The sequence below is a fragment of the Pigmentiphaga sp. GD03639 genome (genome assembly GCF_029845405.1).
GTDB lineage: Bacteria > Pseudomonadota > Gammaproteobacteria > Burkholderiales > Burkholderiaceae_B > Pigmentiphaga > Pigmentiphaga daeguensis.
Genome location: NZ_JAOCLR010000030.1, coordinates 1 through 53,868, shown reverse-complemented (window position 1 = coordinate 53,868; position 53,868 = coordinate 1). Strand labels below are relative to the sequence as shown.

General features: G+C 67.6%; 56 protein-coding genes (1 of these 56 only partly in view). 18 read left to right on the top strand and 38 right to left on the bottom strand.

What is annotated here, in order from left to right:
- The 3 genes from N5K27_RS23805 to N5K27_RS23795 all read right to left on the bottom strand — a co-directional run.
- On the bottom strand, positions 1-246 hold the start of the coding sequence (locus N5K27_RS23805) for an NAD(P)H-dependent oxidoreductase (protein ID WP_132980655.1). The gene continues 333 nt to the left of window position 1, outside the view; 246 of the gene's 579 nt are visible here — the first part of the coding sequence; its start codon is at positions 244-246; its stop codon lies beyond the left edge, outside the window.
- Between the two features lie 20 nt (positions 247-266).
- Complete coding sequence (locus N5K27_RS23800; protein WP_242621329.1) at positions 267-1,394, bottom strand: ABC transporter substrate-binding protein; 1,128 nt, start codon at positions 1,392-1,394, stop codon at positions 267-269.
- Between the two features lie 108 nt (positions 1,395-1,502).
- The gene (locus tag N5K27_RS23795; protein WP_242621328.1) at positions 1,503-2,018 is read right to left on the bottom strand and encodes a DUF4863 family protein; all 516 of its coding nucleotides are present in this window, start codon (positions 2,016-2,018) and stop codon (positions 1,503-1,505) included.
- A gap of 150 nt (positions 2,019-2,168) precedes the next feature.
- On the opposite strand from N5K27_RS23795, the gene N5K27_RS23790 reads away from it, so the two are divergent.
- Complete coding sequence (locus N5K27_RS23790; RefSeq protein ID WP_279819518.1) at positions 2,169-3,149, top strand: LysR family transcriptional regulator; 981 nt, start codon at positions 2,169-2,171, stop codon at positions 3,147-3,149.
- A 3-nt stretch (positions 3,150-3,152) separates the two neighbouring features.
- Here N5K27_RS23790 and N5K27_RS23785 read toward each other — a convergent pair whose 3' ends face one another.
- From N5K27_RS23785 to N5K27_RS23765, 5 genes are all read right to left on the bottom strand, one after another.
- Positions 3,153-3,590, bottom strand: a complete 438-nt coding sequence (locus N5K27_RS23785; protein WP_279819515.1) for a hypothetical protein — start codon at positions 3,588-3,590, stop codon at positions 3,153-3,155.
- 70 nt (positions 3,591-3,660) lie between these two features.
- Positions 3,661-4,422 carry an SDR family NAD(P)-dependent oxidoreductase gene (locus N5K27_RS23780; RefSeq protein ID WP_279819512.1) on the bottom strand — a complete coding sequence of 254 codons (762 nt, stop codon included), beginning with the start codon at positions 4,420-4,422 and terminating at the stop codon, positions 3,661-3,663.
- A gap of 31 nt (positions 4,423-4,453) precedes the next feature.
- Positions 4,454-5,479, bottom strand: a complete 1,026-nt coding sequence (locus tag N5K27_RS23775; RefSeq protein ID WP_176400621.1) for an acetamidase/formamidase family protein — start codon at positions 5,477-5,479, stop codon at positions 4,454-4,456.
- Entirely contained in the window at positions 5,476-6,687 is a 1,212-nt protein-coding gene (locus N5K27_RS23770; RefSeq protein ID WP_279819507.1) for an amino acid ABC transporter substrate-binding protein, read from the bottom strand. Before N5K27_RS23770 ends, N5K27_RS23775 begins: the two co-directional genes overlap by 4 nt.
- A gap of 44 nt (positions 6,688-6,731) precedes the next feature.
- Positions 6,732-7,265, bottom strand: a complete 534-nt coding sequence (locus N5K27_RS23765) for a 2,4'-dihydroxyacetophenone dioxygenase family protein (protein WP_087836612.1) — start codon at positions 7,263-7,265, stop codon at positions 6,732-6,734.
- Between the two features lie 247 nt (positions 7,266-7,512).
- Here N5K27_RS23765 and N5K27_RS23760 point away from each other — a divergent pair, with 247 nt between their 5' ends.
- Positions 7,513-8,478, top strand: coding sequence for a helix-turn-helix domain-containing protein (locus N5K27_RS23760; protein WP_279819501.1), 966 nt, complete (start codon positions 7,513-7,515; stop codon positions 8,476-8,478).
- Between the two features lie 9 nt (positions 8,479-8,487).
- Here the strand turns inward: N5K27_RS23760 and N5K27_RS23755 are convergent, their stop codons facing one another.
- Positions 8,488-9,393 carry an AEC family transporter gene (locus N5K27_RS23755; protein WP_087836610.1) on the bottom strand — a complete coding sequence of 302 codons (906 nt, stop codon included), beginning with the start codon at positions 9,391-9,393 and terminating at the stop codon, positions 8,488-8,490.
- Positions 9,394-9,560: 167 nt separating this feature from the next.
- Entirely contained in the window at positions 9,561-10,085 is a 525-nt protein-coding gene (locus N5K27_RS23750) for a MarR family winged helix-turn-helix transcriptional regulator (RefSeq protein WP_087836609.1), read from the bottom strand.
- Between the two features lie 180 nt (positions 10,086-10,265).
- On the opposite strand from N5K27_RS23750, the gene N5K27_RS23745 reads away from it, so the two are divergent.
- The 3 genes from N5K27_RS23745 to N5K27_RS23735 all read left to right on the top strand — a co-directional run bounded on the left by N5K27_RS23745 (position 10,266) and on the right by N5K27_RS23735 (position 13,730).
- The gene (locus tag N5K27_RS23745) at positions 10,266-11,222 is read left to right on the top strand and encodes a 3-keto-5-aminohexanoate cleavage protein (protein WP_087836608.1); all 957 of its coding nucleotides are present in this window, start codon (positions 10,266-10,268) and stop codon (positions 11,220-11,222) included.
- A 41-nt stretch (positions 11,223-11,263) separates the two neighbouring features.
- Complete coding sequence (locus N5K27_RS23740; RefSeq protein ID WP_243724690.1) at positions 11,264-12,247, top strand: tripartite tricarboxylate transporter substrate binding protein; 984 nt, start codon at positions 11,264-11,266, stop codon at positions 12,245-12,247.
- A 94-nt stretch (positions 12,248-12,341) separates the two neighbouring features.
- Positions 12,342-13,730 carry an APC family permease gene (locus tag N5K27_RS23735; RefSeq protein WP_087836607.1) on the top strand — a complete coding sequence of 463 codons (1,389 nt, stop codon included), beginning with the start codon at positions 12,342-12,344 and terminating at the stop codon, positions 13,728-13,730.
- Between the two features lie 4 nt (positions 13,731-13,734).
- On the opposite strand, the gene kdgD is transcribed toward N5K27_RS23735, so the two are convergent.
- The 3 genes from kdgD to N5K27_RS23720 all read right to left on the bottom strand — a co-directional run bounded on the left by kdgD (position 13,735) and on the right by N5K27_RS23720 (position 16,073).
- Positions 13,735-14,646, bottom strand: coding sequence for a 5-dehydro-4-deoxyglucarate dehydratase (kdgD, locus tag N5K27_RS23730; RefSeq protein WP_279819492.1), 912 nt, complete (start codon positions 14,644-14,646; stop codon positions 13,735-13,737).
- Positions 14,647-14,757: 111 nt separating this feature from the next.
- Complete coding sequence (locus tag N5K27_RS23725) at positions 14,758-15,495, bottom strand: FadR/GntR family transcriptional regulator (RefSeq protein WP_087836605.1); 738 nt, start codon at positions 15,493-15,495, stop codon at positions 14,758-14,760.
- Between the two features lie 80 nt (positions 15,496-15,575).
- Positions 15,576-16,073, bottom strand: coding sequence for a DinB family protein (locus N5K27_RS23720; protein ID WP_087836604.1), 498 nt, complete (start codon positions 16,071-16,073; stop codon positions 15,576-15,578).
- Between the two features lie 271 nt (positions 16,074-16,344).
- On the opposite strand from N5K27_RS23720, the gene N5K27_RS23715 reads away from it, so the two are divergent.
- The gene (locus N5K27_RS23715; protein ID WP_243724699.1) at positions 16,345-18,033 is read left to right on the top strand and encodes a GGDEF domain-containing protein; all 1,689 of its coding nucleotides are present in this window, start codon (positions 16,345-16,347) and stop codon (positions 18,031-18,033) included.
- A 14-nt stretch (positions 18,034-18,047) separates the two neighbouring features.
- On the opposite strand, the gene N5K27_RS23710 is transcribed toward N5K27_RS23715, so the two are convergent.
- Together N5K27_RS23710 and N5K27_RS23705 are read right to left on the bottom strand one after the other, a co-directional pair.
- A complete protein-coding gene (locus N5K27_RS23710) occupies positions 18,048-19,175 on the bottom strand; it encodes a GGDEF domain-containing protein (RefSeq protein WP_165963357.1) in 1,128 nt (375 codons plus the stop codon).
- A gap of 170 nt (positions 19,176-19,345) precedes the next feature.
- Positions 19,346-20,881, bottom strand: coding sequence for a YifB family Mg chelatase-like AAA ATPase (locus N5K27_RS23705; protein WP_132980665.1), 1,536 nt, complete (start codon positions 20,879-20,881; stop codon positions 19,346-19,348).
- 116 nt (positions 20,882-20,997) lie between these two features.
- Between N5K27_RS23705 and N5K27_RS23700 the strand changes: the two genes are divergently transcribed.
- Positions 20,998-21,651, top strand: a complete 654-nt coding sequence (locus N5K27_RS23700; protein WP_243724692.1) for an alpha/beta fold hydrolase — start codon at positions 20,998-21,000, stop codon at positions 21,649-21,651.
- Between the two features lie 4 nt (positions 21,652-21,655).
- Here the strand turns inward: N5K27_RS23700 and N5K27_RS23695 are convergent, their stop codons facing one another.
- The 3 genes from N5K27_RS23695 to N5K27_RS23685 are packed head-to-tail and all read right to left on the bottom strand — an operon-like array spanning position 21,656 to position 24,291.
- The gene (locus N5K27_RS23695) at positions 21,656-22,501 is read right to left on the bottom strand and encodes an EamA family transporter (RefSeq protein WP_087836600.1); all 846 of its coding nucleotides are present in this window, start codon (positions 22,499-22,501) and stop codon (positions 21,656-21,658) included.
- A 9-nt stretch (positions 22,502-22,510) separates the two neighbouring features.
- Complete coding sequence (locus N5K27_RS23690; RefSeq protein WP_243724693.1) at positions 22,511-23,281, bottom strand: SDR family oxidoreductase; 771 nt, start codon at positions 23,279-23,281, stop codon at positions 22,511-22,513.
- Between the two features lie 32 nt (positions 23,282-23,313).
- On the bottom strand, positions 23,314-24,291 hold the full coding sequence (locus tag N5K27_RS23685; RefSeq protein ID WP_132980666.1) for a tripartite tricarboxylate transporter substrate binding protein: 978 nt from the start codon (positions 24,289-24,291) through the stop codon (positions 23,314-23,316).
- Positions 24,292-24,389: 98 nt separating this feature from the next.
- Between N5K27_RS23685 and N5K27_RS23680 the strand changes: the two genes are divergently transcribed.
- Positions 24,390-25,343, top strand: a complete 954-nt coding sequence (locus N5K27_RS23680) for a LysR family transcriptional regulator (protein ID WP_279819476.1) — start codon at positions 24,390-24,392, stop codon at positions 25,341-25,343.
- Here the strand turns inward: N5K27_RS23680 and N5K27_RS23675 are convergent.
- Positions 25,340-26,278: a LysR family transcriptional regulator gene (locus N5K27_RS23675; RefSeq protein WP_165963358.1), complete on the bottom strand. Its 939-nt coding sequence runs from the start codon at positions 26,276-26,278 to the stop codon at positions 25,340-25,342. The two genes, N5K27_RS23680 and N5K27_RS23675, sit on opposite strands and share 4 nt — an antisense overlap.
- 84 nt (positions 26,279-26,362) lie before the next feature.
- Here N5K27_RS23675 and N5K27_RS23670 point away from each other — a divergent pair, with 84 nt between their 5' ends.
- From N5K27_RS23670 to N5K27_RS23660, 3 genes are read left to right on the top strand one after another with little or no spacing between them, the layout of a single operon-like run.
- Complete coding sequence (locus N5K27_RS23670; protein ID WP_087836595.1) at positions 26,363-27,340, top strand: tripartite tricarboxylate transporter substrate binding protein; 978 nt, start codon at positions 26,363-26,365, stop codon at positions 27,338-27,340.
- A 13-nt stretch (positions 27,341-27,353) separates the two neighbouring features.
- Positions 27,354-28,385 (top strand): aromatic ring-hydroxylating dioxygenase subunit alpha, encoded by a 1,032-nt coding sequence (locus tag N5K27_RS23665; protein WP_132980668.1) that lies wholly within the window; start codon positions 27,354-27,356, stop codon positions 28,383-28,385.
- A gap of 59 nt (positions 28,386-28,444) precedes the next feature.
- On the top strand, positions 28,445-28,876 hold the full coding sequence (locus N5K27_RS23660) for a MarR family transcriptional regulator (RefSeq protein WP_132980669.1): 432 nt from the start codon (positions 28,445-28,447) through the stop codon (positions 28,874-28,876).
- Between the two features lie 34 nt (positions 28,877-28,910).
- Here the strand turns inward: N5K27_RS23660 and N5K27_RS23655 are convergent, their stop codons facing one another.
- The 5 genes from N5K27_RS23655 to N5K27_RS23635 form a co-directional block, all read right to left on the bottom strand.
- The gene (locus N5K27_RS23655; protein ID WP_087836594.1) at positions 28,911-29,897 is read right to left on the bottom strand and encodes a tripartite tricarboxylate transporter substrate binding protein; all 987 of its coding nucleotides are present in this window, start codon (positions 29,895-29,897) and stop codon (positions 28,911-28,913) included.
- A gap of 26 nt (positions 29,898-29,923) precedes the next feature.
- Entirely contained in the window at positions 29,924-31,060 is a 1,137-nt protein-coding gene (locus tag N5K27_RS23650; protein ID WP_279819462.1) for an LLM class flavin-dependent oxidoreductase, read from the bottom strand.
- Positions 31,057-31,848: an alpha/beta hydrolase gene (locus N5K27_RS23645; RefSeq protein WP_207958700.1), complete on the bottom strand. Its 792-nt coding sequence runs from the start codon at positions 31,846-31,848 to the stop codon at positions 31,057-31,059. The genes N5K27_RS23650 and N5K27_RS23645 overlap by 4 nt, the downstream gene beginning before the upstream one ends.
- Positions 31,849-31,879: 31 nt before the next feature.
- Complete coding sequence (locus N5K27_RS23640; RefSeq protein ID WP_176400618.1) at positions 31,880-32,482, bottom strand: NAD(P)H-dependent oxidoreductase; 603 nt, start codon at positions 32,480-32,482, stop codon at positions 31,880-31,882.
- A gap of 68 nt (positions 32,483-32,550) precedes the next feature.
- A complete protein-coding gene (locus tag N5K27_RS23635; protein ID WP_132980670.1) occupies positions 32,551-33,471 on the bottom strand; it encodes a LysR family transcriptional regulator in 921 nt (306 codons plus the stop codon).
- A 131-nt stretch (positions 33,472-33,602) separates the two neighbouring features.
- Between N5K27_RS23635 and N5K27_RS23630 the strand changes: the two genes are divergently transcribed.
- On the top strand, positions 33,603-34,601 hold the full coding sequence (locus N5K27_RS23630) for a tripartite tricarboxylate transporter substrate binding protein (RefSeq protein ID WP_279819456.1): 999 nt from the start codon (positions 33,603-33,605) through the stop codon (positions 34,599-34,601).
- Here the strand turns inward: N5K27_RS23630 and N5K27_RS23625 are convergent, their stop codons facing one another.
- The 9 genes from N5K27_RS23625 to N5K27_RS23585 form a co-directional block, all read right to left on the bottom strand.
- Positions 34,602-35,030, bottom strand: coding sequence for a nuclear transport factor 2 family protein (locus N5K27_RS23625; RefSeq protein ID WP_165963360.1), 429 nt, complete (start codon positions 35,028-35,030; stop codon positions 34,602-34,604).
- A gap of 4 nt (positions 35,031-35,034) precedes the next feature.
- Positions 35,035-35,811 (bottom strand): fumarylacetoacetate hydrolase family protein, encoded by a 777-nt coding sequence (locus N5K27_RS23620; RefSeq protein WP_087836589.1) that lies wholly within the window; start codon positions 35,809-35,811, stop codon positions 35,035-35,037.
- A complete protein-coding gene (locus N5K27_RS23615; protein ID WP_087836588.1) occupies positions 35,799-36,998 on the bottom strand; it encodes an alpha-hydroxy acid oxidase in 1,200 nt (399 codons plus the stop codon). The genes N5K27_RS23620 and N5K27_RS23615 overlap by 13 nt, the downstream gene beginning before the upstream one ends.
- Before the next feature lie 7 nt (positions 36,999-37,005).
- Positions 37,006-37,923, bottom strand: coding sequence for a TauD/TfdA family dioxygenase (locus N5K27_RS23610; protein WP_087836587.1), 918 nt, complete (start codon positions 37,921-37,923; stop codon positions 37,006-37,008).
- Between the two features lie 108 nt (positions 37,924-38,031).
- Positions 38,032-38,940 (bottom strand): LysR family transcriptional regulator, encoded by a 909-nt coding sequence (locus tag N5K27_RS23605; RefSeq protein WP_087836586.1) that lies wholly within the window; start codon positions 38,938-38,940, stop codon positions 38,032-38,034.
- A gap of 163 nt (positions 38,941-39,103) precedes the next feature.
- On the bottom strand, positions 39,104-40,048 hold the full coding sequence (locus N5K27_RS23600) for a catechol 2,3-dioxygenase (protein WP_087836585.1): 945 nt from the start codon (positions 40,046-40,048) through the stop codon (positions 39,104-39,106).
- A gap of 22 nt (positions 40,049-40,070) precedes the next feature.
- Positions 40,071-40,469: a 2Fe-2S iron-sulfur cluster-binding protein gene (locus N5K27_RS23595; protein ID WP_087836584.1), complete on the bottom strand. Its 399-nt coding sequence runs from the start codon at positions 40,467-40,469 to the stop codon at positions 40,071-40,073.
- A 21-nt stretch (positions 40,470-40,490) separates the two neighbouring features.
- A complete protein-coding gene (locus N5K27_RS23590) occupies positions 40,491-42,044 on the bottom strand; it encodes a sulfatase-like hydrolase/transferase (protein ID WP_087836583.1) in 1,554 nt (517 codons plus the stop codon).
- A 34-nt stretch (positions 42,045-42,078) separates the two neighbouring features.
- Positions 42,079-43,053, bottom strand: a complete 975-nt coding sequence (locus tag N5K27_RS23585; protein WP_279819448.1) for a tripartite tricarboxylate transporter substrate-binding protein — start codon at positions 43,051-43,053, stop codon at positions 42,079-42,081.
- Between the two features lie 310 nt (positions 43,054-43,363).
- Here N5K27_RS23585 and N5K27_RS23580 point away from each other — a divergent pair, with 310 nt between their 5' ends.
- Genes N5K27_RS23580 through N5K27_RS23560 form a run of 5 tightly spaced genes read left to right on the top strand, consistent with a single transcriptional unit; the run spans position 43,364 to position 48,346 of the window.
- Complete coding sequence (locus N5K27_RS23580) at positions 43,364-44,317, top strand: tripartite tricarboxylate transporter substrate binding protein (protein ID WP_279819445.1); 954 nt, start codon at positions 43,364-43,366, stop codon at positions 44,315-44,317.
- The gene (locus N5K27_RS23575) at positions 44,314-45,678 is read left to right on the top strand and encodes a Rieske 2Fe-2S domain-containing protein (protein WP_279819442.1); all 1,365 of its coding nucleotides are present in this window, start codon (positions 44,314-44,316) and stop codon (positions 45,676-45,678) included. Before N5K27_RS23580 ends, N5K27_RS23575 begins: the two co-directional genes overlap by 4 nt.
- On the top strand, positions 45,671-46,165 hold the full coding sequence (locus N5K27_RS23570) for an aromatic-ring-hydroxylating dioxygenase subunit beta (RefSeq protein ID WP_279819439.1): 495 nt from the start codon (positions 45,671-45,673) through the stop codon (positions 46,163-46,165). Before N5K27_RS23575 ends, N5K27_RS23570 begins: the two co-directional genes overlap by 8 nt.
- A 7-nt stretch (positions 46,166-46,172) precedes the next feature.
- The gene (locus tag N5K27_RS23565; RefSeq protein WP_279819436.1) at positions 46,173-47,159 is read left to right on the top strand and encodes a D-2-hydroxyacid dehydrogenase; all 987 of its coding nucleotides are present in this window, start codon (positions 46,173-46,175) and stop codon (positions 47,157-47,159) included.
- On the top strand, positions 47,156-48,346 hold the full coding sequence (locus N5K27_RS23560) for a M24 family metallopeptidase (protein ID WP_279819434.1): 1,191 nt from the start codon (positions 47,156-47,158) through the stop codon (positions 48,344-48,346). The genes N5K27_RS23565 and N5K27_RS23560 overlap by 4 nt, the downstream gene beginning before the upstream one ends.
- A gap of 9 nt (positions 48,347-48,355) precedes the next feature.
- On the opposite strand, the gene N5K27_RS23555 is transcribed toward N5K27_RS23560, so the two are convergent.
- The 5 genes from N5K27_RS23555 to N5K27_RS23535 form a co-directional block, all read right to left on the bottom strand.
- Positions 48,356-49,321, bottom strand: a complete 966-nt coding sequence (locus N5K27_RS23555) for a helix-turn-helix domain-containing protein (RefSeq protein ID WP_279819431.1) — start codon at positions 49,319-49,321, stop codon at positions 48,356-48,358.
- Positions 49,322-49,430: 109 nt separating this feature from the next.
- Positions 49,431-50,207, bottom strand: a complete 777-nt coding sequence (locus N5K27_RS23550) for an alpha/beta fold hydrolase (RefSeq protein WP_279819428.1) — start codon at positions 50,205-50,207, stop codon at positions 49,431-49,433.
- Positions 50,204-51,034 carry a 2,3-dihydroxyphenylpropionate 1,2-dioxygenase gene (locus tag N5K27_RS23545; protein ID WP_279819425.1) on the bottom strand — a complete coding sequence of 277 codons (831 nt, stop codon included), beginning with the start codon at positions 51,032-51,034 and terminating at the stop codon, positions 50,204-50,206. Before N5K27_RS23545 ends, N5K27_RS23550 begins: the two co-directional genes overlap by 4 nt.
- A gap of 1 nt (position 51,035) precedes the next feature.
- Positions 51,036-51,338, bottom strand: a complete 303-nt coding sequence (locus tag N5K27_RS23540; RefSeq protein WP_132980679.1) for a subunit of meta cleavage enzyme — start codon at positions 51,336-51,338, stop codon at positions 51,036-51,038.
- Entirely contained in the window at positions 51,338-52,501 is a 1,164-nt protein-coding gene (locus N5K27_RS23535; protein WP_279819420.1) for an alpha/beta fold hydrolase, read from the bottom strand. The genes N5K27_RS23540 and N5K27_RS23535 overlap by 1 nt, the downstream gene beginning before the upstream one ends.
- A 253-nt stretch (positions 52,502-52,754) precedes the next feature.
- Here N5K27_RS23535 and N5K27_RS23530 point away from each other — a divergent pair.
- Positions 52,755-53,868, top strand: a 1,114-nt coding sequence (locus N5K27_RS23530; RefSeq protein WP_279819418.1) for an FAD-dependent oxidoreductase, incomplete at its 3' end; no start/stop codon positions are given.

Genomic DNA, 53,868 nt, shown 5'->3' with positions numbered 1-53,868 from the left:
GGGCGTGGCGACCAGCAGGGCGTCGTGCTCGGCGATCAGGCCGCGCAGGACCAGCGCGTTGTCGGGCACGCCGGACTGCATCTCGTCGTCGCCGTCGTAGATCGGCATGGGATAGTCGCGCAGGTCGATCTGCGTGACCTCGGCGCCGGCCGCGCGGGCGCCGTCGGCCGCCACCGCCAGCAGCAGCTTGTTCAGCGACGCGCCGCGCGAGCTGCCGGCGAAAGCAAGTATCTTGGGAGCTGCCATGATTGATCCTCGTGATTCTGTCAGGGGTTCTTCATCTTGCAGGCGCCGGCATAGCTGTCGGTATGCGCCGTCATGATCTTGCCGATCGTCTTGTTGGTGACGCGGCCGGACTCGTCCTTCTGCACCACGCGCAGATAGAAGTCGTTGATCGGGAACTGGTTGGTGTTGAATTTGAAGGCGCCCCGCACGGACTCGAACCGGGCCGCGGCGATGGCGTCGTGCAGCGCGCGCTTGTCCTCGATCTTTCCCTTCACGTCGGCCACCGCGCGATCCAAGAGGCGCACCACGTCGTAGCCCTGGAAGGCGTACATCGACGGCAGCCGGCCGTAGCGCTGCTGGAAGCGCGCGACGAAGTTGCGGTTGGCGGCGTTGTCCAGGTCCCAGGCCCAGTGCGACGAGTTCTGCAGGCCGACCATCGCCTCGCCCAGCGCCTGGATGGTGTCCTCGTCGGCGGAATAGCCCGGCACGAAGTAAGGCACCTCGCGCGCCAGCCCCGCGGCCTGGAACTGCTTGATGAAGTTGATGCCCATGCCGCCGGGCAGGAAGAAGAACAGCGCATCCGGTTTCTGGGCGCGGATCCTGGCGATCTCGGACGCGAAGTCCAGTTCGCCCAGCTTGACGTAGATCTCGTCGGCCACGCTGCCCTTGAAGGTGCGCTTGAAGCCTTCCAGGTTTTCCTTGCCGCCCGTGTAGTTGGGCGCCATGATGACCACGCGCCGGTAGCCCTTGTCGCTCATGTGGCGGCCCATGGCCTCGCTCTGGCCGTCGTTCTGCCAGGCCAGCCCGAAGAAGTACGGGTTGCACTGCGCGCCGGCCAGCGAGGCGGGCCCTGCCGCGGCGCTGATGTAGAACGTCCGGGCCGCGAAGGTCGGCGCGCCCACCGCCATCATCACGTTCGAATACACCACGCCGGTCATGAAATCGACCTTGTCGCGCTTGATGAACTTGTCTGCCAGTTGCTTGCCGACGCCGGGGTTGGCCTGGTCGTCGCCTTCCACCACCTCGACGGGCAGGCCGCCGATCCGGTTGCCGGTCTCGTCCAGGCCGAGCCGGAACCCGTCGCGGATTTCCGTCCCCAGCGCGGCCAGCGGTCCCGACAGCGTGCTGATGAAACCTATCTTCACCTTGTCCGCGGCCTGGGCGGACATTCCCAATAGCATTGCGAGCGGCAATGCGAGCCATTTGACGTGCATGATGGATACCCCTGGATGTGGAAGGTTGAGATGGGAACCGGGGTGCTGCAGGAGAAGCGCCGCTCAGGGCGCCGAAGGCGGGTTCCTGTATTCGATCTGGCCGTCGGGCAGGAAGAACAGCATGGTGACCATGCCGCCCGTAACGGTCGGGAAGTGCGAGCTGTCGGGGGGAAAGACCTTCCAGCCCGCGCCGGCGCCGCAGAAGCGGCCGGTCTCGTCCACCGGGCCGATCATGTTGATCTCGCCCAGCGGGTGCCGGTGGTAGTGGCCCGGCACGTTGCGCAGGCAGCCGCTTTCCACCGTGAATCCATCCGTCTCGGGCGAGGCATGCGCGATCCGGCCCCGCCGGTAGTCCGGGCCGTCTATCTCCGCGTAACAGGACCAGCCCTCGCCCATGCCGCGGCGCAGCAGCGCCAGCAGGCGGGCATAGCCCTCGGTGTGCGCGCCGTAGCGCTCGTTCAATGCGGCCTCCAGTTCGGGGCCGAGCGGGCGGCCGCCGATGAAGTCCAGCAGTTCCCTGACCGCCTGCATCATCTCGGCCTTGCTGGGGCCGGTGGGCAATTCCGATTGCGTGTTCATCGATGCTACCTGTACGTGTGGGTCCACCTTCATGTCGAGCGAATGCTAGGCACTATCGACCCGCGGCACTAGGAGCGCCGACCGTATAATCGTTCGTAGAAAAAGTATGGAAGCGCGGCCTGCCCGCGGGCGTATCCTGGGAAGCTCGCCATGGACCTGATTTCCTCGCTCCTCGCTTTCCTGCGCGTCGCGGAAACCGGCTCGTTCTCGGTGGTCGCCAACGAACGCGGCGTCACCCAGCCCGCCGTTTCCCGGCAGGTTCGCGCGCTGGAAGAACACGTCGGCATGCGGCTGGTCCAGCGCAGCACGACCGGCGTGGTCCTGACCGAGGAAGGACGCAACCTGCTGCCCGCCGCCCGCAGCCTGGTCGAGGCCGCCGAAAGCCTGAGCGTGTCCGCCAGCCCGGAGCAGGCCCGGCCCACCGGCAAGGTCCGCCTCAGCCTGCCCGCGCCGCTGGCCCTGCACATCTGCAACCACGTGCGCGACCTGCTCGACAGCCATCCCGGCCTGAGCCTGGACATGGTGGTGCGCGACAGCACCAGCAACCTGATCGAGGACGGCCTGGACCTGGAAGTGCGCCTGGGGCCCATCGACGACAGTTCGCTGATCTCGCGGCGGGTGGGCATGACTTCGGCCTTCCTGGTGGCCGCGCCGTCCTACCTGGCCGGCCGGACCGCGCCCCGGTCGCCCCAGGACCTGCGCCACCACGAGTGCGTGGTCTACAGCCGCTGGGGCAAGGACGATACCTGGTGGTTCGAGGCCGCCGAGGGGCAGTTCTCGGTGAACGTGCCGTGCCGGCTGCGGGCGAACAATGCATCGGCCGTGCACCAGGCCGTGCTGGGCGGCAACGGCATCGCCATCCTGTCGCACCTGATGGTGGCCGACGACCTGGACGCGGGGCGGCTGGTCTCGCTATTGCCGGAGTTCCCGCCGGCTCGCCTGCCGCTCTACATCGTCTATCCGTCGCGCCGCAACCTGCCGCTGCGCACGCGCGCCGTCATCGAATTCATCGCCGACCTGCTGAAGGCCGATCCGGCCATGCGCGACAAGACGCCCTGGCCTCGCCCGGCCGCCGCGGGCGCGGCCATGGCGTCGGTGGACGCGGCCGGGCAGGGGGCCGACCGCGGATAGCCTTCAGGCCCGCGTATCCACCAGCGATCCGGCGGCGCCCGACCCCGACCGATCGAGTTCCTTGGCCAGTTCGGACATCGCCGTTTGCAGCGCGCCGGCCAGGCTGTTGATGCGCGACTGCGCGGACGCCATAGCGCGCGCCTTGGCTTCGGCCGACATCGAACTGGCGCGCACGCGCTCCATTTCCGCCTGGGCCTGCGCCAGTTGCTTCTGCAGCTCCTTGATGCGCTTCTTCAGCGCCTTCACCGCGAAGGAATCGCTGCTGTCGCCGCTGTCCGCCTCGGCGGCCTTGGCCTTCGCCTTTTCGCCGGCCGGCGCGCCCAGGCCCCGCAGGACGGCCGAGGCATCGGCCGCAGGGGCGTTCGCCTGACCATTCATGTCGCCCGACAGCCGCAGGTGCGAGTTCGACAGCGAAGCGGAAATGGGCGTTACGGGCGGCATGGCATCGGGTTCGGATGGAGCATGGCCGGATTAACGGCCCCGCTACCCGGGACTTGAGGCAAACACCGCATCAGACGTGCATGCCGCCGTCGGCCATGAAGACGCTGCCGGTGGAAAAGCTGCCTTGCGGCGAAGCCAGGAACAGCACCGTCTGCGCGATTTCCTCGACACGCGCGTGGCGGCCCAGCGGAATGGCCTCGTCCAGCATCCGGGTGGCGTCCAGGCCCAGCACCTCGCCCAGCCGGCGTTCGATGTCCGCCTGGAAGTCGTTGGCGATGGGGCCGGGAGCGACGACGTTGACGCGTATGCCGCGGCCGGCGGCTTCCTTGGCGGCCACGCGCATCAGGCCGATCAGCGCGTGCTTGGAGGTGGCGTAGGCGCACACGCCGGGGTCGGCCGTCACGCCCATGACGCTGGAGACGATGACGATGCTGCCGCCGTCGGCCATGCGGGGCAGGGCATGCTTGCAAGCCAGAAAGGTGCCCTTGACGTTGACGGCCATGACCGCGTCGAACACGTCGTCGGGGTAGTCGGCGATGGGCCGGATGGCGCCGTTGATGCCGGCATTGCAGACCAGCACGTCCAGCCGCCCCCAACGCCGCAGCGCGTCGTCGACGTAGGCGCGGGCCTGCCCCGGGTCGGTGACGTCGCCGGCGAAGGTCGCCACCCGATCGCCGTGGCCGGCCGCCTGGGCGCGGGCGGCGTCCAGCGCGTCGGCGTGCAGGTCCACCAGCAGGACGCGCGCACCCTGTTCCAGCATGGCCAGCGCGCTGTGCAGCCCGAGGCTGCCGGCACCGCCGGTGACGATGCAGACCTGGTCTTTCATGTTCATGAGTCGTGTCCGGTGAAAAGGAGGAAGGCGTTCAGGGCAGCGGGCCCCACCGGCGGCCCGTTGCGCGCGGGCAGGCGGCCAGCAGCCGCTTGGGGATGCGACCGTGGACGCCCTTGACGCCGTCGACCAGCTGGGTGATTTCGAAATCCACGGCCAGGCTGGCCAGCGCGTAGGCATCGGCATCGGGCAATTCACCGAAATGCCGCAGTACCGCCACCGCCTGTAAGACAGCCAGCTCGGCGGCGGCGTCCAGGTCTTCGTCCAGCCCCATGGCGATGTAGTGCTCGTCGGTCTCGGCCATGGGCCAGCGCAGGCCGCGGGCCTTGTGCAGCGCGAAGCGGAAGACGCCGGTCATCGAGGTCTCGAGCCCGGTCAGGTTGACCTCGCCGTGGCCCTGCGCCGCGTGCCCGTCGCCGACGAAGAAATCCGCGCCCGCGACCTGCACGGGCAGGTACAGCACCGCCCCCGGCCGCAGATCCTTCAGGTCCAGATTGCCGCCGAAGGGGCCGGGCGGGATCGAGGACACCTTGCGGGTGGGCGCCACGCCCATGGTGCCCATGAACGGTGCCAGCGGGATGGCGATGCGTTCGTCGAAGCGGGCGACGCCGCCCGCCACGTCATGGCGCATCAGCTTGAGCCGCGGTTCCTTCAGGAGTCCCGGCAGCGCGCCCGCGCCGGGGCGGGCGAAGTTGACGCCGTACGCGGGCTCGCGCGGCGCCACGGCCAGGATCTCCACCGCCAGCACGTCGCCAGGCTCGGCGCCTTCCACGCTGACCGGGCCGGTCAGGATGTGCGGGCCGACGTCCTTGGGCACGGTGCGCATGATCTCCAGCATCTCGGCCACCGGCCCCTCCAGGGGCAGGCCATGATGGGTGAAGAAGGCCAGCGCCTCGTCGGGCGGCAGCGGCACGCCCACGGCGTTCACCGTGTCGATGCGTACCGTGTCGCCCGGACGTATGCGCAGCGCGGGCGGCACGTCCGGCCCCAGGAAGCCCCACACCACCGTGCCGGGACCGCAGCGCAGCACATGATCGGCCACCATGTTCCCGGCCGTCATTTCCATTCGGGCTTGGGAAAGACGGCGGGCTTGACGCCGATGGCGGTCTTGGGCGAGATGGGCTGGAACACGCCGCCTTGCCATTGCCCCACGCTGGACGCCTCGGCCCACAGGCGGTTGGTCAGCTTGACGGGGCCCAGCACGGTCTCGAAGCTGCCGGTGCGGATCTGCTCGGACACGGCCTTGCGGTCGATGGAGCCCGCGCGTGTGATGGCCTGCTGCAGGATCTGCAGGGTGGCGTAGGTGACGGCGCTGCCGTTGTAGTCCGCCTCCTGCTTGAACATGGCAAGGTGCCGCTCGCGGTAGTCGCGGGTGACGGGCAGTTCGGCGCTGACGCCGCCCAGGCCCATGACGCCGTCGGCATTGGCGCCGAAGCGGTTCTTGAACATCGGGAACACCGTGCCGATCGCGGTGTAGAACACCTTGGGGTTGAAGCCCACGACCTTGGCCTGGTCGTTCAGCGCCATGGTGTCGGGTGGATAGCTGAAGGCCAGGAAGGCCTCCGGCTCGCGCCGGCGCACCTCGTTCAGGATGGTCTGCAACTCCTGCGAACCCAGGGGGTAGCTCTGGTCGTAGACGATGTCGAACTTCGCCTTCTTCAGGCCCTCGCGCGCGGCCTTCGACAGCTCCAGGCCGAACTGGTCGGCCACGTTGACGATGGCGACCTTGCCCTTGATCTTGCCTTCCTCGCGCAGCCGCGTCAGCACGTCCACCACGCCGTTGGCGTAGTCCGTGGAGGTAAGCGTGAAGAAGAACAGATTGGACCAGCGTTCGCGCAATTGCGGAATATGGTCCGAGATCATCGTGGTGGCGAGGTGGGGGTAGTTGTGCTTGTGCAGGATGGGAGCCACCGCCAGATTCATGGCCGTGCCCCAGGGCGGCAGGATGAAGTCCACCTTGTCCTGGTTGATCAGCCGTTCCACCGCGCGCACGGCCTCTTCGGAATTGCTGCGGTCGTCGTACTCGAAGAACCTGACCGGCACGCGCTTGTCGCCGATCTCGATGCCGCCGGCCTGCTGCACGTCGGCCGCCCACATCTGGTAGTTGGGCAGCACCGTGGTGCTGGCCCCGCCGGCGTAGGCGCCGGTCTTGGAAATGGCGTAGCCGATGCGGATCTCGGCCGGGGCCTTGGACTGGCCCAGTGCCGGCGCCGCCAGCGCGGTGGCGGCCGCCGCCGCGAGCAAGGTCGCGAATTGCCTGCGTTGCATGTGTCGTCTCCTGGTTGTCGTTATCGGGCCCCCCAGGGCCTGTTTCAGCGGAACAAGGTATCCACGTAGGCGGCGCCCAGCCCGATCTTCTCGTAGTGCGCGCGGCACATCGCGATGTAGTCGTGCACGTCGAAATGGCCGGTGGACTGGCCCTTCTCGTCCAGCCAGATCAGCGGCCCCTTCACGATGAAGAAGACCTTCATCGGTTGCTCGTGCTCGAAGGCCACCAGCGTGTGGCCTTCGCCCGGCGTCTCGTAGACGAAGTCGCCCGCGGTGGCGATCCAGTCGTGCTCCAGGTACCCCCACTTGCCCGAGATCGTGTAGGCGAACACCTCGTGCGGATGGTAGTGGCGGTTGACCAGCCCGGCGGCATCGGCGCGCAGGATGTCGCACCAGCGGTTCTCGGAAGGCGAGATCCACAGCGGCCGCGAGGCCACCGTGTCGGTGAAGGGGACATACCACTTCCTGTCGTCGGTGGGTGCGTTGCCGATGTGCACCTCGGGCTTGGCATCGGGCTTGAACACGTCGGCGATGGGTGCGATGTCGCGCCAGAACTCGTTGCCGGCGGTCTTGAGCATGGGGGCCTCCTGGTCTTCGATGGATCGTGTCAATGTAGCGAGCGCGCCGTCCGGCCGCTTGACCCGGCGGGACGGCGAATTTGACTGGGCGCGACATGGCCGCGGCCGCGGGCGCGGTCCGTACCCTAGGGTCAACCCGGGCCGGAGGGCCGGGCGGCCCGTGCTAGCATCGCCATAAGCCGCGGCGCCGCCGCCATGTTGGACGCCATCCGCCCCGTCGCCGGGCGGTCCTCCCACGGGCACGACCATGAGCACGACCCTGTCCCCTCGCGCGCAGGCATCGACCGACCAGGTGCCGTCTTCCCAGCGGCTGGCATTCTGGGAGTCGTACAACGCCTCGCAACTGATCGGCCTGACCTGTTCGACCTACGACCCGCACGGCCTGCGTGCCCAGGGCCGCGTGTTCGACGCGGACGACGTCGCCTTCACCGAGATCCGGGGCAACCAGCACGTCATCGAACGGACGCGCTCGCTGCTCAAGACCCATCCCAAGGATTCGATCTTCGCCTGCATCCTGCTCGAAGGCGACGCCTTCCTGTTCCAGTCGGGCCAGTGCTACACCGTGCGCGCCGGCGACGTCATCGTCTATTCCAACGCGATTCCCTACCTGTACGGCTTTACCGGCGACATGCGCCAGATCATCGTCGAGGTCGAGGCCGACCGCCTGTTCCGGGGCCGGCGCGAGATGCGGCCCGCGGCGCCCATCCAGGTGGACAACCGGCTGCGCACCGGCCGGCTGCTGGCCAACACGCTGCGCACCATGGCGGTGGATTTCGTCGAGCGGCCGCGCGCCGACGCCGTGCCGGGCGTGGCCGACCAGGCCCGGCACCTGCTGCGCGCGGCGGTCGATCCCGGCGCGGCGCGGGAACTGAGCGACATGGCCGCATGGCGGCTGCTGCGCGCCGAGGCCTTCATCGCCGAACACCTGAACGATCCCGCGCTGGATGCAGAAAAGGTGGCGCGCGCCCTGGGCCTGTCCGTGCGGCAATTGCACCGCCTGTTCGCACACCGGGACCGCAGCGTCAGCCAATGGATCTGGGACAAGCGGCTCGAACGCGCGCACCAGGAACTGGCGGACGAGGGCAGCCGCAAGCTGTCCATCGGCGACATCGCCTATCGCTGGGGCTTCGCCAGCCAGGCGCATTTCTCGCGCGCCTTCCGTGGCCGCTACGGCATGACGCCCATGCAGCACCGGCGCGCCGGGCAAGCCTGAACGCCGGGTTCAGCCCGCCACGGGCGACCCCAGCAGCCATAGCAGGAAAGGCGCCAGGATCAGGAACACCACGGTCGAAATCAGTACCGCGCCCGCCGCGGTGTCGCCCATGTCGGTATAGCGGCGCGCGTACATATAGCTGACCACCGCGCAGGGCATGCCCATCTGCAGGGCCACGTTGCCGATCATGTCGGCCGGCAGCCCCACCAGCCATGCCGCCGCCGCGCCCGTGGCCAGGCCCGCCACGAGCCGGATGGCGCCAACGATGCCGCCCAGCTTCAGGCCGGCCGCGGGAATCAGCGCCAGGGCGTGGCCCAGCCCCAGCAGCATCAGCGGCACCGTCATGCTGCCCAGCAGCTGGGCCGACTCCATGATCCACTGCGGCGGCGTGTAGCTGAAGACCCGGCAGGCCACGGCCAGCACCGAGGCGATCAGGATGGGGCTTTTCCAGGCCGCCGGCATGCCGTCCGCGCTGGGCAGCGTGCGCACGCCCACGGTGTGCTGGATGAACGAGCACACGGCGAAGAACGCGATCGAGGTCGACAGTCCGGCGTCGCCGAAAGCCAGGTGCGTGATGGGCAGCCCCAGGTTGCCGGCGTTCGGGAAGGACGTGGTCTGGAGCAGCTTGCGCACCGGCAGCTTGCACAGCTTGAGCGCCAGCGCCGAGACGCCCATGCACAGCCCCAGCGCCAGCACCGTGGCGCCGGCCACCGTGGCCATGATCTCGTTGCTGAGCTGGGTCGTGACCAGGGTGTTGAACACCAGCGCCGGCGTGGTGACGGTAGTGGCCAGCACCGTGACGAACTGGGCGGGGAATGCGTGTCCCAGCTTCCCCCAGGTGGTGCCGACGCCGATGACCACCATGAGCGGGGCCAGCAGGCTGAGGATGGAGAAATAGATGTGGAAGACGCCCATCAGGCGGCTCCTTGCGGGAGCGGGATGGCGGGAAATGACGGCGGGGATCGGTGCATTGCGGCGCGTGGGGGCACGGGGCGGCGGGCAAAGGGTGTAACAGAGCGGAGGCCGGGGCCGGCCGCGGGTCCCCGCAAGGATAGCGCGAAACTCCGGATCCGCACCCGGCGTCAATCGAAGCCGCCGTCGGCCTCGTCGCGAAGGTTGCCTTCGACCAGGAGCAGCACCTTCCAGAACGTCCGGACCTCGTCGACGGTGGCGCCGGTGATCGACTCTTCCAGCATGTCGACCATGCGCGGCAGCAGCTTGTCGACCAGTGCCCGGCCCCGTTCGGTCAATTCGACCTGGTGCTTGCGGCGGTCGTCGGGGTCGCGGGCCCGGGTGACCAGGCCCATTCTTTCCATGTTCTCCAGCGCGGGTACGGCGGTGTTCGAGGCGATGCCCACGCGGCGGCTCAGTTCGAGCTGGGTGAGCTGGCCATGCGTGGCCAGGACGCGCAGGTAATACCAGTGGGCGATGGTGATCTTGTCCTCGTCCAAGATGTCCTGGGCCTTGGCGGTGTACAGGCGGTGCAGTGTGCGGATGACCCAGGCGATCGTGCGGTCGCGCTCATCGAAATGCTCGTGTCCCGGGGGGGCTCTGCGCTTCGTGGATGTCGATCGGGTCCCGGTCTTCTTCGTACTAGCTGGTTTCATGCAAACGGTTTCCTGGCCGGCTGCCGGCGTCTGCCGCAATGATGCCTGCAAACCCGGCGCAATGAAAAACGCCGTTGTCGAAACAGGCGGTATTTTCCCTAGGGGCCTTGTCTTTTGATCCGTGTCGTGAATTAATTCGATCTAGAACGAATTAATTCACGACACGGATCGGAGGCTGTCATGCAGGAACGTTTGCCGTTGTGGGAGGCCGCGCGCCGGGAGATGGAGGAGTACCGCTTTGTTGCGGACGCCAGTGTCCAGCCTCGGTGGGATATTCCCGCCACGATCGCCATCAACACCGCGGTGGCGGCGCGCCTGGACGAGGGGGCGGGCCATTCGTCCATCCAGCACTATGTCGATGCCGCGTCCGACGTCATCGAGGCCGGCGCCTGCGGCGTGCATCTGGACTTTACGTGGGTGGTGGACGAGCGGGGCCGGCGGTTGGATCGGGACATTCCACCGGTCGAAGCCTACTCGCTCGTGCTCGATCCGCTGCGTCGGCGCTTTGGCACCGACTTCGTCCCCAATCTGAACATCCTGAACGGCGAATCCTTCGACGTATGCGTCAGTCCGGCCCGCGCGGGGTTGGCCGAGGTCGCGCCATGCGCCTCGGGACATCCGGATGCCTTCATGATTCCCGCCGTCCAGGCCTTGGAGGAACATGGCGTCAAACCGGAAATCGCCATTCATAGTTCGGGCGAGATCGAGCTGGCCAAGCGCAAGCTGATCGACACGGGCATTCTGAAGAAGCCGTACAACTGGATCGTGCTGTACGGCTTGCCCTTCGACGTGGGCAGGACGCTCATTTCCGGCACCTGGGTAAGCGACGCGCAGGACATGAGCCGACATCTGTTCCTGATGGTTGACCAGATCCGCAAGATCGACCCGGATAGCGTCATCACCGTATGTGCCGCGGGGCGCGCGTCGCTCTACATGACCACGCTGGCCACGATGATGGGACTGCACATCCGTGTCGGCACCGAGGACACGCCGTGGAAACACCCGCATCGCGACGAGCGGCTAAAGAGCAATCTGGAGATGTTCGGCATGGCTCGCGACATCGCGGGACTGCTGGGCCGCACGCCGGCTTCCGCCAACCAATACCGGGCGCTCGTCGGGCTGCCCGCCAAGCCATGAACAGTCGGCGGCCAAGGCGGCCGCCTCCCAGGAGGCATCCCATGAAAACCATGTTGTCCAGCCTGTCCGTCGCCGGCCTGGCGTGCGCGCTGTCGGCGCCGGGCCTCGCACTGTCGCAGGAAGCTTATCCCGCCAAACCCATTCATCTCGTGGTTCCGTTCCCGGCGGGTAGTGGCGGCGACGTGCAGGGACGCCTGCTGGGAACCATGCTACAGAAGGAGCTGGGGCAGACGGTCGTGGTAGAGAACCGGCCGGGCGCGGGCGGCAATATCGGCGCGCAGTACGTGGCGCGTGCGGCAGCCGACGGCTATACCTTGCTGTATGGCACCAACGGCACCCACGCTATCAACAAGTCCCTCTACGGCGCCGCTACGGGCTTTGATCCGGTCAAGGATTTCGCCGCCATCGCGCAATTCACCAAACTGCCCCTGATCGTCGTGGTGCGCTCCGATTTCCCCGCCACCACCATGCCCGAGCTGCTCCGTCTCCTGAAGGACAACCCCGGCAAGTATGTCTACGGCTCGGGCGGCAATGGCACCACGTCGCACTTGGCCGCCGAGATGCTGGCGGCCAAGGCGGGCATCAGGATGGTGCACGTGCCGTACAACGGCAACGCGGCATCGCTCAAGGACCTGATGGGCGGACAAATATCGCTGATGATCGATGTCATGCCCATTCCCCTGCCCATGGTCAGGAACGGCCGGTTGCGCGGCCTGGCCGTCAGCAGTCCGGTGCGTTCGCCCCAGGTACCGGAGCTTCCCACCCTGGCCGAGAGCGGAGTCGCGGACTTCAGCGTCATGGCCTGGGACGGCCTGTGGGCGCCCGCCGGCACCTCGGTCGCCATCGTCGATCGCCTGAACGCAGCGGTGAACCGTGCCCTGGCCACGCCGGAGATTCGGCAGACGCTGAATGAGCGCGCGGTCGAGGCGGCCGGTGGGTCTCCCGCCGAATTCCGCACCCACGTAGAAGCGGAACTGCAAGCCTGGGGAGATGCGGTGCGGCGGTCCAACGCCAGGGTAGATTGAGCCGGGCCGAGACATTCGGTTGCATGAGCAACACACGCACGGAATGCGTGCCCACTAGAATCGATCCATCGGCATACCCGCGAAGAGGCTCACGATGGCGGCAGCGCAAGAGGGCGGCACTCCCCTGAAACGCGTGATGGGGCCCAAGTTGTTGCTACTGTTCATCGTGGGGGACATCCTGGGCACCGGCGTCTATGCCCTGACCGGCCAGGTGGCCGGCGAAGTGGGCGGGGCGGCCTGGGCGCCCTTCCTGGCCGCCTTCCTGATCGCGCTGCTTACCGCCTTCTCGTATCTCGAACTCGTCACGAAGTATCCCCGCGCGGCGGGCGCCGCGCTGTACGTACACAAGGCCTTCGGCCTGCACTTCCTGACCTTCATCATCTGCTTCACCGTGATGTGCTCGGGCCTGACCTCGGCCTCGACCGCTTCGCAGGCCTTCGCCGCCAACCTGTTCGTGTCCCTGGGCATCGACGCCAGTCCCACGCTGACCACGCTGGGCGCGGTGGGTTTCATGCTGCTGGTCATGTGCGTCAACCTGCGCGGCGTGTCCGAAAGCGTCAAGACCAACGTGGTGCTGACCCTGGTCGAACTGAGCGGCCTGCTGCTGGTGATACTGCTGGGTTTCTATGCGATCGCGGGCGGGCAGGCCGACTTCTCGCGCGTGGTGGCCTTCGATACGCCCGAGGACAAGAGTGTCTTCCTGGCCATCACCTCGGCCACCGCGCTGGCCTTCTACGCCATGGTGGGCTTCGAGGACTCGGTCAACATGGCCGAGGAAACCCACGACCCCAACCGCATCTTCCCCAAGGTGCTGCTGACCGGGCTGGGGCTGACGGCCACCATCTACGTGCTGGTGTCCATCTGCGCCGTGGCGCTGATACCCGTGGGCGAACTGGCCTCCAGCTCCACGCCGCTGGTGCTGGTGGTCAAGCGCGCCGCGCCCGGCCTGCCCATGGAAGTGATCATGCCCGTCATCTCCATGTTCGCGGTCGCCAACTCGGCGCTGATCAACATGATGATGGCCAGCCGCCTGTTGTACGGCATGTCGCGCCAGGGCGTGCTGCCTTCCTTTCTTTCGCACGTGCACGCGCGCACGCAGACGCCGTGGACCGCCATCCTGTTCACCACCGTGCTGGCGGTGGGCCTGATCGTGCTGGTGTCCGCGGCCAGCGACTCCGAGGCCATCCGCGCGCTGGGCGGCACCACGGCCCTGCTGCTGCTGGGCGTGTTCGCGTTCGTCAACGTCGCGGTGCTGCTGCTGCGCGGCGACCGCGTCGGGCATCCGCATTTCCGCACCTGGACGCCGCTGGCCGTGCTGGGAGCGGTGGTGTGCCTGTTCATGGTCACGCCCTTCACCGGCCGCGATCCCATCCAGTACGAGGTGGCTGGCTGGCTGCTGGCCCTGGGGGTGGTGATGTGGGGCGTGACCTTCCTGGCGCGGCGACGGGAAGCGGCGCGCCTGGATCCGGAAAGCCTGGGCTGACCGCCTACTGCCCGCCCACCTTCTCGATCAGCGCCGCCAGCCGCTGCATCTCGTCCTGGTCCAGATCCGTCAGCGGCGCGCGCACCGGGCCCGCGTCGCGGCCGACCAGACGGGCGCCGGCCTTGACGATGCTGACCGCGTAGCCGGCGCGGCGGTTGCGGATCTCGAGGTAGGGCAGGAAGAAATCGTCCAGCAGCCGGCCGATGGTCTGCGCGTCGTCCTTCGCTACGGCGTGGTAGAACGCCATCGCGGTCTTGGGAATGAAGTTGAAGACGGCCGACGAATACACGGGCACGCCCAGCGCTTTGTAGGCCGCCGCGTAGACTTCCGCGGTCGGCAGCCCGCCCAGGTAGGCGAAGCGGTCGCCCAGGCCGCGGCGCACGCGCACCATGGCTTCGATGTCGCCCATGCCGTCCTTGAAGCCGATCAGGTTGGGGCAGCGGTCCGCCAGACGCGACAGCGCGGCCGGCCCGAGCCGCGAGTTGGCACGGTTGTAGAAGATCACGCCTATGTCCAGCGACTTGCAGACCTGCTCCACGTGAGCCTCGATGCCGGCTTCGCTGGCCTCGGTCAGGTAGTGGGGCATCAGGAGGACGCCCTTGGCGCCCAGGCGCTGCGCCTCTTGCGCATAGGCGATGGCCGTGCGGGTGGGGCCGCCGGCGCCCGCCAGGATGGGAACGCGCTTCTCGCACACGTCCACCGCCGTCTTCACCACGGCCGAATAGTCGGCCGGCGTCAGCGAAAAGAACTCGCCCGTGCCGCCCGCCGCGAACAGCGCGCTGGCCCCGTAGGGGGCCAGCCATTCCAGCCGGGCGGCGTAGCCCTTGGGCGCGAAATCGCCGTTCCGGTCGAAATCGGTGACGGGAAAAGAGAGCAATCCCTGGGAAATCGTGGCCTTCAGCTCTTGAGGGGTCATGACGGAATCCGGTAGTGAAAGGGGGACAAGTGATATGTCGTCAGTCATCGTACAACTTAAATTGGGAGAAGGCAATGATGCGGCGACGCGGTTTGCCGCCCGCGTGGGACGTTAGATGGTGGCCGCCGCCTCGTCGCCCTGGCCGGCGGCATAGGCCTGCCGCAGCTTTTCCCGGCTCCGGGCCAGATGGGCGCGCATCGCGGCGTGCGCGGCGTCCCCGTCCTGGCGGGCGATGGCTTCGTAGATCGCCAGGTGTTCGCGATGCACGCGCGTCAGGTAGGCCCGCCGGTCGTCGCGCGCCAGTTCGGCGGTATCGACGCGCGTCCGGGGAATGATGGTGGCGCCCATCTGCGCCAGGATCTCGTGGAAGTAGCGGTTGCCGGTGGCGATGGCCACCTGCTGGTGGAAGGCCAGGTCCGCCGTGACGGTGTCGCCGCCCGGCTCGATCTGCGCCTCGAACGCCGCCAGCGTGCGCCGCAGCTCCGCCAGGTCCTGTTCAGTGCGCCGCTGCGCGGCCAGGCGGGCGGCCTCGGTCTCGACCGTGATGCGCAGTTCAAGCACCGCCATCACGTCCAGCACCGTGACCGCATCCTTGGTATCGAGCCGCAGCGGCGCCACCGGCGGTTCCAGCAGGAAGGTGCCGATGCCGTGCCGGGTCTCGACCATGCGCGCCGCCTGCAGGCGCGAGATGGCCTCGCGCACCACCGTGCGGCTGACGCCGTACTCCTGCATGATCTCGGCTTCCGTCGGCAGCTTGTCGCCGGGCTTCCACATCTTGCCGTGGATTTTCTCGGACATGAGCTGCACGAGTTCTTCGGACAGACTTCGTGTGCGGCCTATGGAACGCATGCGCTGTGGATCTTCCCTGCACGGATTGAGGACCGGACGCGGCGGGCGGCCGGCAAGCGTGCATGGTACTACCGGTTTGCTCACCCTTCGGTCAGGTAGACCGACAGATCGGTTTCCGGAGGATTGACGCCGGCATCGAAGAACATCTCACAGACCCAGCCGCGGTGGTACGTCTTGTGGTTGACGATGTGCAGGAACATTCCGCCCCGGGCCATCTCGGCCGCCTGTCCCGATACGAAATTGAACTTCAACCGCTCGCCCAGGCTGTCCGGGGTCTGGCTGGCGGCCCAGTCGATGTACCACTGGTTGACCTTCAACTGCTCCACCACGAGGGTGTCCAGGTCGGGATGCAGCAGATCGCGGCGGGTCGAGAAGCCGTGTTTTTCCCCCAGCAGGTGGGCGCGCCAGATCAGGTCCACCTGGTAGTTGTGGTTCAACGTCCCGATCATCGATCCGAACAGCGTCTGGCGGCGTTGCGTGACCGCGCCTTCGGGCAGTGCCCGCATCGCTTTGAAAAGTACCTGGTCCGCCCAGTTGCCGTAGTTCGCCAGCATGGTGGCCGTTTCTGTCGTGAGCATGTCGCGAGTTCCTTGACGTTCCTGACTGACGGCAGGATATCAAGGTGAAACCGCGAACTAGCCCTATTTCCCCTGGCGATTCGGGCCCATTCTGGCGCGGGCAGTTTGCTAAACTGCCGCGTTTAGCAGCCCAGCGCCCTGCCGCCCTGCTTCCGGCCTATCGGGCGACTGCTCTGCCAAGCTGATATCGGACGCGCTTGACTGCATCGAAATCTTGTTGCGCTGTCGAGGCGTTATGGCGTGGGGTCGCTTTCGAAAGTGTGTCTTGGCGGTGTCGCTGCTCATGGCGATACTGGCGTACCTTGGCGCAGTGCCGGCCATCGCGGCCGATTTCGCCGACATTCGCAGCGCTTGCTGGGCATCCGGCGGATTGTCGGATGACCTCGTCGCGATGGCCAGGTCGGACGAGCGATGGTCCTGTGCCGATCGAGAATTTTCCATCGATGCGGAGCGGGCGCTGCTTCGTTTCGATCTTGGCCCGGACGGCCCCCTTCCCCGGTATTTTCTCTCGCGGCGCAGCGCACTCGAGGCGGTGCATCTGCTTGCGATCGACCAGGACGGCACGGTCCGGCAAAGCACCATTCCCGCCGCCGCCCTGTCCAGTTCGATGGTCGGCGGGTACTTCAAGGCTTCCCTGCCCGAGGTAACGCGCGTGACGAAGCAGATCGTCGTCGCCATTGACCTGCCCAGCCACCGGATGACGCTGGAGAAAGCCTATCTGGCGTCCGAGGATGCCGCGGGCGACGGCGCCGGTGCCTCGCGGCTCCTGGTCATCGTTTCCGCGCTTGCGGGCATGCTCGTCATGCCGCTGATCTTCAATGCGGCGTTCTATCAGGTACTGCGCAAACCGTTCGTGCTCTGGCATTCGGCGCTCACGCTGTCGCTGCTGATGACCCTGCTGGTCTCGTCGAACATCTCGGTCGTGCTGTTCGATCCGCCCGCGATGACGCTGAGCTGGATGACGACGGTGATCTTCGGAGCAACCGTCGCTTCCGGCACGATGTTCACCTACAGCTTCATCGAGTCCGGACTGATGCATCCCGTTCTTCGGCGCATGCTGCCGTATTGCGCGGTGTGGGCAATATTCCTGAGTGCATTGCACGCGGCGTTCCCGTTCGTTGCGCGGCCCGTGCAATCGAGTGCCTACACGGCGGCGTTCGCGCCGATCCTTATCGTTTTCATCCTGTCGATGATCGACGCGCTGCGCCGTGGAAGCCGTGCCGCGAAGTTCCAGACAGTCGGATACACGCCCATGGTGTTCGTCGGGCTGACCCGCCTGGTGACGGGGGTGACGCCCTGGTTCCACAGCGCTGACGCCATGCTCATGTTCTACGCGGGTTGCCTGTGTGAAGTCCTCTTCACGACGCTTGGCGTGGCGGACCGCTTCATGACGATGAAGCGAGAGCGGGATCGTGCGCGCACCGAAGCCTATCTGCTTGAACGGCTTTCCGAAACCGACCCCTTGACGGGATTGTTCAACCGGCGGGCGATCGAAAGACAGTTCGCGCGGCTTCGAGTCGAAGGCTTCGACACGCTGGCCGTCATCGATCTCGATCATTTCAAGGCGATCAATGACTTGAACGGGCATGCGGTCGGAGACGCGGTGCTCAAGGCCGTGGCCAGCGCCATCGAGGCCGGTCCGGACGTTGTGGCCTATCGCCTTGGCGGCGAAGAGTTCGTGCTTTTCCTGCGTGGCGAGGATGCCGGTATCGAGGCCGAGCGGCGGCGACAGGCGATCCCCGCAATCGTTGCCGATAGGGTTCCGGGGCTCGGACGACCCGTTACCGCCAGCATGGGCGTGGCGAGGGCCTTGGACGATGAAGGCTTCGTGAAGCTCTATGAACGGGCCGACAAGCTGCTTTACGAAGCCAAGAGCGCGGGGCGTAATCGAACCCGGACTGCCGTCAGGTCAATAGCCGCGTCCGGAACTCTTCGGGGCGAACGAGCGACGCTTGCATAGCGAAGGCGCCGCGCCTATCGAATGCAGTCCCGCCCGTCGTTCTTCGCCTGGTACAGGGAGCGGTCGGCACGCTCCATCAGGGCCAGGAGGTTGTCGCCCGCACGAGCGACGGCGATCCCGAAGCTCGCGGTGGGGTGGCAGGCGTGCGCGAAGATGCCAGGTGCCGCGGCCTTGAACGCGGACCGGGCGGTATCGGCCATGGCGTGGGCCGCAGCGGCCAGTCCCGGCGGCAGCAGGACCGCGAATTCCTCGCCGCCTATGCGTCCCACGACGGCGTCGCGCGGCGCCTTGTCCTTCAGGATGTCGGAAAAGGCCCGGATGACCTTGTCGCCGTCCAGGTGCCCGAAGCGGTCGTTGATGGCCTTGAAGTGATCCAGGTCGGTCAGGATGAGGGCGGCGGGCGCGCTGCCGGTCTGTCGAGCCAGCAGGGGCATGGCGCGCGATTCGAAGCCGCGGCGGTTGAACAGGCCGGACAGCATGTCGATCTGGGCTTCGGCCTTGAACCGGTCCATCACGTCGACGGCGATGACCGCGAAAATGGCTGCCGCCAGTGTCGAGCAGATCAGCGTGTCGGAGATCGACACCACGATCCAGTAGACGGCTTCGGACTGCGCGGGGCCGATCCAGGAAATCAGGAAGGTCAGGGGCCGTACGGCGAAGCTCAGGAGCGCGATGACGATCTGGGCGAACAGCAGTTGTTCGACCGGTGTCCGCTGGCGGCGCGTGGCCAGGTCGGCCAGCATCACGAAGCAGATCGAGGCCAGCCCCAGGTTGATGATGGCGGCCCGCATCGGCAGGTTGTCCTGTACCAGCAGAAAGAAGCCTCCGCCCACCAGCGATATCGCCGTCATGGCCGTCAGGCTGCCGTAGTGCGGCCGGATCCGCAGCCGCTTGGAAATCGCGATGGACAGCAGCATCGTTGCTATCAGGATCAGCGTATTGGCCGCCATGCGCAGTGCCAGCATGTCCAGCGCGAAGGCGGCATACAGGCTGCCGAAGGACAGGATTCTTACCGCGTACGAGCCTACGAGGATGGCGATATAGCCCAGTTCGCGCTGGTAGTACCAAAGGGCCAGCAAGCTTGCGCCGAAGATCGCCGACATGGAGGTATTCAGCACCCCGATGACGAATTCAACGCTCATGCCGCACCGGTCGGGGTGGGGCGTATCGGATCTCGTCGGGCAGAAGGACAGGCGGTCATAGGGGGATGAGCAACCCGGGCGCATGTTTGAGCGACCGTGATTGTAGGGGCCATCGAGGAGGATGGTCGATACGGAATGGTCGATTGTTGATGGACCCGGCGTGGCCGTGCCTATCGTTCCCTCAATGGCCGTCGGAACTGCACCGCCTCGGCCATGTGCGGGCTGCCGATCTCGGCCGCGCCCGCCAGGTCTGCCACCGTCCGCGCCACCTTCAATACCCGGTGCGCCGTGCGCGCCGACCACGCGAACTGCTTCATGGCCTGTTTCCACAAGGCTCGGGCGGCGGCATCGGGACGGCAGTAGGCGTCGACCTGCCCCGGTGCGAGGGCCGCGTTGGCGCAGCCCTGCCGGCGATGCTGCAGGTCCAGGGCGGTCTCGACTCGCTGGCGCACGGCGGCGGTGGGTTCGCCGGGAGGCAGGTCGGCCCAGTCGTCGCCGGCGGCGGGGACCTCGACCTGGAGATCGATGCGATCGAGCAGCGGGCCGGACAGCCGTGCCCGGTAGGCGGCCACCTGGTCGGGCGTGCAGGCGCAGGCCTTCACGTTGCTGCCGTGCCAGCCGCACCGGCAGGGGTTCATCGCGGCCACCAGCTGGAAGCGCGCCGGATAGTCGGTGCGGTGCTGGGCGCGTGCGATGGAGACGCGGCCGGTTTCCAGCGGTTCGCGCAGGGTATCGAGCACGTGCCGGCCGAACTCGGGCAGTTCGTCCAGGAACAGCACGCCCAGGTGGGCGAAGGTGATTTCCCCGGGCCGGGGCCGAGTGCCTCCGCCCACCAGCGCGGCACCCGATACCGAATGGTGCGGCGCGCGGAACGGCCGCAGGCCGAAGGGGGGCGCGGGGCCGGGCGCAAGACTGGCGATGGCGGCGGCTTCCAGCGCGTCGTCATGCCGCAGCGGAGGGAGCAGGCCGGGCAGGCGCTGCGCGAGCATGCTCTTGCCCGAACCCGGCGGCCCCAGCATCAGCAGGTTGTGGCCGCCGGCCGCCGCGACCTCCAGGGCCCGGCGTGCGCCGTACTGGCCCTTGACGTCGGACAGGCAGGGCGGCAGGCCGGCGGCGGCATCGGCGTGGCCGGCCGTGGCGGTCAGCACCTGTTTTTCCTCCAGGTGCGCCACGACATCGCGCAGCGTGGCGGCGCCGTAGACCCGCAGTCCCGGCACCCGCGCCGCCTGTCCGGCGCTGCCGGCGGGCAGCAGCAGTTCGGCGCCCGGCTGGCGCCGCGACAACGACAGGGCAATGGCCAGGGCACCCGCGACGGGCACCAGCGCGCCGGTCAGCGACAGTTCGCCGGCCAGCACCAGCCGGGCCAGCGGCGGGACGGCGTCCCGCGCGCGAACGCGGCCGGCCAGCGAGGGCATGGCGATCTGCCCGGATGCCAGCAGCACGCCCACCGCGATGGGCAGGTCGAAGCGCCCGGATTCCTTGGGCAGGTCGGCGGGCGCCAGGTTGACGGTCAGCCGGCCCGCCGGGAAGTCGAAGCCGGAACTGAGCAGCGCGGCACGCACGCGCTCGCGGCTTTCGCGCACCTCGGTATCGGCCAGGCCGACCATGGTGAAGGAAGGCAGGCCCGGCGCCAGGTGGACCTCGACGCGCACCGGCGGCGCGTCGATGCCGGTCAGGGCGCAGCTGGCAAGGACGGCAAGAGTCATGGCGGCAGGGGGAAAGGAAAGCCGCAGTATCCGTCCAAACGCGGCGCGCCCGGCGGCCGGGCGGGACAAAGGTGTCCCAGCGAAGCCACCCGCCATGACCGCGTATGATTCCCACCATGAAACCACTCGATCTGACCCAGAGCGGCAGCGCGTTGCTGGACGGTCCGGCGGGAGACCTGGAGGTCGTGTTCGACCTGCCCGGCGGCGCCGTGACCGGTCTCGCGGTTGTCACTCATCCTCATCCGCTGCAGGGCGGGAACGCCCGGCACAAGATTCCCCAGTTCCTGGCGCGGGCGCTGTGCGACGCGGGCTGGCTGGTCGCCCGGCCCAATTTCCGTGGCGTGGGACACAGTACCGGTCCGCATGGCGAAGGCGAGGGCGAGACCGACGACGTGCTGGCGCTATGCCACGCGCTGCGCGACGCTCGTCCCGGCACGCGGCTGGCGCTGGTCGGGTTTTCCTTCGGCGCGTTCGTGCAGGCCCGGGTGGCGCGGGCCTTGGCCGATCGCGGCGATCCGGCCTGGCGCGTGTGCCTGGCCGGGATGCCGGCTGGCGACATCCCGGGAAGGCGCCGCTACGATCCGCCCGCGGACGTTCCGGATGCGATGGTGGTCCACGGCGAACTGGACGACCGTGTTCCTTTGCCGCTGGTATTCGACTGGGCGCGGCCTCGCATGCAGCCGGTGGTCGTGGTGCCGGGCGCCGACCATTTCTTCTCGGGGCGGCTGCCGGTGCTGCGTTCGCTGGTGATGGCGCACCTGGCTGGCTGAGCGGTCAGGTGCGGCGCTGCGTGATGGCCACCCCCGCGATGCAGAGGAACATGCCGCCCACCAGCGTGACGGTCAGCGGTTCGTCCAGGAAGAGGGTGGCGGTGATGACGGCGAATGCCGTCTGCAGCAGGCCATACGGCGCGACCCGCGCCATCGAATAGCGGCCGATCAGCCAGAACCAGAGTCCGAAGCCGGCGATGCCTCCCAGGAGCACGGTGTAGGCCAGCGCCAGCCAGGCCGAGCCGGGGGCGGATCGCAGCGCGTCGATCTGGCCGGTTTCCATCGCCAGCGACATGACGAAAATCTGCGGCAGTGCGAGGGTGGACATCCAGGCGACCAGCATGAACGGATCGAAGGGGCCGTAGCGCTTCGTCAGCACGCCGCCCATGGCCAGGCCGAAGGCCGCGCCGACGAACATGAGCGTGGGCAGCAGCGCGACCTGCGCGCCGGGATCGACGGTGGCCAGGGCCACGCCCCCGAACGCGATGGCCACGCCCAGCAGGACGCGCAGCGGCGGACGTTCGCCCAGCAGCGGCCAGGCCAGCAGCACCGTGAACGGCGTCGCCAGCTGGATGGCCACGCCGGCCAGGCTGGCCTGACCTTGCCCCAGTCCCATGAAGATCAGCGAGAAGTTCAGGCCGCCCATGAAGATGGAGATCAGGATGACAGGCCACACCTGGTCGCGCCGTGGCCGGGGCACGAAGGGAAGCAGGATAGCCGAGAGGATGGCGAAGCGCAGCGACACGAAGAACAGCGGCGGGAACGCCGCGAGGCCGATCTTGATGACGACGAGTTGGGCGCCCCAGATCAGCGGGGCGAGGATGGCGCAGGCAATGGCAACGGGAGGCATGGACGGAATCTACTGGGCGAGGTAGCCGCCGTCCACCGGAAGGATGTGCCCCGTGATCATCGAGGCGGCGGGGCTGGCCAGGAACAGCATGGCCTCGGCCACGTCCTCGGGTTCGGCCAGCCTTCCCAGCGGAGTCAGGGCATCGATGCGCGTACGGACGTCGGCCGAGAGTTCGCCGATGAACGAGGTGCGGGTCCAGGTCGGCGCCACGGCGTTGACCCGAATCCGGCGCGGCGCCCACTCGATCGCCAGCGACCGCGTCATGTTGACCACCGCGCCCTTGGCGGTATGGTAGGCCGCGTTGGGATACAGGCTTCCGCCGGACAGCCCCATGATGGATGCGGTGTTGACGATGCAGCCACCCGCCGCGCCCATGTTGCGCACCGCTTCCCGCGCGCACAGGAAGGCGCCGGTCACGTTGACGTCCAGGACCTGCCTCCACATCTCCAGCTCCAGTTCCAGGGCGCCCTTGCGGATCGAGATGCCGGCGTTGTTGATCAGGATGCCGATGGGGCCGTGATGCGCGCGGATGGAAGCGAACACGGGGCCGATACCGCCCGCATCCTGGACATCCAGTTCCCGGGCGTCGCCGTCGCCCAGCGCCTGCGCGGCGGCCCGGGCGGCGGGGCCGTCGCGGTCGACGATCACCACTCGGGCTCCCGCTTCGCGCAGCAGTCCGGCGCATGCGAGGCCGATGCCGTGGGCGCCGCCGGTCACGACGGCAAGCTGGCCTTGCACCCGGTATCGATCCATCGTTCCCGGCCTTGGCTTCGATTGCATGAAAAGCTTCCTCTTCTGGTTGCGCGTGGCGGTCAGTCGTCCAGCCGCAGGCCGGCCTGCTTGATGACGGCGCCCCAGGCGTCCGTGTCGCGCTGGATGCGGGCGGCGAACTGCCCGGGATCGAGGTCCGGGTTCTCGTAGCCCAGCAGCCGGTAGCGTTCGACGATCTGCGGCGACTTCAGGACGGCGGCGACGTCGTCGCTGATGCGCTGCTTGATCGCCTCGGGCGTGCCGGGCGGCGCGAACAGGCCGACCCAGGCCTGCACGTCGTACCCCTTCGTGTCCGGGCTTTCGTCCACCGAAGGCACCTGCGGATGGATGGGCGAGCGCGTGGGCGCGGCGATCGCGAGATAGCGCAGCTTGCCCGCCTTCTCCAACGGTCCAGCGCTGGCGTCGCTGCCCAGCGTCCATCCGACTTCCCCGGCGGCGACGGCGGCCATCAACTGGCCCATGTCCTTGAACGGCACGTGCAGCATCTCGATGCCTTTCAGCGATTGCAGCCGCAGTCCGCCCAGGTGTCCGGGACTGCCCACGAACCACGATCCATAGGTCACCCGGCCGGGTTGCTCCCTGGCGGCCCGGATGATGTCCCCCAGCGTCTTGTAGGGGCTGTTCGCGCCGACCACGACGAAGAACGCGGTATTCAGGATCGGCCGTATCGGTTCGAAGTCCTTTCGCGGGTCGTAGGGCAGCTTGCGGAAGGTGTGCGGATGCGTCGCGATGTGGCTGCTGTCCGGCGCGATCAGTTCGTAGCCGTCGGGCTTGGCCTGCTTGAACAGGCCGGTGGCGACGAAGCCGTTGCCGCCCGGGCGGTTGTCGACGAGCACGGGTTGTCCCCATTTCTTGCCGAGCTGCTCGGCGATGGCTCGCAGCGCGACGTCGGGGCCGCTGCCCACGGAAGAGGGGGTGAGGATGCGGACGGGCTTCGTGGGAAAGGACTGCGCGTTCGCCGCCGTGGCGGCCATGGAAAGAATGCCGGCCAGGACGGCCAGTCGTATGTGCAGGTTCATGGTATTGCCTCCCTTGGCGCTGCTACTCTAGGGGACGGGTACTCATTTGAGAAATTAAAAGATAAGATTTGTGATATCGAATCCGCTGATGACTGAACATGCGCCCGACGGCCCGGCCCCTGACCAGGCAGATCGACCTCAACCTGCTTGAGCTGTTCGATACCATCTACCAGACGCGCAACCTGACCGTCTGCGGGCAACGTCTGGGCCTGTCGCAGCCGGCGGTCAGCTACGGGCTGGCCAAGCTGCGCGAGACCTACGGCGATCCGCTGTTCGTGCGCATGCAGCGGGGCGTCGTACCGACGCCCTTTGCCGAACAGCTGGCGATACCCGTCGCGTCCGCATTGCAAACCGTGCGGACCACCATAGAACGAACGGAGTTCAAGCCCCAGGATGCCCACCGCTCGTTCCGCATCGCCATGAGCGATGCCGGCGAGCGCTACTTCCTGCCCAAGCTGCTGGCCTACCTGGGCGAGCACGCGCCCGGCATCACGGTGGAAAGCCTCTCGGCGGACTTGCGGGAGTTGGGCGAGGGCCTGGCCTCGGGCGACATCGACATGGCCATGGGTTTCATTCCCGGCCTGGGCAAGCAGATACACCAGCAGACACTGTTTCCCGAGCACTTCGTCTATGTGCGGCGCAAAGACCGCGCCACGCAGGGAAAGCCCCTGACGCTGGGCCAGCTGCGCAACTCGCGCCACATCCTTGCCGCCCCGCCGGCGACGCATCACCTGGCGGCGGTCGAGGGCGTGCTGCTCAGCCGCGCGGTGCGCGCCGAGATCGCGCTGCGCGTGCGCAGCTTCCTGTCGGTGCTTCCCATCGTGGCCGACACCAACCTGATCGCGCCCGTGCCCAGCAACTTCGGCCGGCTGGCCGTGCGGGAATCCAACCTCGAAATCTGCGAATCCCCGGTGAAGTTTCCGGTGTTCGACCTGAACATGTACTGGCACCACCGCTATCACGCGGATCCCGCGCTGACCTGGCTGCGCGAGAGCCTGGTCGAACTGTTTGAAAACAAGGAAGGCAAGCGCGGCCGGAAAGGCACGGGCTAGCGTCGCGTCGCCCTGCCGAACAGGGATACGATGCCGTTCCTCAGCCAGCGGTGGCCCGGGTCGTTGTTCCAGCGCTTGTGCCAGAACTGCCGGATCGCCAGCGGCTCCAGCTTGAAGGGCAGCGGCAGGGCCGCCAGCCGGTTGGGCCCGGCCAGTTCCGCCGCCACCGAGGTCGACACCACCGCCAGGAAAGGGCTGTCGCGCAGGATCATGGGCACCGACAGATAGTGCTGGACCTCGGCCACGACCTTGCGCCGGCCGGCATGCTCGCCCAGGGCCTTGACGACGAACCGGTCGCCCATCGCCGGCGCGCGGATCACCACGTGCGGCAGCGACAGGAAGGCCTCCAGCGTCAGCCGCTTGCGCGCGACCGGGTTGCCGGCGCAGGCCAGGCAGACCAGGGTCTCGTCCTTGAGCCGCTGCTGCACGAAGTCCCGTTCGCCCAGCGGCAGCATGCCCAGGGCCAGGTCGGCGCCGCCGGTCTCGAGTTCGGCGCCGTACCGGTCGCGCGGCGCCTGCCGGCAGCTCAGGCGCACGCCAGGGGCATGTTCGTGCACCCAGGCCGTCAGCCGCGGCATGAACATCAGTTCGCCCACGTCCGTCATCAACAGCCGGAACTCCCGCATGGTCGTCCGCGCATCGAAGCCGCGCGATTCCTCCAGCGCATCGCGGATCAATCCCAGCGCGTTGCCTACCGGCGTGGCCAGCGCGATGGCCAGGCTGGTCGGCTCCATGCCCTGGCGCGTGCGCACGAACAACTGGTCGTTCAACTGCTGGCGCAGGCGATTGACGGCCGCGCTGGTGGCCGATTGGGTCAGGCCCAGCCGCGATCCGGCCAGGGTGATGCTGCGTTCCTGCATCACGGCCATGAAGACCCGCAGCAGGTTCAAGTCCAGCCGGCCCGCCAGAACATCTACATCATCAATAGTGGCCATGATGAGAATTTGTTTGAGCAATTCTGGCCGTATCAATAGCATGTTTTCTCACCCGATAGAAGCCGACAAGAAGGGGTTGGAGACATGTGGAGACGAAGCATGGTGTATGCGGCGTGCGCGGCCGCCTGTTCGAGCGCGCTGTCCGGCCCGGTGCGCGCCGACGAATTTCCGTCGCGGCCGGTATCGATCTACGTGGCCAATGCGCCGGGCAGCCAGGCCGACCTGCTGGGCCGGATCCTGGCGCAGGGCATGGCCGCGCGCCTGGGGCAAAGCGTCATCGTCGAGAACCGGGTGGGCGCCAGCGGATTCATCGCGGCGCGGGCCACGGCACAGGCAGCGGCCGACGGCTATACGGTCATGCTGGGCAGCTCGGGCGTGATGGCCATCAACCCGCACGTGTATGCCAGCGTTCCCTACGATGCCAGGAAGGATTTCGCGGCAGTGGCCTACGTGGCGTCCTCGCCCAGCGTCTTCCTGGTGTCGGCCGAGACCCCGGCCGGCAACCTGCGCGACTTCACCGCGGCCGCGGCGGAGACCGGGCGGCCGATCAACTTCGGGTCGCTGGGAACGGGGGCGACGACCAACATCGTGTCGCAGCTCTTCGGGCACGCGGCCTCGCTGCCGGTAACCGAGATCGCCTACAAGAGCGAGCCCGCCATCGTCAACGACCTGGTCGCCGGCCGTCTCGATTTCTCGATCTTGCCCATCGCGTCGACCATTACCTATATCCGCTCGGGCAAGCTCAAGGCACTGGCTGTGACGGCGAAGAAGCGGACGGACTTCCTGGCCGAGCTGCCCACCACCATCGAAGCGGGCTACGCGCCGGTGCAGATGACGCAATGGTTCGGCCTGTTCGCGCCGGCCGCCACGCCCGGGCCGGCGGTGGACAAGCTGGCCGCCGCGGCCCAGGCCACGCTGGCCGATCCCGACACCCGGCGGCGCATCGCCCAGCTGGGGGTCGAGCCCGGCGGGCTGGACCGGACGGCCTTCCTGCGCTTCTTCACCTCGCAGTACGAGGAATACGGGACGATCGTCAGGCAATTGGGCATCAAGGTCGATTGACACGGAGCCGTGCATGTTCTTGCGCAATACCTGGTACATGGCGGGATGGTCGAGCGAGATCGAGGGCCGCATGCTGGCCCGGCGCATCGCCGATACGCCGCTGGTGTTCTATCGAAGGCAGGACGGCCGCCCGGCCGCCCTGCATGACCGGTGCCCCCATCGCTTCGCGCCATTGAGCCGGGGCCGTGTGGACGGCGACGTCGTCGAATGCGGCTATCACGGACTGCGGTTCGACGGTGGCGGCAAATGCGTGGGCAATCCGCACGGCGACGGCAGGATTCCCCAGGCGGCCGAGGTGCGGGCCTTTCCCGCCGTCGAGAAATACACGCTGCTATGGGTGTGGCTGGGCGAGCCGTCGCTGGCCGACCCGTCCATCATTCCGGACTTCTCCTTCCTGGACGATCCGGCGCGGCGCCGGGTGGACGGCTACCTGCACGTGCAGGCCAACTACCTCCTGGAGACCGACAACCTGCTCGACCTGAGCCACACCCAGTTCGTGCATGCCAACTTCCATTCCAGCGAGGCCATTCTGAAGGGCCGGCACGAGGTCCGGCAGGACGGGCGCACCGTGCACAGCAACCTGTGGTGCCCCGACGGCGAGGCCTCGCCCATGTTCGCCAAGCGCCTGCCCGGCTACGATGGCCGCTCGCCGGTGGACCAATGGCTGGACATGCGCTGGGACCCGCCCTGCCTGCTGCGCCTGGACACGGGCGTCACGCCCGCCGGGCGGCCCAGGGACGAAGGAGGGCAGAGCTTCACCGCCCACATCGTGACGCCGGAGACCGAAACGTCCACGCACTACTTCTTTGCCCACAGTCGCAACTTCCGCGTGGCCGACGAAGAGATGGACCAGGCCATCGCGCACTGGCAGCAGGTGGGCTTCGGCGAGCAGGACAAGCCCATGCTGGAGGCGGTCCAGCAGGCCATGGGCACGGCCGACCTGATGAGCCTGAAGCCCATCCTGCTGCCCATCGACACGGCGGCGGTGCGGGCCAGGCGGGTGGTCAGGCAGTTGCTGGAGGAGGAGGCGGGCGGCGCCCGCTAGGGGAAGGAAGGGCGCGGACTTGTGCTAACTTTCCCGCTCCGCCGCCCCTTTCCCCGCTTATGAACATACGCACGCAAAGCCTCGGTTTCGTCGTCGGCACGCTGAACCGGCGCATCGTCTGGCGCCTGGCGCAATTGACCGGCCCGCACGGGGTGATGCCCGGGCAGTTCCCGGTGCTGCGCTGCCTGCGCGACGTGCAGGTCTCGACGCAGATGGAACTGGCGCGCATGGTCGGCGTCGAGCAGCCCTCCATGGCTGCCACGCTGACCCGCATGGAGAAGAACGGCCTGATCGCGCGCGTATCGGACGAGCAGGACGCGCGCCGCCGGCTGGTGTCGTTGACGGAGCGGGGCAAGGAAATGCTGACCCTGATGACCGACTCGGCGATGGAGGTCTACAAGGATGCGTGCGAGGACCTGACGCCGGACGAGGTGGCGGAGTTCCTGCGGATAGGCGCGAAGATGATCGAGAACCTGGAAGAGGAAAAGTAGGGCGGCCGGCGCCGCCCCTCGCAAGCGCAGCGCGTTATTGCAGCTTGATTCCCGCCTCGCTCACCACCCGTTTCCACTTCGCCGATTCTTCCTGCAGGAAGCGCTGCAGTTCCGCCGGCGTGCTGCCTGCCACTTCCAGGCCCTGCGTCTGCGCGCGGGCACGCAGCTCGGGCAGCGCCAGCGCGGTCTTCATCTCCGCGCTGAGTTTTTCCACGATGGCCTGGGGCGTGCCCTTGGGCGCGAAGATGCCTACCCAGGTGTCGGCCGCGAAGCCGGGCACGCCGGCCTCGGCCACTGTGGGGACATCCGGCAGCGCGGGCGAGCGCCTGGTGCCGGTGGTGGCCAGTGCCTTCAGCTTGCCCGAGGCGATCAGCGGGATGGAGGCGGTCAGGTCCATGAAGCCCAGCGGCACGCGCCCGCCGATGATGTCCTGCAGGGCCTCGGGCGTGCCCTTGTACGGCACGTTGCGCATGTCCAGGCCGGCGGCCTGGCGGAACAGTTCGGCCGCCAGGTGGTGGCTGGTGCCCACGCCGTTGGTGGCGTAGGTCAGCATGCCGGGCCTGGCCTTGGCCTGTTCGATCAGTTGTTTGATGCTGCCGATGCCGGCCTGCGGATCGGCCACGACGACGACCGGCGCGCGCGCCACCATCGAGACGGCCACGAAGTCCTTGGCGGGATCGTAGTCCAGCGTGTAGAGATTGGGATTGATGGCCATGGCGCCGGTCACGCCCACCAGCAGGTTGTAGCCGTCCGCCGGCGCCTTGGCGATGTAGCGGGTGGCGACGTTGCCGGCCGCGCCGGGCCGGTTCTCGATCAGGAAGGGCTGGTGCAACTGGGCCTGGAGCCGTTCGGCCATGCTGCGCGTGATGGTGTCGGCCGAGCCGCCGGGCGGGAAGGGCAGCGCCAGCTTGACCGGCCGCTCGGGGTAGCCGGCCGCGGTGTCGGCCACGGCGGCGGGGGCGAGCAGGATGCCCGCCAGGGCAAGCCAGGGCGCGAGGGTGCGCGATAGCGTGTAAGCCATGTATCTGTCTCCTCCTTGTTGGCCGATCAGGCGGCGTCTTTGAAGTGCGGGATGATTTCCTGCGCGATGGCCTGCATGTTGGCGCGGACCATGCTATCGGGCATGGTGCCGAACTGGGTCTTGGTCAGCGTGGTGCCGAAGCCCGCCAGCTCTTCGTACTCGGCCAGTTTCTCGCGCACGGTGGCAGGGCTGCCGATGATGACCAGCCCGGATTTCACCAGGTCTTCCACCGACTGAGGCTTGGCGCCGACCGCGCGCGTGGACTTGATGCGCTTCATCGCCTCGATGTTGGTGTAGCCCGGCGGCAGCAGCATCTCCATGGGCATCTTCAAGAGGCGGGTCATCAGGGCCTCCAGGTGCGGCCTGGCCTCGGCCATGGCGCGCTCGTCGGTCTCGGCCACGTAGATGCAGTTGGACCAGGCAAGCTGGTCGCGGCCCGCTTCGTAGCCGGCCTTGCGCGCTTCCTCGCGGTACATGTCGAAGAATTTCTTCACCGTGGCGATGGGGCTCAGGGTCTGGCAGTAGGTGTAGCGCAGCCCCGCCGCCCAGCGGATGGTGCTGCTGGAGCCCTGCGAAGGCACCCAGATGGGCGGGTGCGGGTCCTGGTAGGGCCGGGGCCAGGGATTCACGTACTGGAACTGGTAGTGCTTGCCGGTGTACGAGAAGGGGCCGGGCTGGGTCCACGCGCGGACGATCAGGTCGTGGGCCTCGGCGAAGCGCGCCTGCGATTCGGCCGGATTGATGCCCATGGCGTGGTATTCGGCGCCGATGCCGCGCACGAAGCCGGCGATGAAGCGGCCGCGCGTCAGGTTGTCCAGCATGGCGAATTCTTCGGCCACCATCAGCGGATTGTTCAAGAGCGGCAGCGCGCGGCCCAGCACGGCGATGCGCGCGCGCTTGACGCTGCGCGCCAGGGCGCCGGCCAGCACGCCGGGAATGGGCATCAGGCCGTAGGCCGTCTGGTGGTGCTCGTTCAGGCAGACGCCGTCGAAGCCCAGCTGGTCGGCGTACTCCATCTGGTCCAGGTATTCGTGGTACAGCTCGGCGCCCAGCTGGGGATCGTAGTGGCGATTGGAGAAGGTCACCCACGCCGAACCGTTCTTCTGGATCGCTTCCAGGTCCGCATGGCGATAGGGCATCAGGTGGAAATTGAAGAACTTCATGCGGGGCTCCCGGTCGAGGCGGTGAATCGTGTCAGCGCGGCCACGGTCTCGGCCGTGCGCTCCAGGTGGGGCGCGTGGCCGCAGTCACCCATCTCGGCCAGCGTGGCGCGGGCGATGCGGTCGCGCCACGCGCGGCCATACTCGGCGGGCAGGATGCGGTCGTTGGCGCCCCACACCACCAGCGTGGGCACGGCGATGCGGTGCAGCCACTTGGCCAGGTCGGGATCGTGGCCGCGCGGCTGCCAGGTCAGGCGCGCGGTGACTTCCTTGTTGCGCACGGCCACGTCCAGCTCTTCCTCGGTAAGCGCGCGTTCCAGCACGCGCGCGGCCCGGGCGGGGTCGTGGTAGGTGTCGCGCACGAGATCATCGTCGGTGCGCAGGAAGACGTCGGTGGTGGGCACGTCGGGTACGTGGATGCCCTGGGCCGAGATCAGGGTGAGCGAGGCCAGCGCGTGGCTGTTACGCACCGCCAGCTCGGCCGCGATCCAGCCGCCCAGGTCGTAGCCCACCAGGTGCACGCCGCGCAGCTTCTGCTGGTCCAGGTAGTCCAGGTAGAAATTGGCCAGGTCGCGGACGTTGTCCAGCCAGGCGGGTACGGCGCTGCCCCCGTAGCCGGGGTGCTCGGGGGCGTGGCAGTCGTAATGTTCGGCCAGCGCCGGCAGCCAGGCCTGCGATTCGGCCAGCCCGCCGGGGCCGTGCAGGAACAAGAGCGGCTGGCCTTGGCCGGCGCGCGCGACGCTCAGCGCGGTATCGCGTATGCGCAGGGTGGACGCATCCATGGCGGTCATGATGTCTCCTAGGTGGAAAAGGGGCGCCGCATCAGGCGGCGGCGCGCATGGCGGCGCCGGCCTGGGGTTCGCGCATGCGGTGGGCGAAGTCGGACACCTCGCGGCCCAGCGTGCGCAGTTGTTCGTCCACGCGCGCGTCGATGCAGCGGCCGTCGGGCGCGAACGCCGGCTCGGTGCCGCCTATGCACACGCCCAGGGGCGTGGGCCAGCCGCGCAGCGCATGCACGATGTCGCGCAGCGCCCCCAGCGTGGTCACCGCGGCCTGCCAGCCGGCGGCGTTGGCGATGCAGCCCACCGCCCGGCCGCTCAGGTAGGGCCGGGCGTCGGTGCGCAGGTCCTCGGTGTAGTCCAGCGCGTTCTTGACCAGGCCCGACAGGCTGCCGTGGTAGCCGGGCGAGGCGATGATGACGCCGTCGGCCCGGCGCAGCTCGGCCACCAGGCGCAGCGCCGCCGGGGTTCGTCCCGGTTCGTGGGGAGCGTACATGGGCAGGACCAGGTCGTCGCCGGCCAACAGGACGACCTGCGCGCCGGTGGCGGCCACGGCGTCCAGCGCGTGTCGCAACGCACGCTCGGTGGACGAGTCGGGGCGCGTGGTGCCGCCCAGTGCCACCACGCGGGGCGGGGAGGTGTTCATGCCTGTCTCCGTTAATACATAGCTAGCTATGTATTAGGCGCGCATGTGGCCGGAATGTCAAGGGCCTGTTATTCCATGCCCTTGCTCCAGGACTTGGGCGTCCTGGCCCACTCCTTCAGGAATTCCAGGAAGACCTGGACCCGCATCGGCAGGTTTTTGCGCGACGAATAGATGGCGTAGACGTCCAGCCCCGAGGGCACGTAGTCCGGCAGCACGACCTGCAGTTCGCCGCGCTCGATCTCGTCGGCGATCATGTAATAAGGGTGCATGGAGATGCCCATGCCGGCCAGCGCGGCTTCCTTCAGGGCATCGCCGAAGTCCGAGCGCAGCGGCCCCTGGACGCGGACGGACACCGGCCCCTCGGGACCGGTGAAGTTCCACGTGGCGGTGGGCGACTTGTTCCAGTTGACCAGGCACTTGCAGTGCTGGAGATCGCGGGGATGGGTGACGGGCGGGACCTTGGCCAGGTAGGCCGGCGAGGCGACCAGCGCCTGGCGCGCTTCTGCCAGCGGGATGGCGATGAAGCTCGCGTCCTTGAGCACGGGAACGATGATGATGCCGACGTCCAGGCCTTGCTCGACGAAGGTTTCCTGTTTGCGCACCGTCAGCAGGCTGAGCGCGATCTGGACGTCGGGATAGCGCTCGTGGAATTCGCCGATCACCGGCAAGAGGCGCTGCGTGCCGAAGGCGGGCGGCACGCCCACCCGCACCACGCCGGCCACGTCGCGCGACAGGTCGTGCACGGATTCGCGCAGGTCGTCGTAGCGCTGCAGCAGCTCGGTACCGTTCTCCAGCACTTGCAGGCCGGCCGGCGTCAGCCCCAGTTGCTTGGTCGTGCGGTTCAGCAGCTTGACGCCCAGGGAACGCTCCAGCCAGGCCACCTGCTTGGTGCAGGTGGCGCGCGATACGCCGAAGTGTTGCGCGGCGCCGGCGAAGCTGTTGCGCCGGGCCACCTCCAGGAACATGCGCAGGCAACTGAGCTGGTCCACGTGCTTGTCCTTGCCGGTTTCTTCTTAGGAAATTTCAAATTTAGCACCGCCGCCTTGTTGAGCTGGCGGGGCGAACGAATAATGCCCTCATCCATTGTTTCGCATTCGATACGAAAATCCGGAGACTTCCCATGACTCGATCCTCATCGTCCCCCGCCCGCCGCCGGCTGACCGCGCTGGCGCTCGTGCTCGCCGCCGCCGGTTCCTGGGCCGCCGCGCCGGCCGGCGCGCAGGGCTTCCCGTCGCATCCGCTGCGCCTGGTCGTGGCCTACGCGCCGGGCGGCGCGACGGACATCGTCGGACGGATGTTCGCCCAGGAGATGTCCGAAAGCCTGGGGCAGACCGTGGTGCTGGAGAACCGCGCGGGCGGGGGCACCCTGGTGGGGACCGAGTCCGTCAGGCGTTCGCCGGCCGATGGCTATACGCTGCTGTTCGGTACCAACGCCTTCGTGATCACGCCGCTGCTGCACGACGCCAAGACCTACGATCCCGTGGCCGATTTCCAGCCCATCGGCCATGCCACCGTGCAGTCGCTGGGCATCCTGGTGACGCCCGGGCTGAAGATCCGCACGGTCAAGGATTTCATCGCCTACGCCAAGGCCAACCCGGGCAAGGTGAACTTCGCCTCGTCGGGCAACGGTTCGGCGCAACACCTGGCGGGCGAGGCCTTCGCCAAGGCGGCCGGCGTCAAGATGGTGCACGTTCCCTACAAGGGAACGGGGCCGGCCATGGCGGACCTGCTGTCCGGACGCGTGGACGTCATGTTCAGCTCGCTGGTGGGGAACATGGAACACGTGGCCGACGGCCGCCTGGTGCTGATCGCGACCACCGGCGCCAAGCGTTCGCCCGCCACGCCCGACGTGCCCACGGTCGACGAGAGCGGCGTCAAGGGCTTCCAGGCCGAGACCTGGCAGGCCGTGCTGGCGCCGGCCGGCACGCCCGCGCCGGTGGTCGACCGGCTGAATGCCGCGCTGGCCAAGGCCGGCAAGTCGCCGAAGATCGTCGAGACGCTGGCGGCGCAGGGCATGGAGGTGAAGACCACTACGCCGGCCGAGCTGCGCGACCTGCTGGTGCGCGACACCACCCAGTACAAATCCCTGCTGCAACAGGCCAAGAACACGCTGCAGTAATCAGCCCCCGAATCGGCGCTGGCCCTGCTTCTCTTCCACCAGCCAGCGCCCGTCCGGTGCGCGGGACAGACGCTCGCGGTGCAGGGAAATGGACAGGGGCGGCGGCAGCGGAACCGGTCCGGCATGCGGGGCCGTCGCATCGACGCGATAGACCAGCGTCATGTACCGCGCCGTGGCCCGGTCCGGACCATCCAGGTCGATCACGAGGTTCTGCACCAGGTGGGCCGTGGTGCGTCCGGCGGGCCGGTCGGCCAGCGCCGCTCGCACCTCGGCCGGGCCTTGCAGCATTCGGCCCTGGCGATGCCAGACGCCTTGTCCGGCCATGCAGCCGGCGACCGCGTCGAAGTCGCCGCCATCCAGCGCCAGGTAGAAGCCATGGATGGCCTGTTGGCAGCCGGTCACGGCGGCCCAGCGTTCCAGGTCGGTCATGGCCTCATCCCCGCACGAACGTGTTGCGCAGCGTGCCCAGCCCGGTGATCTCGATCTCCACCACGTCGCCGGCATGCAGGTCGGGCGACTGGCCGTCGGTGCCCATCCACACCACGTCGCCGGGATGCAGGGTCAGGTATTTCGTCATGGCGCACAGGAAGGTGGGCACGTCGAAGATCATCGCCGCGGTGGCGAAGTCGATGGTGGTCCGGCCGTTCACGCGCACCTGGGTGCGGGCCCGGGACGGATCGAATTCGGTGTCTATCCAAGGACCCATGGGCTTGAAGGTGTCCGAGTTCTTGGCGCGCCAGAAAGTACGGTCCGACCGCTGCCAGTTGCGTTCGCTGACGTCGTTGCCGATGGTGTAGCCCAGCACGCAGTCCAGTGCGTTGTCGGGCGTCAGGTGGCGCGCCTGCTTGCCGATGACCACCACCAATTCGCCCTCGTAGTGGATGGTGCGGGCGTCGGGCGGCATCACCACGTCGTGGCCGTGCGGCACCAGGGCGTTGTTGGCCCGATAGCCGATGTCGGCCTGCGTGGGCAACTGCGGCTCCTGGCCGCGCTTGCGCGCCGCCTCGATGGCGTGCTCGGCGTAGTTCAGGCCGGCGCAATAGAAGGTGCGCGGGATCACCGGCACCTCCAGGCGCACCTGGTCCAGGCTGGTCCAGTCGTCCGTCGGCACATGGCCGTCGAAGGGCGAGCCCTCGACCCGGCGTATGCGTTCGCCCTCGATCAGTCCATAGTGGGTGCCCGTCGAATCCGTGTATCTCAGCCAGCGCATGTCCGTCCTTCGTGGGTTGCCCGGCGCGGTGGCCGCGCCAGGAGGGTTTCGTCGATGTCCCCGATGCCGGGCGCGCCGCACAGTTTCATCGCGCGCACCAGTTCCTCGGTCAGTATCTGTAGTGCCCGGTGCGCGCCGGGCTCGCCGCCCGCCACCGCGCCGTACAGCGTCGCGCGCCCGACCAGCACGCCTTCGGCGCCCAGCGCGCGGGCCTTCAGGATATCCACGCCGCGCCGCACGCCGCCGTCCAGCCAGACCGGGATGCGGCCGGCCACCGCGTCCACCACGCCGGGCAGCGCGTCCAGCGTCGCGCAGGCGCCGTCGAGCTGGCGTCCGCCATGATTGGACACCACCACGGCGTCGGCGCCCAGCCGGACCAGCCGCTCGGCGTCGTCCGGCCGCAGGACGCCCTTGACGATCAGCTTGCGCGGCCAACGGTCGCGCACCCGGGCCAGGCGGTCCCAGTCGAACGAGGGATCGTAGTTGCGTCCCACCGCCGAGGCCAGTCCCGCCACGGAGGTCACGTCGCGCTGCAGGCCGATCAGGTTCTTGTTCACCGGCATGCCGTGGCGCAGCAGCGCCAGCGCCCAGCGGGGATGCGCCGCCACGTCGCCGAAGCTGCGATACGTGAGCCGGAAGGGGGTGCGGAAACCGTTGCGCACGTCGCGCTCGCGCTTGCCGCCCACCGGCAGGTCGACGGTGATGACCAGGGCTTCGTAGTCGGCCGCCCGCGCGCGTTCGATCAGGCCGTGGAAGAAGTCCTGGTTCTTCAGCACGTAGGCCTGGAACCACAGGCGGCCGGGCGCCTCGCGCGCGACTTCCTCGATCGACGCCGTGGCGCTGGTCGACAGCGTATAGGGGATGCCGTGCCGCGCGGCGGCCTTGGCGATGGCCAGGTCGCCGCCGTGGCGGCCGTAGCCGACTCCGCCTGTGGGCGCGATGGCCAGCGGGTAGTCGGCCGGCGCGCCCAGCACGGTGCAGCGGGTGGAAACCTGGGAGACGTCCACCAGGGCGCGCGGCAACAGGCGCACGCGCTCGAAGGCCTGGCGGTTGTCGGCCAGCGTGGCCTCGCTCTCGGCGCCGCCGTCGAAGAAGTCGAACACCAGCCTGGGCAGGCGGCGACGCGCCGCCGCCCGCAGGTCATCGATGGACTGGGCGCGGCCGATGCCGCGATCGAACAGACCCATGGCGCGCTCAGTGCGCGGCCGCGGCGCGCGCGGGGCGGATCGCGGCCGGCAGGAAGGACGGATCGAAAATGCGGTCGGCCATGACCTGGCAGCGCTTGATCAGCCGGTGCTCGTGGGGCAGGTAGTCGGGCCAGGCGTTGTGCAGCGTGCCGATGTGGTCCCACATCAGCACGTCGCCCTCGGTCCATTCGTGGGTGTACTGGTACTTGGGCTGGAGCTGGTGCGCGAACAGGAATTCCAGCATCTCGTCGCTGCGGCGCGCATCGAGTTCGTTGATCCGGATGGCATAGCCGGGATTGCAGTACAGCACCTTGCGGCCGGTGATGGGGTGTGTCAGGAACACCGGATGCGTCGACGGGGGCCGCTTGGCGCGCTGCTCGGGCGTGAGCGGCGGCCGTTCGCTGCCGGGCCGCGCCCGCATGTTCTCCCAGAACTTGTTGAAGTCGTGGAGGGCGGTGGCGTGTTCAAGCTCGCGTTTGACGTCGGCGGGCAGGTCCTCGTAGGCGGCATGCATGTTGGCGAAGCTGGTCGATCCCAGCGCGCGGCCGTCGCGGCGCGGCACCTTCAGGGCATGCAGCACGTTCACGAAACCTACCGTCGGGTTGTAGGACATGTCGGTGTGCCAGTCCTGGCCGGCGTCGGCGATGCCGATCAGCCGGCCGTTCTCCACGATATTGGAAAGAATGCTGACCTCGGGAATGCCGGGTTCGTTGGCGTCCGATACGGTCCGCTGCAGGCCGCCGAAGCGGGCCGAGAAATCCCGCAGCTGCGCCGGCGAGATCGATTGCGCCGGGAAGCGCAGGACGCCGTGCGCGCCCAGCGCCGCCAGCAGCGCGGCGAAATCCTGCTCCGAAAGCGGCCGGGCAAGGTCCAGGCCGCGCACCGTGGCCCCGAGTATCTTTCCGGTGGGGACGATATCCGTCATCTTGAGTCCTGTCTGGCTGATCGATGGCGAAATGGTAGGCATCGGCGGCCGGTTTGGACATCCCGCCGGGCGCAAACTTGTTATTTCCTGAACGGAAACAACCGGGAGTCAGGCGTCCTGGGGCCGCAAGTTGCGGCTGATGCCGTGGATGGCCGAATACAGCGCCTGCCCCGCCGGGCTCAGGATCTTCTGCGCCGGCATGAACGCGGAGATGGTCAGCGAGGGCAGCGTCTCGGCCACCGGCACGATGGCCAGCCGGCCCGCGGCCCGGGCTTCCTCGGCCAGGTAGCGCGGAACGAAGCTGGCGATGTTGCCGTGCTCGATGATCTGGATGGCGCCGCCCACGGATTCGCAATGCATGACGCACTGGGGCGGCGGCAGGCCGGTGTCGACGAACGACCGCTGGATGACCATGCCCGGTCCGTCGGCGGGACCGGTGACCAGCCAGGGCACGTCGGCCAGCGCCCGCAGCGACCTCGCCCGCGCCTTGGGGTGGCCCTGCCGCACCGCCACCACCAGGTCCAGCGTGAACAGCGGATCGTGCCGATAGCCTTCGCCGGGGCCGCCCGCGGGCAGCGGGCCGATGGCGAAGTCCAGGCCCTTTTCGCGGAACAGGTCCATGACCGTGGGGTAGGTGGCTTCCTGGAGATGGATGTAGACGTCGGGAAAGCGCAGCCGCATGATCTCGATCGCCCGCGGTACCACCAGCGCGAACGGCGCCGCCGACGAAGCGATGGACAGCTTGCCCGACAGGTCGCCGGCCAGTTGCCGGATGTGGGTGTGCGCGTCGGCCGCGGCGCGCACGATGAAGCGGGCGTGTTCCAGCAGGGCCTGCCCGTAGGGGGTCAGTTCGATGCCGTGCGCCGAGCGCGTCAGCAGCGTGGCGCCCACCGACAACTCCAGTTGCTGCAGCGCGCGCGTGATGGCGGGCTGCGTCAGGTCCAGCAGCTTGGCGGCGGCGCTGATGCTGCCCGCCTCGGCCACCGCCACGAAGGCCCGGAGCTGGTGGAGCTGCATGCTCAGGCCGGACGCGGCGTCGGCCGGGCGCCGCCCGCCTGGTCCCAGCAGTCATGCGGGAGCGCGGACGGCGCGGCGACGGGGGCGGAATCCAGGTTCATGATCGTCTCGCGGGGCAGGCGCCAGATACAGTCAGGAGGGCGAGGATACGCGCCCGCGCGACTCAGGTAAACACGCTCAGGAATTTCTCGTTCAGCTTGCGGTCGTGATAGAAGATGCCCGTGCCCAGCTCCTCGGCCGTCCACTTGATCACCGGCTTGTCCGGGTACCAGGTATAGCCGCCGGCGAACACCTCGTTGCGGTTGCCGCTCGGATCGAAGAAGTACACCGTTTCGCCGCGCGTGATGCCATGGCGCGTCGGCCCGATGTCCAGCGATACGCGCCGCTTGGAGATGATGTCGGCTGCCTTGAGCACTTCGCCCCAGTTGTCCAGCAGGAACGACACGTGATGCAGCTTGTTCTTGACCGGCTGCTGGATGAAGGCCACGTCGTGGGCCTTGGTCGCGCAGCTCAGGAAGGCGCCTATCATCTGCTCGTCCGGCCCGGCCACGACCGCCTCGGTCAGGCTGAAGCCCAGGACCTCGGTGAACAGCTTGAACGTGCCGGCCAGGTCGTCCCCGTACAGCAGACAGTGGTCGAAGCGGCGCGCGCCCATGCCGTGCATGTCGTCCGGCCACGGGTCGGGATTCAGGTAGCCTACCGCGCACCCGGGCGTCTCGCGGTGTGCATACAGTTCCATCACGTGGCCCGTCGGGACGGTGAAGCGGAAACGCCGTCCCGTCATCGGATGCTCGCCTTCCTTCACCCAGCTCATCGCGGTCGCCAGGCCGCTGGCCTCGACATCGGCCGACAGCTTGTCCAGCGTGGCATCCGAGTCCACTTTCCAGCCCATGTAATCCATGCCGGCTTCATCGGCCTCGCGCAGCACCACGCTGTGGTGGTCGGCTTCGTCCCAGGCTTTCAGGAACACCCGCGCGCTGCCGTCGGCGGCGGTGTCGCGCATGACTTCCCTGAGCCCGATGGTATCGACGTAGTGCCGCACCGCCGGCTCGATCTCCAGAACCCGTATGCAAACGTGTCCCGGCCGCATCACTCCTGTGATCGCCATGATGGTCTCCTTGCTGTCGTTGCTAGGTAAGGTGTGCAGGCGGCCGGGCCGCCGGCGCCAAATGACGGGTCACGCAGCGCCGCATCCGGTCCAGCGCTTCGATCTCGATGTCGCTGCGCGGCACGACACGGCAGGCCAGCACCACGCCGGCCGCCTGCTCGTCGGCGCTGACGCAGGCGCGGCTCATCTTCGCGGCGTGGTAGTCGCCGCGTACGATCCGGCTCTTGCATACGCCGCACCCGCCGCCGCGGCAGCCGACCGGAATGCCCTTGCGGCCGAGCGCCTCCATGCCGGCCAGCAGCGTCTGCGAGCCGCTGCAGGTATAGCGTTCGCCCGTATCCAGGATATGGACCTCGAAGCGCTGCCCGGCCGGGGCGGCGCTGTCGATCCGCGTTTCGTGGTCCTGCTTGGCCGGATGCATGGGATTCCTTGCGCGAGAGGTTTACCACTGGCCGATGTGTATGCCCGGCGGCAGGTTGTCGGTCATGGCCTCGATGCGGTCGAGGTCGACGGCGATGCGGCGCTTGAGCGTCAACTGATGCGCCAGCAGCCGCGCGGACATCGATTGCCGCACCGGTTCGAACGCGGGGTCCGCGCCCAGGTCGTGGAATTCGTCCGGGTCCTCGGCCAGGTGGAAGAGCTGCGGGCGATAGCCGTTCCAGGCCACCAGCTTCCAGTCGGCGGTGCGCACCATCCAGCCCCGGCAGTCGGCGTCGCGCGGCCGGCCCAGGACATGGCGGGCGCGACGCGTGGCGTAGTCCAGTTCGCTGAAGACACAGTCGCGCCAGTCGTCCGCCGCTTCGCCACGTACCAGCGGCAGCAGCGAGCGGCCTTCCACCCGGTGGGCCTGCGCGGGCAGGTCGAGCGCGTCCAGGATGGTGGGCACCACGTCCACCGCGGCGGCGAAGCGGCCGTCGTGCGTGCCGCGCGTGGCATCGGCGGCGGGCGACGGATCGACCACGATCAGCGGTACGCGCTGGACCACGTCGTGGAACAGCTCCTTCTCGCCGAAGCCGTAGTCGCCCAGGAAATCGCCGTGGTCCGAGGTGAAGACGATCAGCGTCCGGTCCGCCTGCCCTGTCTGCTCCAGGACTTCCAGCACGCGGCCCAGGTGGTCGTCGATCTGCCGGATCAGGCCCATGTAGGCCGGACGCACGTGGCGTGCCACGTCCTCCCGGTCGAAGCTGCGGCATTCGTCATGCGAGCGGTAGGCGGCCAGCACCGGATGCTCGGCGGCTTCGGAGGCGCGGTTGCGCCGGATGGGCGCCTGCTCGGCGCGGCGATACATGTCGTGGTAGGGCGCCGGCGCGATGTAGGGCCAGTGGGGCTTGATGTACGACAGGTGCAGCGACCACGGTTCGTCGCGATGGCGGCGGATGAAATCGATGGCGGCGTTCGAGACGTAGGCGGTTTCCGAGTGCGGCTCGGCCACGTGGGCGGCCAGGTGTGCATGGCGCATCTGCCAGCCGCTGGCGACGGAGCCGTCCGGATGGCGGCCGGAATTGGCATGCTGCAGCCAGGGGTCGTCGCCCGCGTAGCCGGCCGACTCCAGGTAGCGCCGGTAGTCTTCCTTGCCGGTGGGCAGGTCGCCCTCGTGCCGGCAGACCACCTCGAAGCCGCCTTGCAGCAGGCTGGCGGCGGACCGATCGGAGGCGCCGCCGCGCCAGGCAGCCATCGCCTCGGCCGAAGGTTCGAAATGGGTCTTGCCCGCCAGGTGGAGCGCGCGTCCGGCCTGCGACAGGTAGTCGCCCACCGTCAGCTCGCTCATGGGCATGGGGATGAAGTTCCAGGTCGCGCCGTGGGAGGACGGATAGCGGCCGGTATAGAACGACATGCGCGACGGTCCGCACACGCCCGACTGCACGTAGGCCTGGGTGAAGGCCACGCCGCGCGCCGCCAGGGCATCCATGTTGGGCGTGCGCAGCCAGGAGCTGCCGTAGCAGGACAGGTAGTCCGCCCGCAGTTGGTCGCACATGATGAAGAGGACGTTGCGCATCCTGGTGTCCGCAAGAAAGTCGGTCGTTCGGAAATCAGTCGATCTTGATGGCGGTCTGGCGCACCAGGTCCGTCAGCCGGGCCTGTTCGCTGGCGATCAGCGCGCCGAACTGTTCCGCCGTTGTGTTCGCGACGGGGTCGGCGCCCGCGTCGGCCAGCGCCTTGCGCGTCTCGGGATCGGCCAGGATCTGGTTCAGCGCCCGCGTGAACCCGGCCACCGCGTCCTTGGGCGTTTCCTTGCGCATGACGAAGCCGTCCCAGTTGCGTACGTCGAAGCCCTTGAAGCCTTGTTCCTCCATGGTCGGTACGTCGGGCAGCCCGGGCAGCCGGCTGTCGCGCGAGGCGATGGCCAGCGCCTTGACCTTGCCGCCCTGGACCTGCGCCGCCGCCACCGTGCTGGTCAGGAACATGAAGTTCACCCTGCCCGCCACCAGGTCGGCCAGCCCGGCCGTGAACTGGTTGTAGGGCACGTGGGTGGCCGTGACGCCGTAGCGCTGCTTGAACAGTTCGCCCGCCAGGTGCGCCGGCGTGCCGTAGCCGCCCGAGGGGAAACTGTAGGTATCGGGCTTGGCGCGCAGCAGTTCGATCAGCCCCTTCACGTCGTGCACGGGCAGGGACGGGCTGACGACCAGCACGCTGTAGGTCCAGTCGTACTGCCCGACGGGCGCGTAGTCGCGGGCGAAGTCCTTCTTGAACGACGACAACAGCGCCGGGCCGACCACCACCGGCGTGAGCAGCGTCATCGCGGTATAGCCGTCGGCCGGATAGCGGTCCAGGTCGCCCGCGGCCAGGCTGCCCGAGGCGCCGGGCTTGTTGTCCACGTAGAAGGTCTGGCCCAGCTTGACGGTCAGCTTCTGCGCGATGATGCGGCTGCTGATGTCGGGCGGCGTGCCGGCGTTGTACGGCACGATGATGCGCACCGGGCGGGCCGGCCAGGTCTCGGCCTGTGCGCCGATGGCGGCCAGGCCGAGCGTGGCGGCCAGCGCCAGTTTCCCGAACGTGAAGGTCATGGGTGTCTCCTTTGCTTGAACCGTGGTCTTCCTGGGGGTGGCCCGGCAAGTCGTTGGCGGGACTTTCGCAGTCCGCCACGGGCCCGGCAAGTCGTTTTGCGCATGGGCCATAAACGGATGACATGGGTGGCGCCGGCGCCCCGCACTTGACTGCCCGCGCACTGCGTCTTGGACAGTCCCGCGCTGGCTCGGCCTTCACGTTGACGGCCATGTGGAGCGCATGCAAAAACCTTCCTCGCTCATGCGTCACTTTGTTGGAGACACCGCTTCGCATGGCGGCAGACCACCATAACCAACACGGGTCAACAAAATGAAGGCGACACTCTTCCTGCTTCTTGCGCTACACCTGCCGCTCGCCGGCCATGCGCAGTCCTATCCCAGCCGTCCCATCAAGGTGATCATCGGCCAGGCCGCCGGCGGCGGCACGGATATCGTCATGCGTTCGATGGCGCCCAAGCTCAGCGACGGTCTTGGGCAGCAGGTCGTCATCGAGAACAAGACCGGAGCGTCGGGCATCATCGCCGCGGACCTGGTCGCCAAGGCGCCGGCCGACGGCCATACCCTGCTGATGGCGCCGAGCGGGGTAATGGTCGGCAACGTCGTGATGAAAAAGAAACTGCCCTATTCGGTGGACGATTTCACGCCCGTTTCCTTGATCGGGACATTCCCGATGCTGCTGGTCGTGAACTCGGCGACGCCCGCGCGCTCGCTCGACGAACTCGTGAAGTACATCCGCGCGAACCCCCGCCAGGCGAGTTCGGCCGGGTCGGGCTATGCGTTCGAGCTGCAAACCGCCGCGCTTGCGCAACGCGTCAATCTGGACATCACGTTCGTTCCGTTCCGAGGCGCGAACGAGTCGGTCCAGGCGGTCGCCTCCAAGGAGGTGTTGATGACCTTCTCGGACGTCGGTCCGGCCTTCGGAGCGATCCAGTCCGGCCTGCTGCGTCCGTTGGCCGTCACGTCACCGGAGCGGTTGTCCGAGTTTCCGGATGTTCCGACTTTCGCGGAACTGGGCTTTCCGGAGTTGCAGGCCGAGTACTGGATGGCGCTCTTCGCGCCGGCCAACATGCCGCGTGGGGTATCCGAACGCATCTCGGCGGAGGTTCGCAAAGCCTTGGCCGATGAGGAGGTGAGAACCACGCTCAAGGCGAGGTGGGTACAGCCCTGGCCCGAGGAACCCCAGGTGCTGCGGGCCCGGATACAGTCAAATATCGAAAAATGGACTGCCGTGCGCAAGGCGGCGAAGCTGGAGCAGGTCGAATGATGCGCGCCGACCTGGACTCTCTTGCCTCTCGGCTCGCCGCCTGCGTGGATGACAGGCTCCCGCAGGGAATCTTCCGGGTGCACCGGGCGGCGTTCGTCGACCCCCAGATATTCGAACTGGAGCAGCGCTACATCTTCGAGCGAACATGGTGCTTCCTCGGCCATGAGTCTCAACTGCACCAACCGCACGATTTCATCACCACCCAGATCGGTTCGACGCCAATCCTGGTCAGCCGCGACGGCGAGGGCCGGATCGGTGCCTTCGTGAACGCCTGCCGGCACAAGGGCGCCTTGCTCTGCAGCCGGGAGCAGGGGCGAGCGCGCGCGCACGTGTGTCCCTACCACGGCTGGGTGTTCGACTCGGCGGGCAAGAACACATTGCTCAAGTACGGCGCCTCGGCCGGCTATTCGGAAGCTTTCCTGAAAGACGACCACCATCTGATTCCCATCGCGCGCCTGGGGAACTACCGGGGATTCCTGTTCGGGTCCCTGAACCGGGATGTTCCCGAGCTGGCCGCGTTCCTCGGCTCGGCGGCGACGCTGATCGATCTCATCGTGGACCAGAGCCCCCACGGGGTAGAGCTCGTCCCGGGCCGGACCTTGTATACCTACGAGGGAAACTGGAAGCTGCAGCTGGACAATGGCGTCGATCCCTACCATCTGTCGGAAGCGCACGCGTCGTTTCTCGATGTTCAGGCCCGCCGCCGCAAAGGCATGGGCAATGTCGATTCCCGCTCATTCGACTGGTCGCGCCGCGATGGGCTTCCGGCGGGAGCGATCAATTTCGACCATGGCCATTCCGCGGTGTGGCTGGAACAGCCGGAGCCGGACAAGCGCCCCATCTATCCGGCCATTGACGAGATCCGCAGCCGCGTCGGCAATACCAGGGCCGACTGGATGCTCAAGGGGCGGAATGTGGGCATCTTTCCCAACATGCAGATTGCCGATGCCATATCGCCCATGCTGAGGATCTTCCGTCCGCTGGCGGTGAACCTGACCGAAATGCGCGCGTACTGCATCGCGCCGGTGGGTGAGCCTACCGCCCAGCGGGCATGGCGGCTGCGCCAGTACGAAGATTTCTTCAATCCGGGAGGCATGGCCACGCCCGACGATGCCGTGCTGTACGAAGACTGCCAGCGTGGCCTGTCGGCAATGCCGCTGGATTATCTCCAGGGGACTTCACGGGGGATGGGTTTCCAGCAGCGTTACGCGGACGAAGTGGTATCGACCCTGGGCATCCAGCCGGAATCGAGTGCGCTCGGGCGCTACGACACCTACAGCGAGGTTGCCTTCCAAGGGCCATACCGGGAGTGGCAGCGATTGCTGCTGGCCGGCGTGAAAGGAGAACGTCCCTATGAATAAGCTGGAGACGGCGAAAGGACTGCTGCTGCGCGAAGCATGGCTGCTCGACAGCCAGGATTGGAAGGGATGGCTGTCCATGTATGCGACGGACTGCGAATACTGGGTACCCGCCAGGCGCAGCGATGAAACCCTGACCCAGGACCCGAATACGGAACTCTCGCACATCTACTATGCGAACCGCGCGGGCCTGGAGGACCGAGTGCTGAGGATCATGTCGGGACGGTCCGCGGCATCGACGCCGGCGCCTCGGACGACGCATATGTTGTGCAACTTCCACCTTGAAGAAGGCCAGGAGGACGATGGCATCCGGATCTGGACGACGTGGAGCACCCAGATGTTCAACGTCAGGCAGCGCAAGACCTATACGTTCTTCGGTACGTCGCTGACGGAATTCGGCCGGCAGGAGGAAAGCTGGCTCATCAGCAGGAAGCGCATCGAACTCAAGAACGACTATATCCCGACCTTCATCGACATCTATTGTTTCTGAGGACGGCATGCGAGCAGACCAGAAGGTGCCAGGCGAAGGTCCGCCCTATCTGTTTTTCGCCAAGCTGCCGGAGCGGCAGATCCGGCGCTACGAGCAGGGATTGCGTGAAGCCTTGCCGGGTATCCACCTGTCGTTCGTCGGCGAGGCCGAGGAGGCGGAACGCCTGATTCCAGACGCGGAGGTGCTGATGGCGTTCGGCCCTGCGTTGAACGACCGGCTGATCGCGGCGGGCCGGCGGTTGAAGTGGATCCAGGCGCTGGGGACGGGCGTGGACGGCATCGTCGACCAGCCATCGCTCGGCCCCGAGGTCATCATTTCCAACATGAGGGGAATACACGGTCCGCCCATGGCCGAGGCGGCGCTGTCAGCCATGCTGTGCCTGGCAAGGTCGGTGCCAAGGCTATTGCGCAACCAGGGACAGCAGCGCTGGGATCGGTTCGCGTCGCAGACCCTGTCGGGGTCTACGCTCGCCATCGTCGGCAGCGGGGCGATAGCCGCCTATCTCGCTCCTATCTGCAAGGCGTTGGGCATGACCGTGCTGGGAATCAGCGCTGCACCGCGTCCAGTACCCGGGTTCGACCACATGTATTCCAGGAAGCAAGCCGGGGACGCGGTGGCGCGAGCGGACTTCGTGCTGCTGCTCGTGCCGTCCACGCACGAGACGCAGAATCTGGTGGACGGCGCGTTTATCGAGCGCATGAAGCGAACGGCATTTCTGATCAACCTGGCGCGGGGAAGCGTGGTCCACGAGGCCGCGCTGCTGGCCGCCCTGCAACAGGGACGGATAGCAGGCGCCTATCTCGATACTTTCGTGACGGAGCCGCTTCCGCCCGGGCACCCGTTCTGGCAGCTGGACAACGTCGTCATCGCACCGCATGCCGCGGGAATGTTCAACGGCTATGCGGACGCCGCGCTGCCCATCCTGGTAGAGAACATCCGCCTCTACCAACGCGGCGCAACCACCGACATGATCAATCTTGTGAGACATCCATGAACGAAAGGCTCTTGAACCCGATTTCCGACGATGAGCTCGAGCGCCGGTGGGCCGCCGTCCGCCTGCGCATGCAAGAGGAGAAGATCGATGTGCTGCTCATGCAGGGCAGCAATGACTTCATGGGGGGATACATCAAGTATTTCACCGATATTCCCGCCACCAATGGATATCCCGTGACGGTACTGTTTCCCCGTGATGCGCCGATGACGGTCATTGGGCAGGGGACCTTCGGGATGGTGCAGGATTTCCGGTCCCGGCCGTCGCCGGCGAGACGGGGGGTGGGGCGCTACCTCGGGACGCCCAGCTACCTGCCGATCGGATATACCGTGGCCTACGACGCGCAGCTTGCCATCGAGGCACTCGCGCCCTATGCGCGGGGCCGGATCGGCGTGGTTGGAGCCGGCATCATCTCGTCGGCATTTCTGGATGCCGTCAGGCGCGGCGTTCCGGCAGGGACGCAGTGGCTCGACGCGAGCGAAATGGTCGATCGGATCAAGGTCGAGAAGTCCGATGCCGAGATAGACCGGATGTTCGCGGCGGCGGCAATGCAGGATCGCGCCTGGCAGGCGGTGCTGGACGCGATACGCCCTGGCATCCGCGACAACGAACTTGCCGCATTGGCCGAGTACGAATGCCGAAAGGCGGGAAGCGAACAGGGGCTTTACCTGTGCGCTTCCGCTCCGGTAGGCACGGCGGCCATGTTCGGCAATCGCTATTTCCAGAACCGGGTCATCCAGCAGGGCGATTACTTTTCGCTGCTGATAGAAAGCAGCGGACCGGGTGGCTATTTCACCGAGCTGGGGCGTACCGTGGTGCTGGGAAAGGCGTCGGACGACATGCGCGACGAGTTCGGCTTCGTGCTCGAGGCCCGGAAGTTCACCACCGACCGCCTCGTCCCTGGATGTTCGGGGCGTGCGTTATGGGAGGACTACAACACCTTCATGCGTGCGAACGGCCGGCCCGAGGAGAAACGGCTGCATTGCCATGGCCAGGGCTACGACATGGTGGAGCGGCCGCTGATGCGCCATGACGAATCCATGACCTTGCGTCCAAGGACCGTGCTGGCCTGCCATCCGACCTATGCGACGGCGACGACATTCAGCTGGATATGCGACAACTATCTGGTCAAGCCAGACGGGACCACGGAACGCCTGCACAGGACACCCGAGCAGATATTCGAACGTTAGGGGAGGAGATCAGTGCGCCGCGGCCTGCGGCAGGGCTGTCTTCCTGAACGCGCGCGGCGATACCCCGTAGCGTTGCCGGAATGCCCGGCTGAAATGGGTGATGTCGTTGAAACCCCAGTAGAAGGCGATCTCGCCTATCGATCTCGACCGCATCGCGGCGCTGGCCAGGTCGGCGCGGCAGCGTTCCAGCCGCGTCTGCCAGATCCACTTCATCAGGGGGACATTTTCGTCCTCGAACAGCTCATAGATGTACCGGGTCGACAGGTTGATGGCGGCGGCGATATGGGCGGCATCGATCTCGTGGTTGCGCAGGTTGTCTTTCACGTAGCCCATGATGCGCTGCTTGTGCAGAGCCCGCAGGCGCGAGGGCGGCGGACGCGTATCGGGACTGGTCCCCGCGAGACTGGCCGCTATCAGGAAGGGCAGGGCGTCGGCGAGGCGGTCGGCCTCGAGATCGGAGAGCCGGTCGGCCTGGGCCAGAAGCTGGTCGATGGTGTGGCGCAGCACCGCGCCCGCGCCGTAGGTGGTCCGTACCTGCCGGGCGGTGTGCAGTTCGATTTCGGGCATGATCGCGCGCAGCGCGCTGTGTTCGATGTACAGCGAGTGGGCGAGGACGTTGCCGGCTTCGATGAAGAACGGCCGCGAAGGATCGATGATGAACAGGTCATCGGGCTCGATGCGGGTTTCGCGGCCTTCCTGGTGCACGAGGGCGACGCCTTCGCGGTGCAGCGACACGAGCAGGCGCGAGCGCAGGCCGATCGCGCGGGGCGAACAGGTCGTGTGGGGGGAAAAACGCAGCGCGGCAAAGCGCAGCCGCTCGCCGCTGTAGCCCTTGACCTGGGTGCTGAACGGATGTTCCTGGTTGCCCTGCACGGATAGGCCGACCGCGAAGGCATCCTGCATTTCCCTGCGGAAGATCGCCGAGCCTGCGCCCTGGTTCTCGCCGTGGATGGTGAACTGTCGGATGGTCGTCATGGGATGTCTGTCTCCAGCGCAGATCGGTCGAACCGAATCCGTCTTCGCAGAGTTTCCCGGTTCGAGGGCTGGCAAGTCAATCGGACTTTGCCCGCAAAGGGTTGCCGCGTCAGCGGCCATGTCGGAGGATGAACCGGCCGACGGTTTCGGTGAACCATGTGGGTTGCTCCACGCAGGCCATGTGGGCCGCGTCGCAGAGTTCCAGCGTCGCCCCCCGTATGGCGCCGGCCAGCTCCGCGGCGATCTCCGGCGGGATGGCCGAATCGTTGCGACCGGCCACGACCAGCGTCGGCCGGGCCAGCTCCCGCAGGCGTTCCCGGTGATCCAGCCGCTGGATGGCACCCACGGCATCCACGTAGCCCTGGATGGGCGTGCGGTGCATCAAGGCGCGCAGCCAGCCTGCCGTCAACGGCGAGCCCAGGAGAAAGTCGCGCGTGAACCAGCGGCCCAGCGTGGTTTCCATATGCGCGTCGAATCCGTCTGTGCGCAGCGCAGCCAGGCGCTGTTCCCACACCCTTGCCACCGAGGGAGCGGTGTACGCGCCACAATGGGCCAGGACGAGGGCGGTGCATCGTGCCGGGTACGCCAGGGCGAATGCCTGAGCCACCATGCCGCCCAGCGAGGTACCGACGATGGCGGCCGATGCGGCGCCGGCCTGGTCCAGGATGCGGGCGAGATCATGCGCGGCGTCGTCGAGCCGCCAGTCCTGCCGCAGCGGGCTATGGCCATGTCCGGGAAGGTCGACGCAGATCAGTCGGAAGTGGCGTGCCCAGACGGGCAGCAGCGGATCCCACAGGCTGCGGTTCGTTGCGATGGGATGCAGGAGCACCACGACCGGGCCGTCGGCGGCGCCGGCAAACTGCCAGGAAAGGCCGGAAGAGGTCATCGCGTGTCATCCACGTCCCAGGTGCCCAGCCCTATGCCCGTGTACCAGCCGGCGACGGCCTTGTAATAGAGCTGCCGGAAGGGCGCGCCGGCGGCGCCGTCCGCGACCAGCCAGGTGCGGATCTCTTCCGCGCCGTTACCCGCTTCGTGGACGTGTTCTTCGGCATGCCGGAGCAGCGCCTCGGCATCGCCCGCGACCAGGCGCTCCAGGAATTCCCGGTCGAAGGCCTCGTTCAGCAGGCCCATCCGCGGCGTGGCGATGTCGTGGCTCAGGCCCCCGGTGGCCAAGATCGACACTCGCTCGACGCCCGCGAAACGGCGTATCGCATCGCCCAGCATGCGTCCCCACTGGTGTGCGCGGCGCATGGTCGGCAGCGGGGGTTGCACGCAGTTGACCAATACCGGCACGACGGGAATCTCGCCGGCAACGCCGGCCAAGTGCAGCGGTGCGATGATGCCGTGGTCGAGGGTCAGGTCCATGGACAGGGCCGGATCGAACCCGGACTGCATGGCTTCGCCTATGAGCTGCGCGCCCAGTTCGGCATGGCCGGCGAGCACCCGGCGGTCGACTTTCAGCCAGTGCTCCACGGGGGTGGGATAGGCCGGCGCCGCGCCGATGCAGAAGGCCGGCAGGTTGTCGAGAAAAAAATTGTGCAGGTGATCGTCGGAGACGACCACGATGGCATCTGGCGCCGCTTTGCGGATGGCGCGGCCAACCGACAGGAAGGCGGCGAAGATGGACTCGCGATCCGCGTCCGGGATGGCGTCGGGGAAGTTGAGCATGACCGGCGTGTGGCTGACCGCATGCGCGCTGACGATACGTGCCATGTCAGTGCTCTCCTTCGCGGCCGACGCTGCGTAGCGATTGCAGGAATACCGATTCCGGTATGCGCAGGCCGAGGCAGTGCGCCCTGAGCAGGTAAGGGTTGACCCCCGCCAGGTACATGGCGCCGATGTCGTTGTCGCGGATGGCGCTCTTGAGCGATGGTGCCAGCGGGACGTCGGCCATGTAGGCATCGGGGTCGCGCTTGTAGCGGTGCAGATCGTCGTCGCGATGGTGGATGTCGAACAGGATGCGGTTCATCCAGTAGGCATCGGTGGTGGGCATGAGCTGCCGCCAGTTGCTGGCCATCAGCGCTCTCCCTGCAGTTGCCTGGCCAGCCAGTCGACGATCGTGGGCAGGGTCTGGGGCGTCAATCCCATATGGCCGCCGGGGAAGAGACGAACGGACTTGGGATTGCCGCGTTCCATCAGCAGGTGGATATCCGCGATCGGACACTGCCGGTCGTCCTTGCCATTGACCAGCAATAGCGGCGCGCAGGGAAGATCCAGCAGCCCCTGGTCCAGCAACGACAGCCGCTGGAAGGCGGCGGCGTACTCCTCGTCGGTATCGACGCCCAGCATGCGGCGGCGCGTCTCGACCAGCTCCATCAGATAGCTGTCCGGGTAGCGCGAGGCAAGTATCCATTCCGGCTGGAACATGAAGTGTGCGCCGCCGCCCCAATTGACCGCGCCTGCCAGCCGGTCCGGCAGCATGTGGGCGAGCTTGGTCGCCCAGTAGCCACCGAAGGAGCGGCCCAGGCAGGCAGGCCGTCCGCCATCGAGGTCGGGACGGCCGCGCAGCCAGTCCAGGACGGCAATGAACGGTCTTTCGGCGTCGACCACGCCGCGCACCGGGGATTCGCCGGTGCCGGCATTGTCCATGGCAATCGTCGCGAGGCCCTTGGCGAGCAGTGCGTCGCTGGCCGCCGTCATCTGTTCCTTGCAGGCGTCCACGCCGCCCCACATGAGGACGACCCGGGGGCGGGCGATGCCGCGCGGCCGGCGCAATAGCACCGGTATTTCATTTCCTTCGCCGGCGCGACCCTGGAAAGGCACGGCAACGCGCTCGATGGGAGTCTCCCAGTAGGCCGAGGCGGCAAGATACGTTTCGCGTTCGCCGATGGCGCAAGCGGCCTTTGCCGGATGGTTGGGGCACGGAAAGCGCCCCATGAAATACGCGCCGCTGGCGCGCTGGTAGAGGTCCGCCGCGCGGGTGGCGTCGCCCGCGTCGTGCGCCTGGGCCGCCTCGGCGCGCAGTGCGTCGCCCAGGTTTCCCCAATAGGTGCCCCAGGATTCGCCGTCCAGGCCGGGCACGCCGTCTATCCATGCCGCGCCGATGTCCAGCGGCAGGGCATTCATCGGATGCGTCCGGGCTTGCCAGCGGGTCGTCATCCAGGCCTTGGCCTCGGCCAGTGTCTTGGGGCGGCCGGCGACGTCGGCGCCGGCGGAAGGGGCAGGGAACTGCTGTGTCACGGTCGTCTCTCCAGATTCGTTCGGAATGCGCGCTGGGCGGCACGCGTCGATGCCAGCATGTTGGCAGGCGTTGCGGGCGCCGGCTTGGCCGGGCATGCGTCGGAACTTGACCAGCCATGCGCGCGTCCAGCCGCGGAACTTGGCTGCGCGTGCGCCCAAGCTTGCGCGGGAGTCGGAAGATGCGCCCGCGGCGTTGACGTCCGGAGGCGGCTCTTGCGTAATCCCGGCTCACGGCATTTGCGCCGAGGGAATCATGGATGGGGAAAAAATGAGCGGTGTGAAACGCGCGCTTGTCGTCGGCGGCGGCATCGGCGGCATGTCGGCTGCCATCTGTTTGCGGCGGCGAGGCGTCGACGTGCAAGTGGTCGACCTGGATCCGGAATGGCGCGTGTACGGTGCGGGCATTACCATCACCGGCCCGACTTTGCGCGCGTTCCGCGAACTTGGCATTCTGGATGAGATTGCGGCACAGGCCTATACCGGCCACGGCATACAGATCTGCGATGTGCTCGGCAGGCCCTTGAGAGTGGTGGCGACCCCCGTGGTGGGGGACGGGGATCTGCCCGGCAGTGGCGGCGTGATGCGGCCGGTGCTGCACGCGGTGCTGTCGCGCCGGACCCTGGACAGCGGCGCGCGGGTCAGCCTTGGCGTGACGGTGGCGAGCCTGGAGCAGGACGATGACGGCGTGTCCGTTCGATTCTCGGACGGCAGCACCGGTAGATACGATCTCGTGATCGGTGCCGACGGCATTTTTTCCCGGATCCGGACGCTGGTCTTTCCGGACGCGCCCGCGCCGGCGTTCACCGGCCAGTGCGCCTGGCGCCTGGTCGTTCCACGCGCACCGGGCATCGTTCGCCGTCACTTCTTCCTGGGGGGCCCCGTCAAGGTCGGCTTGAATCCGGTTTCCGACAGCGAGATGTACATGTTCCTGCTCGAGCCGCTTGCCGAGCCGAACCGTATCGAAGAACGCGGCCTGGCGCCGGGATTGGCTGCGCTGATGCAGGGGTATGGCGGCATCCTGGCGGAGATCCGCGAGCAGTTGGACGATACCTCGCGCATCGTCCGCCGTCCGCTGGAGGGATTCCTGCTGCCGGCCCCCTGGTATCGCGGCCGGGTCGTGCTGATCGGCGACGCGGCCCACCCGACTACGCCGCAACTGGCCTCGGGCGCGGGGATGGCGGTCGAGGACGCCTTGGTGCTGGCTATGGAACTGGAAGCCGCGCAGGGCGTCGCTCAAGCGCTGCAGCGCTTCATGCGGCGACGCTATGAGCGTTGCCGCCTGGTGGTCCAGAACTCGCTCGAGATCGGCCGCCTGGAACAGGCGAAGGCCCCTGTCGAACGGCAGGCGGCGCTGGTGGAGGAGTCGC

What these genes read in the sequence shown, in the direction of transcription:
- N5K27_RS23800 (WP_242621329.1), bottom strand. Translation starts at nt 1,394, where the DNA reads ATGTCCGCCCAGGCCGCGGACAAGGTGAAGATAGGTTTCATCAGCACG.
- N5K27_RS23795 (WP_242621328.1), bottom strand. Translation starts at nt 2,018, where the DNA reads ATGAACACGCAATCGGAATTGCCCACCGGCCCCAGCAAGGCCGAGATG.
- N5K27_RS23790 (WP_279819518.1), top strand. Translation starts at nt 2,169, where the DNA reads ATGGACCTGATTTCCTCGCTCCTCGCTTTCCTGCGCGTCGCGGAAACC.
- N5K27_RS23785 (WP_279819515.1), bottom strand. Translation starts at nt 3,590, where the DNA reads ATGCCGCCCGTAACGCCCATTTCCGCTTCGCTGTCGAACTCGCACCTG.
- N5K27_RS23780 (WP_279819512.1), bottom strand. Translation starts at nt 4,422, where the DNA reads ATGAACATGAAAGACCAGGTCTGCATCGTCACCGGCGGTGCCGGCAGC.
- N5K27_RS23775 (WP_176400621.1), bottom strand. Translation starts at nt 5,479, where the DNA reads ATGACGGCCGGGAACATGGTGGCCGATCATGTGCTGCGCTGCGGTCCC.
- N5K27_RS23770 (WP_279819507.1), bottom strand. Translation starts at nt 6,687, where the DNA reads ATGCAACGCAGGCAATTCGCGACCTTGCTCGCGGCGGCGGCCGCCACC.
- N5K27_RS23765 (WP_087836612.1), bottom strand. Translation starts at nt 7,265, where the DNA reads ATGCTCAAGACCGCCGGCAACGAGTTCTGGCGCGACATCGCACCCATC.
- N5K27_RS23760 (WP_279819501.1), top strand. Translation starts at nt 7,513, where the DNA reads ATGAGCACGACCCTGTCCCCTCGCGCGCAGGCATCGACCGACCAGGTG.
- N5K27_RS23755 (WP_087836610.1), bottom strand. Translation starts at nt 9,393, where the DNA reads ATGGGCGTCTTCCACATCTATTTCTCCATCCTCAGCCTGCTGGCCCCG.
- N5K27_RS23750 (WP_087836609.1), bottom strand. Translation starts at nt 10,085, where the DNA reads ATGAAACCAGCTAGTACGAAGAAGACCGGGACCCGATCGACATCCACG.
- N5K27_RS23745 (WP_087836608.1), top strand. Translation starts at nt 10,266, where the DNA reads ATGCAGGAACGTTTGCCGTTGTGGGAGGCCGCGCGCCGGGAGATGGAG.
- N5K27_RS23740 (WP_243724690.1), top strand. Translation starts at nt 11,264, where the DNA reads ATGAAAACCATGTTGTCCAGCCTGTCCGTCGCCGGCCTGGCGTGCGCG.
- N5K27_RS23735 (WP_087836607.1), top strand. Translation starts at nt 12,342, where the DNA reads ATGGCGGCAGCGCAAGAGGGCGGCACTCCCCTGAAACGCGTGATGGGG.
- kdgD (WP_279819492.1), bottom strand. Translation starts at nt 14,646, where the DNA reads ATGACCCCTCAAGAGCTGAAGGCCACGATTTCCCAGGGATTGCTCTCT.
- N5K27_RS23725 (WP_087836605.1), bottom strand. Translation starts at nt 15,495, where the DNA reads ATGCGTTCCATAGGCCGCACACGAAGTCTGTCCGAAGAACTCGTGCAG.
- N5K27_RS23720 (WP_087836604.1), bottom strand. Translation starts at nt 16,073, where the DNA reads ATGCTCACGACAGAAACGGCCACCATGCTGGCGAACTACGGCAACTGG.
- N5K27_RS23710 (WP_165963357.1), bottom strand. Translation starts at nt 19,175, where the DNA reads ATGAGCGTTGAATTCGTCATCGGGGTGCTGAATACCTCCATGTCGGCG.
- N5K27_RS23705 (WP_132980665.1), bottom strand. Translation starts at nt 20,881, where the DNA reads ATGACTCTTGCCGTCCTTGCCAGCTGCGCCCTGACCGGCATCGACGCG.
- N5K27_RS23700 (WP_243724692.1), top strand. Translation starts at nt 20,998, where the DNA reads ATGAAACCACTCGATCTGACCCAGAGCGGCAGCGCGTTGCTGGACGGT.
- N5K27_RS23695 (WP_087836600.1), bottom strand. Translation starts at nt 22,501, where the DNA reads ATGCCTCCCGTTGCCATTGCCTGCGCCATCCTCGCCCCGCTGATCTGG.
- N5K27_RS23690 (WP_243724693.1), bottom strand. Translation starts at nt 23,281, where the DNA reads ATGCAATCGAAGCCAAGGCCGGGAACGATGGATCGATACCGGGTGCAA.
- N5K27_RS23685 (WP_132980666.1), bottom strand. Translation starts at nt 24,291, where the DNA reads ATGAACCTGCACATACGACTGGCCGTCCTGGCCGGCATTCTTTCCATG.
- N5K27_RS23680 (WP_279819476.1), top strand. Translation starts at nt 24,390, where the DNA reads ATGCGCCCGACGGCCCGGCCCCTGACCAGGCAGATCGACCTCAACCTG.
- N5K27_RS23675 (WP_165963358.1), bottom strand. Translation starts at nt 26,278, where the DNA reads ATGGCCACTATTGATGATGTAGATGTTCTGGCGGGCCGGCTGGACTTG.
- N5K27_RS23670 (WP_087836595.1), top strand. Translation starts at nt 26,363, where the DNA reads ATGTGGAGACGAAGCATGGTGTATGCGGCGTGCGCGGCCGCCTGTTCG.
- N5K27_RS23665 (WP_132980668.1), top strand. Translation starts at nt 27,354, where the DNA reads ATGTTCTTGCGCAATACCTGGTACATGGCGGGATGGTCGAGCGAGATC.
- N5K27_RS23660 (WP_132980669.1), top strand. Translation starts at nt 28,445, where the DNA reads ATGAACATACGCACGCAAAGCCTCGGTTTCGTCGTCGGCACGCTGAAC.
- N5K27_RS23655 (WP_087836594.1), bottom strand. Translation starts at nt 29,897, where the DNA reads ATGGCTTACACGCTATCGCGCACCCTCGCGCCCTGGCTTGCCCTGGCG.
- N5K27_RS23650 (WP_279819462.1), bottom strand. Translation starts at nt 31,060, where the DNA reads ATGAAGTTCTTCAATTTCCACCTGATGCCCTATCGCCATGCGGACCTG.
- N5K27_RS23645 (WP_207958700.1), bottom strand. Translation starts at nt 31,848, where the DNA reads ATGACCGCCATGGATGCGTCCACCCTGCGCATACGCGATACCGCGCTG.
- N5K27_RS23640 (WP_176400618.1), bottom strand. Translation starts at nt 32,482, where the DNA reads ATGAACACCTCCCCGCCCCGCGTGGTGGCACTGGGCGGCACCACGCGC.
- N5K27_RS23630 (WP_279819456.1), top strand. Translation starts at nt 33,603, where the DNA reads ATGACTCGATCCTCATCGTCCCCCGCCCGCCGCCGGCTGACCGCGCTG.
- N5K27_RS23625 (WP_165963360.1), bottom strand. Translation starts at nt 35,030, where the DNA reads ATGACCGACCTGGAACGCTGGGCCGCCGTGACCGGCTGCCAACAGGCC.
- N5K27_RS23620 (WP_087836589.1), bottom strand. Translation starts at nt 35,811, where the DNA reads ATGCGCTGGCTGAGATACACGGATTCGACGGGCACCCACTATGGACTG.
- N5K27_RS23615 (WP_087836588.1), bottom strand. Translation starts at nt 36,998, where the DNA reads ATGGGTCTGTTCGATCGCGGCATCGGCCGCGCCCAGTCCATCGATGAC.
- N5K27_RS23610 (WP_087836587.1), bottom strand. Translation starts at nt 37,923, where the DNA reads ATGACGGATATCGTCCCCACCGGAAAGATACTCGGGGCCACGGTGCGC.
- N5K27_RS23605 (WP_087836586.1), bottom strand. Translation starts at nt 38,940, where the DNA reads ATGCAGCTCCACCAGCTCCGGGCCTTCGTGGCGGTGGCCGAGGCGGGC.
- N5K27_RS23600 (WP_087836585.1), bottom strand. Translation starts at nt 40,048, where the DNA reads ATGGCGATCACAGGAGTGATGCGGCCGGGACACGTTTGCATACGGGTT.
- N5K27_RS23595 (WP_087836584.1), bottom strand. Translation starts at nt 40,469, where the DNA reads ATGCATCCGGCCAAGCAGGACCACGAAACGCGGATCGACAGCGCCGCC.
- N5K27_RS23590 (WP_087836583.1), bottom strand. Translation starts at nt 42,044, where the DNA reads ATGCGCAACGTCCTCTTCATCATGTGCGACCAACTGCGGGCGGACTAC.
- N5K27_RS23585 (WP_279819448.1), bottom strand. Translation starts at nt 43,053, where the DNA reads ATGACCTTCACGTTCGGGAAACTGGCGCTGGCCGCCACGCTCGGCCTG.
- N5K27_RS23580 (WP_279819445.1), top strand. Translation starts at nt 43,364, where the DNA reads ATGAAGGCGACACTCTTCCTGCTTCTTGCGCTACACCTGCCGCTCGCC.
- N5K27_RS23575 (WP_279819442.1), top strand. Translation starts at nt 44,314, where the DNA reads ATGATGCGCGCCGACCTGGACTCTCTTGCCTCTCGGCTCGCCGCCTGC.
- N5K27_RS23570 (WP_279819439.1), top strand. Translation starts at nt 45,671, where the DNA reads ATGAATAAGCTGGAGACGGCGAAAGGACTGCTGCTGCGCGAAGCATGG.
- N5K27_RS23565 (WP_279819436.1), top strand. Translation starts at nt 46,173, where the DNA reads ATGCGAGCAGACCAGAAGGTGCCAGGCGAAGGTCCGCCCTATCTGTTT.
- N5K27_RS23560 (WP_279819434.1), top strand. Translation starts at nt 47,156, where the DNA reads ATGAACGAAAGGCTCTTGAACCCGATTTCCGACGATGAGCTCGAGCGC.
- N5K27_RS23555 (WP_279819431.1), bottom strand. Translation starts at nt 49,321, where the DNA reads ATGACGACCATCCGACAGTTCACCATCCACGGCGAGAACCAGGGCGCA.
- N5K27_RS23550 (WP_279819428.1), bottom strand. Translation starts at nt 50,207, where the DNA reads ATGACCTCTTCCGGCCTTTCCTGGCAGTTTGCCGGCGCCGCCGACGGC.
- N5K27_RS23545 (WP_279819425.1), bottom strand. Translation starts at nt 51,034, where the DNA reads ATGGCACGTATCGTCAGCGCGCATGCGGTCAGCCACACGCCGGTCATG.
- N5K27_RS23540 (WP_132980679.1), bottom strand. Translation starts at nt 51,338, where the DNA reads ATGGCCAGCAACTGGCGGCAGCTCATGCCCACCACCGATGCCTACTGG.